Consider the following 54581-nt stretch of genomic DNA (forward strand, 5'->3'; position numbering starts at 1 on the left):
TCTTGGGCGCTAAGGACGGTGAAAGGTGCCGCAACGTAAGGTGCTCGCACGCCAGTTTTGCACAAGTCCGTCATAGTTCCGTGACATGTGCGCAATGAGGGCTTAAGTAACCCCCGTAAGCCACAACGGATTCGGAGCCACCCCTTGGCCGACGCCCAGATGCCCCCCGCCCACCCTTTCGATGACGACAAACTCAAAGAAGAATGCGGCGTTTTCGGCGTTGTCGGAGTAACCGACGCCGCCAATTTCGTGGCGCTCGGCCTGCACGCGCTTCAGCATCGTGGCCAGGAAGCCGGGGGGATCGTCTCGTATCACCCCGATCACGGCTTCAACTCGGCCCGTCGCTTCGGCTATGTGCGCGACAACTTCACCAAGCAATCGCTGATGGAAACGCTGCCCGGCGATCTCGCCATCGGTCATGTGCGCTATTCCACCGCCGGATCGAAAGGCCAGACCGCGATCCGCGATGTGCAGCCGTTCTTTGGCGAGTTCTCGATGGGCGGCGCCGCGATCGCCCACAACGGCAATATCACCAATGCCGATGCGCTCCGGCGCGAGCTGATCGAGCGCGGCTCGATCTTTCAGTCTTCGTCGGACAGCGAATGCATCATCCATCTGATGGCCCGCTCGCTGCAACGCCGGGTGCCGGAACGGATGCAGGACGCGCTGCGCCGGGTCGAAGGCGCCTTTTCCGTCGTGGCAATGACCCGCACCAAGCTGATCGGCGTGCGTGATCCGCTGGGCGTGCGCCCGCTGGTGCTGGGCAAGATCGGCGACGAGGGCTATGCGCTCAGCTCCGAGACCTGCGCGCTCGACATCATCGGCGCCGAACTGGTGCGCGAGGTCGAACCCGGCGAAATGGTGGTGATCGAGGGTGGCAAGGTGCACTCGCACCGGCCTTTCGCCCCCGCCGGTTCGCGCTTCTGCATCTTCGAACATGTCTATTTCTCGCGTCCCGATTCCATCCTCGGCGGCCGCTCGGTCTATGAGACCCGTCGCCAGATCGGCGTCGAACTGGCCCGCGAAGCCCCGGTCGAGGCCGATCTCGTCTGCCCGGTGCCCGACAGCGGCACCCCGGCGGCGATCGGTTTCGCGCATGAGAGCGGCATTCCCTACGGCATGGGCATCATCCGCAACCAGTACATGGGCCGCACCTTCATCGAGCCGACCGAGCAGATCCGCAACATGGGCGTGCGGCTCAAGCTCAACGTCAACCGCGCGCTGATCGAAGGCAAGCGGGTGATCCTGGTCGACGACTCGGTCGTGCGCGGCACCACCAGCCGCAAGATCAAGGAAATGATCCTCGACGCCGGCGCCAAGGAGGTGCACTTCCGCATCGCCTCGCCGCCCACCGCCTGGCCCTGCTTCTACGGGGTCGACACACCGCAGCGCGAAAAGCTGCTGGCCGCGACCATGAGCGAAGACGAGATGCGCGATCACCTGGCGGTCGATTCGCTCAAGTTCATCTCGCTCGACGGCCTTTACCGCGCCGTGGGTGAGGCCGAGGGCCGCAACAAGGCCTGTCCGCAGTATTGCGACGCCTGTTTCTCGGGCGAATATCCGGTCACGCCGGCGGATATGATCGAAAAAGGCTTTGAAATGAAGGCGGCGGAATAACTTCGGGGCAATCCCGCCGGACGCGAAACGCGACCGAGTGCCGCAACAAGCCGTAATCTGCCGCCCCGGTCGCGCATCGGGGCGTCATTCTGCCGATGATCTTTCGGTCACTTTCCCTATCCCACCGAACTGCATAGATGCCTTTCGCAGCATCGCAGTGCGACCACCTGCTCGATAGGTTTGCGGTGCTTTTACGTATGGGGAAAGCCACATGGCACAGACTGTCAAAATCACACCAGAAACCCGGGCAGCGGCGACGCAGAAAGCCGAACTGCCGATGACCGAAACCGTTCTGCTCGGCACGCTGACATCGCAATCCGGCACCAAGGCCATCCTGCGCAACGGCTTTGGCGGCGTCTCCACGGTCAGCGTCGGAGAACATATCAATGGCGGCGAAGTCACCGCGATCCGCGATGGCGAGGTCTACATCTCGCAAGACGGGCGTGGCATCAAGCTGACCATTCCCGGCTCCTGACCGGCCGCGATCCGTCCGGGACATGGCGGCGCCCCGAGCGGGGCCGCCATTTTCCGGCGACGCCCGCTTGACCTTCGCGCCGAACCGCACCAAACCCGGGCGCATGACCGAGAAAACCGCCCTGATCACCGGCGCCTCCCGCGGGCTTGGCGCCGCGCTGGCCGAAGCGCTGGCGCCGACGCATCACATCATCGCCGTGGCCCGCACCACCGGCGCGCTCGAAGAGCTTGACGACCGGATCCAGGCCAGGGGCCATAGCGCCACCCTGGCGCCGATGGACATCACCACCGAGGCCGCCATGGCGCAGCTCTGTCGGGGCATCCATGACCGCTGGGGTAAACTCGACCTCTGGTGCCACACCGCGGTGCATGCCGCGCCGCTGACGCCGGCCGATCACCTCGACATGAAGGACTGGCAGAAAAGCATCGAGGTCAATGTCACCGCGCTGGGCCGGTTGATCCCCTTTATCGCGCCCCTGCTGGGCACCGAGGGGCAGGCCGTGTTCTTCGACGATCCGCGCGCCGGGCAGAAATTCTTTGCCTCCTACGGCGCCACCAAGGCGGCGCAGATCGCGCTGGCGCGCAGCTGGCAGTCAGAAACCGAGCTCATGGGCCCCAAGGTGCATGTGCTGGAGCCGGCGCAGATGCCAAGCGGCACCCGGGCACGGTTCTTTCCCGGTCAGGATGCCGGCGAACTGGCCCGCCCGCGGGACGAGGCGGCCCGGGTCCTGGCGGCGCTGGGGCTGGGCTGAGACCAGCCCCGCCAGCATGGTAAATCGGCACCGGTCCGGGGACGGATCGGCCCTGCCCCGGCTTGCCCCGGGGCCCCTGCTCCACTAAGCAGAAGCGAGTTGTTCCCTGGGGTATTCATGCGCATTCTCATCACCAATGACGACGGCATCAACGCATCGGGCCTAAAGGTTCTGCATCAGATCGCCACCGAGATCGCAGGCCCCGACGGCGAGGTCTGGACTGTGGCCCCGGCCTTCGAGCAATCGGGTGTGGCGCATTGCATCTCTTACACCCATCCCTTCATGGTCTCGGAAATGGGCAGGCGCCGCTATGCCGCCGAGGGCAGCCCGGCAGATTGCGTCATGGTCGGCCTGCACGACGTGATGAAGGACAACAGGCCCGACCTTGTGCTCTCGGGCGTGAACCGCGGCAACAATTCGGCCGAAAACGCGCTTTATTCCGGCACTCTGGGCGGCGCGCTTGAGGCCGCGCTTCAGGGGCTTCCGGCGATGGCGCTGTCGCAATACTATGGCCCCGAGAACCGAGACCTCGACGATCCTTTCGAAGCCGCGCGCCAGCATGGCGCCGATGTCGTCCGCCGGGTGCTCAAGGCGCGCCTGGCCAATCCCTCGGCCTATCAGCTGTTCTACAATATCAACTTTCCGCCGGTCTCGGCCAAGAGCGTCAAGGGCACCCGCGCCACGCCGCAGGGCCTGCGCGAGAACACCGCCTTTAGCGTCGAACCGCAGCTCTCGCCCTCGGGCCGGCGGTTCTTCTGGATCCGCGGCGGCGACCAGCGCGCCCCGGTGGCAGCCAACAGCGACGCCGGCGTCAATCTCGACGGCTATATCTCGGTCACCCCGATGCGCGCCGATCTGACCGCGCCGGATGCGCTCGAGGCGTTGCGGGGCGTACTGGAATGAGCCCCGAAGCCGAACGCAAGATGCAGTTCCTCTATGCCGTCCGCTCCAAGGGCGTGACCGACCGGCGGGTGCTGATGGCGATGGAAAAGATCGACCGCGCCGATTTCATCCAGGGCTTCTTTTCCGAACGCGCCTATGAGGACATGCCCCTGCCGATCGCCTGCGGCCAGACCATCAGCCAGCCCTCGGTGGTGGGGCTGATGACCCAGGCGCTCGACGTGCAGCCGCGCGACACCGTGCTCGAGGTCGGCACCGGCTCCGGCTATCAGGCGGCGATCCTGAGCCAGCTGGCGCGACGCATCTACACCGTCGACCGCCACAAGCGGCTGGTGCAGGGGGCGCGGGCGGTGTTCGACAAGCTCGACCTGGCCAATATCACCGCCTTCACCGCCGACGGCTCCTTTGGCCTGCCCGATCAGGCCCCGTTTGACCGCATCCTCGTCACCGCCGCCGCCGAAGACCCGCCCGGGCCGCTTCTGGCGCAGCTGCGGGTGGGTGGTGTCATGGTGCTGCCGGTGGGCCAATCGGACGCCGTACAGCGCCTGATCCGCGTAAAACGCGGGCCGGAGGGCTTTGAATACGACGAATTGCGCGCCGTGCGCTTTGTGCCGCTGGTCGAAGGGCTTGGGCGTGACACGTGAACGGTGTATAGAAATGTTAACGTCAAATCCGGGCCAACCGGACGAAGTTTGAGGGATATCGAGATGTGGAGTTTTCCGCCCCGCTTTCCGGTGATCATGGCTGGCTCGGCGCTGGCCGTTCTGGCGGGCTGTGAGAGCCTGCCCAACGATTTTGATCTGCGCGGCAAGATCGGCGACAGTCGGTATGACACGTCCGAAGCGGCGCGCAATGCCACAGCGAACAGGCCAAGTCCCGACGATCGCGGGATTATTTCCTATCCCAATTATCAGGTTGCGGTGGCCCGGCGCGGCGATACCCTGGGCGGACTGGCCGGACGCATCGGCATGAACGTGGCCGATCTGGCGCGGTTCAACGGCATGCGGCCCGACGACAGCCTGCGCGCCGGAGAGGTCATCGCCCTGCCCTACAAGGTCGATGAACCCGCCGCAGGCCCGATCCGCCCCGCCTCCGAGGCGCGCGACCTCACTGCGATTGCCGGTGCCGCCATCGACAATGCCGCCGCCACGCCGGTGCAGACAAGCGAACTTCCGCCGGTCCAGACCGGCACCGAGCCGGTGCGCCACCAGGTCGCGCGCGGCGAGACCGCCTTTACCATTTCGCGGCTCTACAATGTCTCGGTGCGCTCTCTGGCCGAGTGGAACGGTCTCGACCAGGAATTTACCGTGCGCGAGGGGCAATTCCTGCTGATCCCCACCGTGCGCGAAACGGCCGCCGTCGCCGAGCCCGAACCGCTGGAGACCTCCGAACCCGGCCAGGGCTCGCCCACGCCGACCCCGCCGAGCGCCGCCAAGCCGCTGCCCGCCGCGACGCCGGTCGCCGCCGCAACGCCGGTGCCGACGCCGCCTTCGCCCGATCTCGGCAAGGAGCAGACCAAGACCCCGGCCAAGGCGACACGGATGCGGATGCCGGTCAGCGGCTCGGTGATCCGCGAATACGCCAAGGGCCGCAACGACGGCATCGACATCGCCGCCAGCGCCGGAACCCCGGTCAAGGCCGCCGAAGCCGGCACCGTGGCCGCAATCACCGCCAGCGCCGACCAGGTGCCGATCGTGGTGGTGAAACATGCCGACAACGTGCTGACCGTCTATGCCAATGTCGATGGGATCACCGTCAAGAAGGGCGACAGCGTCAGCCGCGGCCAGACCCTGGGCAAGGTGGCGGCGGGCGATCCGGCCTATCTGCACTTCGAAGTGCGCGAAGGTTTCGAAAGCGTCGACCCCCTGCCCTACGTCCGCTGATCCGAGGTCCGCTTCTTGAGGCGGGAGGCCCCGGGTCAAGCCCGGGGCGGGCTGATTGTGGTCGGCTCGCGGCGGTGGGCCGCTATGGCCACAAGATCTGTAAAGCACTCGTCATGCGAGCACAGAGCGTGTCACGCACCGGCCGCTGTTGCTGCGTCGAGACCCGGCATCGGAGCCGGGCCAGCGGCGACCCGCGGGATGCCGCTGCGACGCTGGCAATGGCCACGCTTTATGGCAGCCCAGCCCGTAGAACACCTGATCAATGCACTTGGAGCGGCCAAAGCGGCAGCCCGATGGGGCGGGCCGCCGCTGACCCGGCGGGCTGCGCCCTTGTTCCGGGCCCGGCAGGATGCGAGCGTGTCGAATAGGACTTTGCCGCGCGGTGGTGCCGCCCAATCGGATCCGGCCCAGGCGAGCCGCCAGCCTCAGCTCAGCGCCACACCCCTGCGGCCTGCGAGGTCGGTAAAGAACTGCCAGGCCACCCGGCCGGACCGACCGCCGCGGGTCGCCTGCCATTCGACCGCCTCGGCGCGCAGCTCCGCGCTGTCCATCTCCAGACCATAGGCCGCGCAATAGCCGCCGATCATCGTCAGGTATTCGTCCTGGGTACAGGGATGGAACCCCAGCCAGAGACCAAAGCGGTCCGACAGCGAAACCTTTTCCTCGGTCGCCTCCGACGGGCTGATCGCCGACGACCGTTCGTTCTCGATCATGTCGCGCGGCATCAGGTGGCGGCGGTTCGAGGTGGCGTAGAACACCACATTGTCGGGCCGGCCCTCGATGCCGCCGTCCAGCACCGCCTTGAGCGACTTGTAGTGCTGGTCGTCATGGCTGAACGACAGGTCGTCGCAGAACAGCACAAAGCGCTCCTTGCGGCCGCGCAGGAGCCCCAGCAACCGCCCCACCGACGGCAGGTCCTCGCGTTGCAGCTCGACGATCTTGAGCCCCTCGCCCTGGCGCAGAACCTCGGCGTGCACCGCCTTGACCAGCGAGGATTTCCCCATGCCCCGCGCGCCCCAGAGCAGCGCATTGTTGGCCGGCAGGCCGCGCGCGAACTGCAAGGTATTAGCCAGCAGGGTGTCCCGCGCCCGGTCGACACCGATCAAAAGCGCGATGTCCACCCGGCTGACCTCTGGCACCGGTTGCAGCCGATCCGGCTCCACATGCCAGAGAAAGGCCTCGGCGGCGGTGAAATCAGGCGCGTCCAGAGGTGCGGGCGCCATCCGCTCCAGCGCGGCGGCGATACGTTTCAAAGCTTTACTCATTAACTCTTGTCCGGTTTCCCAAGATCATCTTCGTCCTCGTCGAATTCCGACATCAGCGGATCATCGGCAAGGTCTTCGTTCTCTTCTTCATCCTCGAACCACAGGCCCTGTGCGCGCAGATCGGCCTCGCGCTTGCGGTCGACCCGGCGCACCAGGAAGATCGACACTTCGTAGAGCCCGTACACCACCACGAAAAGGATCACCTGGGTGATCACATCGGGCGGTGTCACCAGCGCCGCCAGCACCAGGATGCCGACAACCGCATATTTACGCACCGCGCCCAGACCCTCGGCATTGACCAGCCCGGCCTTGCCCATCAGCGTCAGCAGGACCGGGAGTTGAAAGCAGAGGCCGAAAGCGACGATGAACTTGATCGTCAGGTTCAGGTACTCCTGCGCCGAGCCCTGGAAGACCACCGACAGCCCCTGCTCGATCTCTTCGCCGACCACCGCCTCGCCTTCGGCGCCGAACTGCTGAAAGCCGAGGAAGAAGTCATAGGCCAGCGGCGTCACCACGTAGAAGGCAAAGGCGGCGCCGAGGAAGAACATGAAGGGCGAGGCGATCAGGAACGGCAGGAAGGCGCCTTTTTCCGACTTGTAGAGCCCCGGCGCAACAAAGCGCCACAACTGGTTGGCAATAAAGGGAAACCCCAGGATGAAGCCCCCTAGGAACGAGACCTTGATCGCCACGAAGAAACCTTCCTGCGGCGAAATGAAGATCAGGTCGCAATCCTGCCCGCGCTCGGCCAGAACCTGGCAGAGCGGATCGGTCAGGAAGTTGAAGATCGGCGTGGCCACGGTGAAACAGATCACCATGCCGATCAGGAAATAGACCACGCAGCGGATCAGCCGCGTGCGCAGTTCCGCCAGATGCTCGATCAGCGGGGCCGAGCTGTCTTCGATCTCGTCGCTATGGCTCATCAAAGGTCTTTCGTGTCCTTGGCCGGCTGGTCGGCCGCCGCTTCCGCTGCCTCGGCGGCCTTGATTGCCTCATCCGCCTCGCGCCGCTTGCGTTCCGCCGCGGCCCGGGCGGTGGCGGCCTGGATCTTTCTGGCCTGTGCGTCGCGCTTGGCGCTTTCGGCGTCGTCGGGCTTGGGCGCGCTGGACGTATTGTCGCCCTTGGAGCCGCCGGTCTTCTTGCCGTTTTCCAGATCGCCCAGCGGATCGGCCACCTGCCGCGCCGCATCCTTGACCCCGTCCATCGCCGATTTCATCGGGTTGGTCGCGGTGTGGATGGTCTTCTTGATGTCGCTCACCCCGGCTTCGTCGGCGGCCTCGTTCATGGCGCGGCTGAATTCGCGCGCCATGCCGCGGGCGCGGCCCACGAACTCTCCCGCGCGGCGGAACAGCACGGGCAGGTCCTTAGGGCCGACGACGATCAGCGCCACCACCCCGATGACCAGAAGCTCGGTCCAGCCAAGGTCGAACATCTGCGGTTAAACCTTGTCTTTTTCGTCGTTCGGGGTGACGTCCTTGGCGCTGTCGCCGGTCTTGTCATCGAGTTCGTCACTCTCTTCGCTGCCGTCCTTCACGCCTTTCTTGAACGCGGTGATGCCTTTGCCCACCTCGCCCATCAGCGACGAAATCTTGCCGCGCCCGAAAAGCACCAGCACCACGACGGCAATCAGAAGAAGGCCGGGAAGGCCGATATTGTTCAGCATGGGTTCTGTCTCCACATCTCGCGCCCGCGCCAGCCGCGCGGCCTCTCGCTGCCTTGCATAAAGCCTTCGCCCCCGCCCTGAAAGTGGCAAAACACCCTATTCCGGGGCGCGGGGCGTGGCAATTTCGGGCGCATTTTGACATAGGATTGTCAAGTGACAGATTATTGTCAGTAATGGGCAAAAACTGGGGGCGAATCACGCGATGAAACGGGCCGACCGGCTGTACCGGCTGATGGAGCGTCTGAAGGATGGCTCGCTGCACCGCGCCGAGGATCTGGCGCGCGAACTCGGGGTCTCGGTGCGCACGATCTACCGCGACATGGACACGCTGATCGAAAGCGGCGTGCCGGTGATCGGCGAGCGGGGCCTGGGCTATTCGGCGCAGGCGGCGATCACCCTGCCTCCGATCAACCTCACCGATGCCGAGCTCGAGGCGCTTCATCTGGGGCTGGCGGTTGTCGCGCGCTCCGGCGGGGACGGGATGGAAGAGGCCGCCCGCGCGCTGATGGCCAAGATCGACGCGCTGCTGCCCGAGGATCACGCCGCACCGACGCAATTTGCCTTTGCCGCCTACCCCTTCGAGGCGGCGGCGCGCGGCTTTCGCCACATGCCGGCCTTTCGCGCGGCGATCCGCGCCCGGCAGAAGCTGCGGATCACGCTGAGCGACGGCACGCGGCACGACCTGCGGCCGCTGGAGCTGCGCTATTGGGGGAGGATCTGGGCCTGCGTCGGATGGAGCGAAAGCGCAGGTGATTTCACCAGTTTCCGCATTGACCAGATCGAGGCGCTGGCGCCCCTGCCCGGCCTCTTTGTCGAGGAGCCAGGCAAGAGGCTACAGGATTATCAAGCGCGTCCGGGCCGTTAGGGCTTGCGACGCGGCGGCTGGTTGCCGCCCTTGCGAGGGCCTGCGGATTTACCCGGCGGGGTGAAGCGCTTGGAGGTGTCCGAGGCATTGGCGCGCGGCTTGGCCGGCTTACCCGGCCCTTTGCCGCCGGGAACACGGCCCGCCAAGGCCTTGCCCGGCGCCGGTTTGCCGGCCGGTTTTCCGGCCGGTTTGCCGCCGGGTTTGCCACCCGGCTTGAACGGTTTTCCCGACTTGTCGCCACGGTGTTTCGGCGCCTTGTCGAAATCGCGCGGCTTGTCGTCACGGCGCGGCGCATCCGCCGATTTGCCGCGTTTCTTCGCCGGGGCATGGGTTTCGGGATCGGCGGGTTTGTAGGGTTTCGGCGCCGGGCGCGGCTTCGGTGCCTCGTCCCGCGTCGCGCGCGGCGCATCGAAGTCGCGCTTTGGGCGCGGCCCGTCGAAATCGCGTTTCGGGCGCGGTTTGCCCGGCCCGCGGTCATCGCGTGGCGGGCGCGGACCTTGCGGCGGCGCCTCGGCCGGACGCACGGTGATATTCTCGTCGAGCACGTTGCCCGCGCCGAGATTGGTCAGGAAGCCGGGTGCCACGGCTTCGGTCAGTTCGACGAAGGTCTCGTTCTGCTGCACCCGGATGGCGCCGATCGCGTCCTTGTCGAGCCCGCCGGCGCGGCAGAGCAGCGGCAGAATCCAGCGCGCCTCGGCCCGGTCATCGCGGCCCACCGAGAGCGCGACCCAGGTGCTGGGACCGAAGGGCTTGCGCTCCTTGCGCTCGGGGCGGGTGTTGGGATCGGAAAGGTCTTCGGGCGCGGAATAGCGCGACCGCGCCAGCCGCAGATAGGCGGCGGCGATCACCTCGGGACTGTGCAGTTCCAGCAGGCGGCCGGCGAAATCGGCCTCGTCGGGCTTGATCTCCTCGGCCCAGGTCGGATCGGCCAGAAGCCGCTCTTCGTCGCGGCGCAGGATCTCGTCGGCGCCAGGGGCCTCGGTCCATTCGGCGGTGACCTTGGCCATCTTGAGCAGACGCTCGGCCTTCTTCGTCACCTTCGGCGGCACGATCAGCGCCGAGACGCCCTTGCGCCCGGCGCGGCCGGTGCGGCCCGAGCGGTGCAGCAGGTTTTCGTAGTTCGACGGCAGCTCGGCATGCACCACCAGTTCGAGATTGGGCAGGTCGATGCCGCGCGCCGCCACGTCGGTGGCGACGCAGACCCGGGCCCGCCCGTCCCGCATCGCCTGGAGCGCATGGGTGCGCTCGCTCTGGCTCAGCTCGCCCGACAGGCAGACCACGGAAAAGCCGCGGTTGGCAAAGCGCGCGGTCAGCCGGTTCACCGTGGCGCGGGTATTGGCAAAGACGATGGCGTTCTGGGCGTCGTGATAGCGCAGCACGTTGATGATGGCGTTTTCCGCATCCTGCGGCGCCACCCGCAGCGCCTGATAGGCGATATCGGCGTGCTGGCCCTTTTCCGCCAGGGTGGTGACGCGCACGGCGTCGCGCTGGTAATTCTGCGCCAGCTTGACGATCATCGGCGGCACCGTGGCCGAGAACAGCAACGTGCGGCGCTCTTCCGGCGCCTCGCCCAGCATGAATTCGAGATCCTCGCGGAAGCCGAGGTCGAGCATCTCGTCGGCCTCGTCCAGAACCACCGCGCGCAGGTCGCCCATCTCGAGCGAGCCGCGCTGGATGTGGTCGCGCAGCCGGCCCGGGGTGCCGACGACGATATGCGCGCCGCGCTCCAGCGTGCGGCGTTCGTCGCGCATGTCCATGCCGCCGACACAGGTTGCCATCCGCACACCGGCCTTTTCATACAGCCAGGTCAGCTCGCGGCTGACCTGAAAGGCCAATTCGCGGGTCGGCGCGATGATCAGCGCCAACGGCGCCGCGGCGGGACCAAAGCGGCCCGTCTCGTCCAGCAGCGTCGGACCGATGGCGAGGCCGAAGCCCACCGTCTTGCCCGAGCCGGTCTGGGCCGAAACGAGAAGGTCGGAACTGGCCAGCTCCGGGTCGGTGACTGCCGTCTGCACCGGGGTCAACGTGTCATAGCCACGCTCGGCAAGCGCATCGGACAGGGTCTGGATCATGTGGAAAACCGTTCTGAGTGGCGGGCGGCATGGTGCCAGCCCATCTGCCCCGAAGGACAGGTTGCGAAGCCGCCCGCCTAGCGCAAAGCGCGGCGGATGTACATGGTCAATTGCCCCTGGCGCGATCTGTCGCAGCGGGGGTCAGCCGACGCGGGGAAAGACGAAACAGCGGTCGCGGCGGATCGTGAGCCAGAGCGGCGTGCCTTTCTTGGGCAGAAAGACATTGGGCACCGTGGCGCGCAGGCTGGTGTCGTCGTGGTCCATGCGGAACTCGACAAGGCTTTCCTTGCCCATGAAGCGGGCGCGTTCCACCACGCCGCGCGCCGCCACGCCCCGTTCGGCGGTGGGATGCGGGCCCTGGCCCGCGCGATCAAAGTCGATGCCGACGTGCTGCGGCCGAAAGACGATCTCGACCTGGGCGCCGTCCGGCAGGCCGGGCGCCAGGAAATCGCCGAACGGCGTATCCACCAAAGCTCCGTGAACTTCGCTCTCGATCACGTTGACATCGCTAAAGAAAGCCACCGCTGCCTTGTCCTTGGGCGCGCGGTAGATATTGTAGGGCGCGCCCTGCTGCACGATCCTGCCGTCGCGCATCAGCGCGATCTCGTCGGCCATGCGCATCGCCTCTTCCGGCTCATGGGTGACCAGCAGGACGGCAGTATCCTCTTCCTTGAGCACCGCCAGGGTTTCGTCGCGGATGCCGTCGCGCAACCGGTTGTCGAGGCCGGAAAACGGCTCGTCCATCAGCATGATCTTGGGCTGCGGGGCCAGCGCGCGGGCCAGCGCCACGCGCTGCTGTTCGCCGCCCGAAAGCTCATGCGGATAGCTGTCGATGAACCGCTCCAGACCGACCTTGGCCAGCATCTCTTCGGCCCGTGCGCGCGCCACCGCGCCGCGCTCGGTCAGGCCGAAAGACACGTTGCGCCCCACCGTCAGATGCGGAAACAGCGCGAAATCCTGAAACATCAGCCCGATCGAGCGGCGTTCGGGCGGCACCCGGAACAGGGTGTCGCAGATCAGCTCGCCGTCGACATAGATCTCGCCCGCGTCCTGCATGTCGACCCCGGCGATCATCCGCAGTGTCGTCGATTTTCCGCAGCCCGACGGCCCGAGCAGGCAGGTCACCTGCCCCGGCTGGATCGAGAGCGAAACATCGTCGACCACCCGGCGCCCCTCGAAATTGCGGACGAGGTTGCGGATTTCCAGGCGCGGCGGAGGGAGGGTCTGCTTGGTCTCGGGCGGCAAGGGGGCCTCTCGCGTTTCCCGATCAAAACAATCGGCTTCGGCGTGAGATAACAACCCCGGCCCCGCCCTGCAAGGTCAGTCCAGCAAGGTGAATTCGGCCTCGGCCACCAGACGGCCATTGACCTGAAGCCCGAGCCGCTGCCCCCCGGGAAAGAGCCGGAAGGTGGTGGCATCCCATTTCAGCCGGTGCCGCTTGCGCAGGGTCAGCGGCGCGCCGGCGGAAAGCGCGGCCTGTTTCAGCTTGAACACCTTGGGCGCGAGCCGGCCATCGGCCTTGCGAAACGAGATCACGTAATCGACCAGCACCGGCACGTCCTCGGGCGCGGTCAGCGAGACGTCGAACTCCAGCGGATCGCCCCGGGCAATCCGCTGGGCCGCCAGCGACAACTGCGCCGTGACCGGCGCATCGGCGCGGTAGCCCAGCAGCTCCAGCGCGCCGGGATGGCCCTGCTTGATCAGCGTGCGCAGGGCATGGCGGGTGATCCAGGTCAGCTCTTTCGGGGTTTGCCGGGCCTCGGCCCGCCAGGCGGCAAGCCGCGCGATCACCACCTCGGGCGCGAGTTTGGCGATGTCGTTCATGTGGTTGGCCACCGAGCGGGTGACATAGCGCGCGGGATCAGCGTGCAGCCTGTCCAGCAGCGGCAGCGGCGCCAGCGGATCGAGCGTGATCGCCCGCGCCCAGGGCAGCCGGGCGCGCGTGCCTTCGCTGACCAGGCGGCGCACATGATAATTGTCGTCCTCCGCCCAGAGCGCGAGCTGCGCCATGGTCTCTTCCGGCCAGCGGTTGAGAAAGGGGCGGATGTAGAACTCCATCGAGAACCGCTGCGTCGCCGCGTAAAGCAGATCAAGCGCGCGGTCGCGGTGATCCTCGAGCCCGTGGCGCACTGCCAGGATGCCGGGAACCGCGTGGATGAAGCGGCCGAAATCGTCATCGCGCAACGCCGGGTCGAGCGGTGGCGGCATGGCGGCGGTGAGCTGATCGGCCATGGTGGGAAAATCGCCGGCGAGCTGCGCCTCGATCCCGTCAGCCAAGGCCTCGAGCCGATGCAGCAGCCCCAGCTCGGGCAGTTGCGGCAGCACCGTCGCCAGAAACCGCTCCGCGTCAAAGCCCGGAACCCCGACGGCGAACTCCTCGGCCAATTGGCCGAGGGTCGCCGCGTTGAACAGATGATCGCGGAGCGAGAAGGCCTCGCTCATAGCGTGGCGTTGACCCCGCCACCGTCGAGCAGCAGGTTCTGGCCAACGATAAAGCCGGCATGGGTCGAGCAGAGGAAGGCGCAGGCGGCGCCGAATTCCTCGGCGGTGCCGTAGCGGCCTGCCGGAATGGTCTTGCAGCGCTGCGCCTTGGCCTCGTCGGTCGAGATGCCCTGTTGCTTGGAAACGCCCTCGTCCAGCGCCTTGGCGCGGTCGGTGGCGTGGATGCCCGGCAGCAGGTTGTTGATCGTCACGCCGCTGCCCGCCACCTGCCGCGAGGTGCCGGCGACAAAACCGGTCAGCCCGGCCCGGGCCGAATTCGACAGCCCCAGCACCGGGATCGGCGCCTTGACCGATTGCGAGGTGATGTTGACGACGCGGCCCCAGCCGCGATCCATCATGCCCGGCACCAGCGCCTGGATCATCGCGATCGGCGCCAGCATGTTGCCGTCGAGCGCCTTGATGAAATCCTCGCGGTCCCAGTCCTGCCACATGCCCGGCGGCGGGCCGCCGGCATTGTTGACCAGGATGTCGGTGTCGCCCGCCGCGTCGAGCACCTTGGCCCGGCCCTCTTCGGTGGTGATGTCGGCGGCCACCGCGGTGACATCGACGCCATGCGCCGCGCGGATCGCCTCGGCGGTGTCCTCCAGCGCCTCCGCGCCCCGTGCGTTGATCACCAGATGCGCGCCCGCCTCGGCCAGCGCCATGGCGCAACCGCGCCCAAGGCCCTTTGAGGCGGCGCAAACCACTGCACGTTTGCCGGCAATGCCCAGATCCATGATATATCTCCTTGTTCTGCTTCGCTTCTGTCCCGGGTTGCCCTAGTATCCTCGATCAGGGGCCCGTGCCGGGAAATCGCCCGCCACTTTTCCCAGTGGTGCCACAATCGGCGGCCAGAGTAAGCCCCAGAACTGGATTTTTCCGCCCGAAACGGGCAATCGGAGAGTGGCATGGCACGCGGCACGACCCAGACGCTATCGGTGTATCAGGCCGGCGACCTGACGGTCGTCGACGGCGCCAATCTGGGCGACGATCTGGGATGTGCCGAGGATCTTCAGCATGACGATGTCTATCACCTGCGCGAAGGGGCCCTGCGATCCGATCTGCGGCTTCGCCAGAGCGGGCCCCGCAGCCTGCAACTGGCCGAAGGCAGCCGACTGGGCCGGGCCGGGTGCAATGTCTTTGTCGATTGCTGCATCACCTTCATGTGCAACGATGGCGACACGCTCGATCTGATCGTGCTGGTCGAGGTGGATGCCGAGGGGCTGGTTGCCGCGACCTATGGCTTGCCGCTGGGCCAGCTCCGCGCCAAGACCGATTACCGCATCATCGGCCTCGATTTCACCACGCCCGAGCGGCGCTTTGCCGAAGTCGCCTGCGTGTCCTTCACCCATGGCACGATGATCACCATGGCCAGCGGCGCCCAGAAGCCGGTCGAGGAGCTGGCCGAGGGCGACATGGTTCTGACCCGCGATGACGGCGCGCAGCCGCTGCGCTGGGTCGGCCAGTCCACCACGCGCGCCACCGGCGAAGGGGCCCCGATCCTGATCCGGGCGGGCACGCTCAACAATGCCGGCGATCTGCTGGTCAGCCCCGATCACCGGCTGTTTGTCTACCAGCGCCACGATCACATGGGCGCCGGCCGCTCCGAGGTTCTGGTCAAGGCGCGCCATCTGATCAATGGCGACAGCGTGCGCCGGATCGAAGGCGGATTTGTCGAGTATTTCCAGCTTTTGTTCGACGATCACCAGATCATCTATGCCGAGGGCATCGCCGCCGAGACGCTGCTGGTCGACACCCGCACCCGCGCCGCGCTGCCGCAGGCACTGGACGACAAGCTGCGCTCTGCTCTGCCCGCCCACGACAGCCGGCTGCGCAGCGAGTTCGAGCTGAGCGAAAACCTGGCCTGCCGGCCCGACGCCGCCGAACTTCTGCGCCGCGCCTCGACGCGATAGCCGCAGAAACCATCGCGGCCCGGACTTGATCCGGGGCGCACGCCGCTCACTTGCGCAGCGCTTCGATCAGTTCATCCTTGGTCATGTCGCTGCGGCCGTCGATCTCGAGCTCCTGCGCGCGGTCATAGAGCTCTGCCTTTGTCCAGTCCTCGTAGGGCGGCTGCTGGCCGCCTTTCTTCGAGGGGTCCTGCTTGTCGTTGGCCTGGGCATTGGCGATCCGCGCTGCCTTTTCCTTGGAATGGCCGTCGTCGCGCAGACTTTGATAGGTCTCTTCATCCTTGATGCTCGGGTTGGGCATGATCACGCTCCTTTCACTGGTACAAGTTGCCGCGAGGCCAGGGACCGGGCCGGTTGCGCCATATTGCGCCGGGACCGGCCAGGCTCTATACGCGCGCCATGCTTGACGTGACGCCAAACCGCCCTGACCTGCCCCGGGAAATAGCCCGGCGGCGCACCTTTGCCATCATTTCGCACCCCGACGCCGGCAAGACCACGCTGACGGAAAAATTCCTGCTTTACGGAGGTGCGATCCAGATGGCCGGACAGGTGCGCGCCAAAGGCGAGGCGCGGCGCACGCGCTCGGACTTCATGCAGATGGAAAAGGACCGGGGCATCTCCGTCTCGGCCTCGGCAATGTCGTTCGATTACAAGGACTTCCGCTTCAATCTCGTCGACACCCCCGGGCACTCGGATTTCTCCGAGGACACCTATCGCACGCTCACGGCGGTGGATGCGGCGGTGATGGTGATCGATGGCGCCAAAGGGGTCGAGAGCCAGACCCAGAAGCTATTCGAGGTCTGCCGGCTGCGCGACCTGCCGATCCTGACCTTCTGCAACAAGATGGACCGCGAGAGCCGCGAGACCTTCGAGATCATCGACGAGATCCAGGAAAACCTGGCGATCGACGTGACACCGGCCTCCTGGCCGATCGGCGTTGGCCGCGATTTCATCGGCTGCTACGACCTGATCAACGACCGGCTGGAACTGATGGACCGCGCCGACCGCAACAAGGTGGCGGAATCGATCGAGATCAAGGGCCTGGACGATCCGCTGCTGGCCAAACACGTGCCGGCGGAGCTGCTCGAGCCGTTTCTCGAAGAGGTCGAGATGGCGCGCGAACTGCTGCCCAAACTCGACCCGCAGGCGGTGCTCGAAGGCCATATGACACCGATCTGGTTCGGCTCTGCCATCAACTCCTTTGGCGTCAAGGAGCTGATGGAAGGCATTGGCCACTACGGGCCGGAACCGCAGCCGCAACGCGCCCAGCCGAGAGAAATTTCGCCCGAGGAAACAAAGGTTTCCGGCTTCGTCTTCAAGGTTCAGGCGAACATGGACCCCAAGCACCGCGACCGGGTGGCCTTTCTGCGCATGGCCAGCGGCCATTTCAAGCGCGGCATGAAGCTGACCCATGTGCGCACCAAGAAACCGATGGCGGTGTCGAACCCGGTGCTGTTTCTCGCCTCGGACCGCGAACTGGCCGAAGAGGCCTGGGCCGGCGACATCATCGGCATCCCCAACCACGGCCAGCTGCGCATCGGCGACACGCTGACCGAGGGCGAGGCCTTGCGCGTCTCGGGCATTCCCTCCTTCGCGCCGGAACTGTTGCAGACCTGCCGCGCCGGCGATCCGATGAAGGCCAAACACCTGGAAAAGGCGCTGATGCAGTTTGCCGAGGAAGGCGCGGCCAAGGTGTTCAAACCCTCCTTCGGCTCAGGCTTCATCGTCGGCGTCGTGGGCGCGCTGCAATTCGAGGTTCTGGCCAGCCGGATCGAGCTGGAATACGGGTTGCCGGTGCGTTTCGAGCCTTCGCAATTCACCTCGGCCCGCTGGGTCCAGGGCGACAAGGTGGCGGTGGACAAGTTCATCAATGCCAACAAGCAGCACATCGCCCATGACAACGACGGCGACATTGTCTATCTGACCCGGCTGCAATGGGATATCGACCGGATCGAGCGCGACTATCCCGACGTCAAGCTCACGTCGACCAAGGAAATGATGGTCTGAGCCCGGGCCCGGGTGTCGGCCAGGAGGCCCCGGGTCGCGCCCGGGGCGCGGATCACTTCGGGGCGCAGTCCGGGCGTCGCTTCAAGGGCGCCCGCGCGCGCAGCCGGCAATTGCATTGCCGGCGGGAACGCGGCAAAGTCGCGGCATGACCGATACGCCCAGCCGCCCCGACCGCACATCCACCTATGACAATGGAATCACGGGCGTTCTGTCCCAGATGGAGGCGCGGCGCGAGCCCTTGAGCTTTGCCGCCAACGAAGCGCTGCCGCCGCCGGATGTGGATTTCGGCCCGCTCAAGGCGCATATCGTGCCGCCGCAGGACGACGATCCCCTGCGCCATGCTCCGGTGCGCTCGTCCAATCGCCGCAAGCTGCTGGAAATTCGCGAGGAAATGGCCGGCCGGAGCGAGTTCTGCGCCTTGCACGGGCTGCTTATCGCGCATCTGCGCAAATCTGCGCAGCCAGCCCATACCGCCGCGCTGTTTCATCGGATGTGGGCCGAGGAAAGCGTCCACCTGCTGGCGCAGCTCGATCCGCGCTGGCTGGTATCGGCGCTCACGACCTTCGGCGATCACGGCCAGACCGAGGTGCAGCGCCGGGTCGGTCAGGCGATGACGGTGCTGTTCGGCACGATGAAACTCTACGAGAGCGAACGGCGCCATTCCGGTTTCCCGGCCGACCGGCCGTTTGCCCTGAAAGGCAAGGATCGCGGGCCGCTGCCGCTGGAAATGGATGCCTTTCACCTGCCCGCCGGCGGGCTCGACGTTAATATGCTCGGCCGGCTCTGGGTCGATGCCGAAGAGGACGTGGTGCTGCGCCCCCTGGCGCATCACCTGCTCGACCTGCTGATCCACGATCCGCGCACCGTCTTTCGCCGGCTTCGCATCATGCGCCAGCGCAAGGCCCGCCGCGACGCGGCACAGGCGGCCGAAACCGACACCCCTGAGGAGCCGAAGGTCACCGCCCCCGTCCGCCACGTGCCGCCCCGGCGCGGGCCGCTGCCAAGGTGGGGCGTGGTCTGCACCACCCATGCGCCGCTGGCCGACATCCAGCGCTTTGCCGCGCATTACCTGACCCTCGGCGCCAGCCGCATCACACTCTACCTCGACAATCCCGCGCCCGAGGTCAGCGCCTTTTTCGCCGGGCATGCCGCAGTCGAGGTCATCGCCTGCGACGCGGCCTACTGGCAGGACGCCGGCAAGCCGCGCCCCGCCGCGCATCAATTGCGCCAGGCGCATAATGCGACCCGCGCCTACCGCGCCAGCGATCTCGATTTCCTCGGACATTTTGACACCGACGAATTCCTTCTGCCACAGGTCGAGGTGGCGCGTGGCCTGCGCTTTGTCTCGGAGGACTGCGCCCAGGCGCGCGTGCGCCCGGTCGAGCTTCTGGCGCCGCAGGACGGTCTGCCCCGCCATTTCAAGCGCACCCACCGCCAGGTCGGCGCGAAACGCGGCGTGCTCTCCGAGATCTACCCGCATTACGGCAGCTATCTCACCGGCGGCTTCATCAGCCACACCAGCGGCAAGGTCTTTGCCCGCACCCGGCTCTCGGATGTGCGTTTCGGCATTCACGGGCTGCGGCTGGTTGGCAAGGCGGTGGGCAACGAGGGCGCGCTGCCGCGCATGATGTTGGCGCATTGCCACGCCGCCAGTTTCGAACATTTCCGCGACCGGGTGACATTTCGCCTGACCCGCGGCTCTTATCGCAAGCCCGAGGATGACGATGCCATGCGCCTGGGCGATGTGCTGGATTTCGTGCTGGACACCGAGGGCGAGGCCGGTCTGCGGCATTTCTTCGACGAGGTCTGCACCGACAGCGCCCCGCTGCGCGACAGGCTGGCGCGCCACGACATGCTGGTGACGCAAGAGCTCGATCTCGATGCCCAGGTCCGGACCGTCTTTGGCCCGCGCGCGGCGGATGCGGGCGCCGCATGACCCGCTGGGGCATCGTCTCGACTGTCAAGGCAGACGCGCGCGACATCCTGAACTTTGCCGCCTATCACCTCGAGCGCGGCGCGCATCGGCTTTATCTCTATCTCGACGCGCCCGACCCCGCGGTGTTCGACCGGCTTGCGGCGCATCCCAAGATCAAGGTGGTGGCCTGCGACGACAACTGGTGGGCCAAACGCCGGGGCCGACCCGAGAAACACCAGTCGCGACAGTTCCTCAACGCCCGCCACGCCTATAACCGCAGGGTCGAGGTCGACTGGCTGGCGCATATCGACGTCGACGAATTCCTCTGGCCCGCCCGCCCCCTGGCCGCGCAGCTGGCCGACCTGCCCCAGGACTGCCTCTGCGCTCGCGCCCGCCCGATCGAGGCACTGGCCCCCGCCCCGGGCAGCAGCGGCCCCGAAACCACCTTCAAGGCCTTTCACCTGGCCCCGGCAGAGCGCCAGCGCGCCGCCGAGCGGGTGTTTCCCACCTATGGCCGGCATCTCAGCGGCGGCTTTCTCAGCCATGTGGCGGGCAAGCTTGTCTACCGCACTGGCATCGACGGGCTGCGGGCAAAAATCCACAATATCGAGGTCGACGGCCGCCAGAACCCCGGCGAACAGCCCCTGCCCGAGACCGAGCTTTGCCACATGCATGCGCAAAGCTGGGAAGACTGGCAAAGCAGCTATCGCTATCGCATGGCCAGAGGCTCCTACCGCCCGGACCTCAAGCCGCAGGTCAACCGGCACTCCGGCGGGCTGAGCCTGCATGAGCTGTTTTCGCGACTCGAATCCGAGGCGGGCGTCGCCGGCCTGCGCCGGTTTTACGACGAGATCTGCCTCGCCACCCCGGCGCTTTGCGACCGTCTCGCCGCCGAGGGCCTGCTGCGCCGGCACGACCTGAACCTCGACGCAGCCCGCGTCAGGCAGTTTCCCGGCACTTGAAACGCCGGAAATGCTTCCCATTTGTCACAATACAGCGACAAACGGTCAGATTCAGGCCGTTTGTTTACGCTGCAATGCAGCATGATTGACCGCGCGCGCTTGGCAGGTTAGAAGCCCGCGCGGGGATCATGCTGCGAAAACGCAGGGCCATACGGGCCTCCCCCAAAATACGTACGGGCCAGAGGTGTCCGTAAACATCGGACACACATGACGAAATTTTCTGATCTCGACCTGAACCCCAAAGTCCTGAAAGCCGTCGAAGAAGCCGGTTACGAGACGCCGACGCCGATTCAGGCCGGCGCCATTCCGGCCGCGCTTCAGGGCCGCGATGTGTTGGGCATTGCCCAGACCGGCACCGGCAAGACCGCCAGCTTCACCCTGCCGATGATCCACATGCTGGCGCGCGGCCGCGCCCGCGCCCGGATGCCGCGCAGCCTGGTGCTCTGCCCGACCCGCGAACTGGCCGCGCAGGTGGCCGAGAACTTCGACACCTATGCCAAGCACGTCAAGCTGACCAAGGCGCTGCTGATCGGCGGCGTCTCGTTCAAGGAGCAGGACCTCCTGATCGACAAGGGCGTCGACGTGCTGATCGCCACCCCCGGCCGGCTGCTCGACCATTTCGAGCGCGGCAAGCTGCTGCTGACCGGCGTGCAGGTCATGGTGGTGGACGAGGCCGACCGGATGCTCGACATGGGGTTCATTCCCGACATCGAGCGCATCTTCTCGCTCACCCCCTTCACCCGCCAGACGCTGTTCTTCTCGGCCACCATGGCGCCCGAGATCGAGCGGATCACCAACACCTTCCTGTCGGCGCCCGAGCGCATCGAAGTGGCCCGCCAGGCCACCGCCTCGGAAACCATCGAACAGGGTGTGGTGATGTTCAAGGCCTCGCGCCGCGATCGCGAAGGCAGCGAGAAACGCAAGGTGCTGCGCGCGCTGATCGAGGGTGAGGGCGAGAAATGCACCAACGCCATCGTCTTCTGCAACCGCAAGACCGATGTGGACATCACCGCGAAATCGCTGAAGAAATACGGCATGGACGCGGCGCCGATCCACGGTGACCTCGACCAGTCGCAGCGCACCCGCACGCTCGAGGCCTTCCGCAATGGCGAGCTCAAGGTGTTGGTGGCCTCCGATGTCGCCGCCCGCGGCCTCGATGTGCCCTCGGTGAGCCATGTGTTCAACTTCGACGTACCCAGCCATGCCGAGGATTACGTCCACCGCATCGGCCGCACCGGCCGCGCCGGGCGCGATGGCAAGGCGCTGATGATCTGCGTGCCGAAGGACGAAAAGAACTTCGACGCCATCGAAAAGCTGATCCAGAAAGAGATCCCCCGCGTCGAAAACCCGGTCAAGACCGAGGACAAGCCGCGCCGCGGCAAATCCGAAAAAGCCGAAGAGACCCCCGAGGCCGAAACCGCCGCCAAGCCCGACCGCCGCAGCCGGGGCGAACGCCCCGAGCGCAAGGAGGCCGCACCCGAGCGCCAGGAGCGCAACGACCGCACCGACACCAAGCCGCAGGACAAGCCGTCCCGCGGCCGGGGCGGTCGCCGCACCGGCGGGGGCGACAACAAGGTGGTCGGCATGGGCGATCACATGCCCCAGTTCATCGCGCTGAGCTTCGACGAACGCCGCGCCGGCTGACAAAAAGGCGGGGCCGCAACCGACCCCGCCGCATCTGTTCGCCCTGATGTGCCGCCTCAGGCCAGCTTGGCGTCCAGGGTGATCTCGGCATTCAGAAGCTTCGAGATCGGGCAGCCTTCCTTGGCGGCATTGGCGGCCTTCATGAAATCCTCTTCGCTTGCGCCCGGCACCTTGGCCTCGAGCACCAGATGCGATTTGGTCACCGCGAAGCCGCCGTCCTTCTGCTCCAGCGAGACCGTGGCCGAGGTGGCGATGTCATCGGCGGTCAACCCGGCCTCGCCGAGAATCATCGACAGCGCCATCGAAAAACAGCTCGCATGCGCCGCGGCGATCAGCTCTTCCGGGTTGCTGCCCGCCTCGCCTTCGAACCGCTTGTTGAAACCGTAGTTGACCTTGTCCAGCACGCCCGACTCGGTCGAAACCGTGCCGCTGCCGTCCTTCAGGCCACCCTTCCAATTGGCGGAACCGGATTTCTTGATCATGGGTACACTCCGTTGTCTGATTGCACGGCCCTGCGGCCGCTCCCTCCAGACAATAGGGCGTTGCGCCGCGCTTGCACCCTGGAACCGCGATTAATTTCCCTCCGGCGCAAGTCCTGCACCGCTCCGCCGCTTCTTCTGGCCGGAAATATCCCGGGGGTCCGGGGGCAGAGCCCCCGGCGCTCTCGGCACGCGCAGGCGTGGCGACCTCAGCTCAGCCGGCTGACAATCACCGTGACTTCCGGTTTCTTGCCAATCTCGTTCATCGTCGAATTGCGCGCGATCCGCCGCATGTCCTCGTCAAGCTTGTCGTCGTCGGTCAAGGTCCGGTCGCCGGCGCGTCCGAGGTATTGCGCCAGGTCCTCTTCCAGCACATCGACCAGCGGCGCCTGGCTGCGGCCGATCTCCGGCAGCCCCATGACCTCGCACCAGGGGTTGCCCAGCGGCTCGTCGTCCTCGTCGAGGATCACCGTCACGATCACATGGCCGTTCAGCGCCATGCGAATCCGGTCGCGGATGATGCCGTCCAGCGCGCCGATCTGGATCGCGCCGTCCAGATAGACCCGGCCGGTCTCGACATAGCCCACCACCTCGGGGCGGTCGCCCGTGAGGTCAAGCATGGTGCCGTTGATTGCCAGCGCCGCCGCCCGGCCCTTGCGCTGGGTCAGCTTCACATGCTCACGCAGGTGCCGATGCTCGCCATGCATCGGGATCACCATCTGCGGCTGCACGATGTCCTGCATCCGCTCCAGATCGGGCCGGTTGGCATGTCCCGACACGTGGTAGAGCCCGGAGGAATCGTCCACCACATCCACCCCCTTTTCCGAGAGCTGGTTCATGATGCGGATCACGCCCTTCTCGTTGCCCGGAATGGTCTTGGAGGAAAACAGGAAGAGATCGCCCTCCTTCAGCTCCAGCCCGTTGTACTTGCCCCGCGCCAGCTGCGCCGAGGCCGCGCGGCGTTCGCCCTGCGAGCCGGTCACCAGCAGCATCAGGTTCTCGCGCGGAATGCTGCCCGCATCCTCGGGCGAGACCACCTTGGGGAAATCCGTGAGCACCCCGGTCTCGATCGCCGCCTCGATCATCCGCCGCATCGCCCGGCCCAGCAGCACGATCGACCGCCCGGCCCGCTGCCCGGCCTCCGCCAGGGTCTTCACCCGCGCCACGTTCGAGGCGAAGGTCGTGGCACAGACCAGCCCGGAGGCGCCGGCCACCAGGGTTTCGATCTCCGGGCCCACGGTCACCTCGGACCGGCCCGCATGCTGCGAAAAGACATTGGTCGAATCGCAGACCAGCGCCTTGATGCCCGGGGTCGCCACCTCGGCCCAGAGCGCCGGATCGAAGGCCTCGCCCACCACCGGCGTCTCGTCGAGCTTGAAGTCGCCGGTGTGCATCAGCCGGCCCGCCGGCGTGTCGATCACCAGCGCCGAACTTTCCGGGATCGAATGCGAGATCGGCAGGAACCCCACGGAAAAGGGCCCCGCCTCGACCGTCTCGGGCCAGGCCGAGACGGTCTTGACCACGGTCTCCGGCAGGCCCTTCTCGTCCATCTTGCGCCGCGCGATATTGGCGGTGAAGGCGCGGGCATAAACCGGCGCGCCGAGCCGCTCCCAGAACTGGTGCACCGCGCCCACATGGTCTTCATGCGCATGGGTGATGAAGATCGCCTCGAGCCGGTCGCGCCGCTCGATCAGCCAGGTCATGTCGGGAAAGATCAGGTCGACCCCCGGTGTGCCGTCCATGTCAGGGAAGGTCACCCCCAGATCGACCAGGATCAGGCGTTCGTTGTCCTCCGGCCCGTAACCGTAGACATAGGCATTCATGCCGATTTCGCCTGCCCCGCCAAGCGGCAGGTAGATGATGCGTTCACTGCTCATGGGCAATCCCGTTTTCCTTGTTGTAGGCATGGATCACCGTCAGCCCATGCATCGTCAGATCGTCTTCGATGGTGTCAAATAACATGTCACCCTGTGCGAACAAGGGCGCAAGCCCGCCTGTGCCGATGATCCGCATCGGACGGGCATATTCCTTGCGGATCCGCTCGGTAATGCCGGTGACAAGGCCGACATATCCCCAGAACACGCCGGACTGGATACATTGCACCGTATTGGTGCCGATCACCTTGTCCGGGCGCGAGATGTCCACATGCGGCAGCGCGGCGGCGCCCATGTGCAGCGCTTCGAGGCTGAGGTTGACGCCGGGGGCGATCACCCCGCCGACATAGGCCCCGTCTTCGGCCACCACGTCAAAGGTGGTGGCGGTGCCGAAATCCACCACGATCAGATCGCCGCCATGGCGCTCGAAGGCGCCGGCGGAATTGACCAGCCGGTCCGGCCCCACCGCGGTGCCGGCATCGACCCGCGCCTGGATCGGCAACAGGCACTCGGGCCGCCCCACCACCATCGGTCGGCACCCGAAGAACCGGTCGGAAAAGACCCGCAGGTTGAACACCACCCGCGGCACGGTCGACGAGATGATCACATCGGTGATGTCGGTGTCGATGCCGTAATGTTTGATCAGCGTCGAATACCAGGTGAAATAGGCATCCGCCGTGCGCGCGTGATGGGTCGAGGTGCGCAGGGTGCAGAGGAATTCGCGGCCATCCCAGATCGAAAACACGGTATTGGTATTGCCGCAGTCAATGCAGAGCAGCATTGCGCGCCTCCCTTTCAGAAAAACACATCCGCCGCCGGAATGGCGACGCGGGATTTCGCGGTCTGCAACACCAGGTTGCCGGTCGCATCCACATCCACGAAGGTGCCGGTGGTCTCGGTCTTGCCTGTGCGCGCGGTGATCACCTCGCCCAGCCGCGCCGCCCGCGCCAGCCAGGCCTCGCGGACCGGGGCAAAGCCGTAGGTGGCGAAACCGGCCTCGTGGCGGGCAAAGGCCGCGGCCAGCGGCGTCAGGAATTCCTCCGCCGTCACCGCCACCCCGGTTTCCGACAGCAGCGACACCGGCCTTAGCGCCCGCGCCTCCACCGCCGCCACCGGCGGCGCCTGGGTCAGGTTGACGCCGATGCCGATGGCCAGCAGCCCGGGCCGCGGGCTCTCCAGCAGGATGCCGGCCACCTTGCCGCCGTTCAGCAGCACGTCATTGGGCCATTTCAGCGCAAAGCTCCCGGCCCGCCCGGTGACCGCGACAAAGGCATCGTAAAGCGCCAGAGAGGCCACGAAAGAGCGCAGCGCCGCCGTCTGCGGCGCGCCCTGCGGCCGCATCACCAGGGTGGCCGAGAAATTGCCGTCGGGATCGGCCCAGGGCCTACCGCGCCGGCCACGCCCGGCGGTCTGTCGCAGGCCGAGGATCCACTCCGGGCCGCTCAGCGCCTCGGCGACCCGCGCGGCTTCGGCATTGGTGCTGTCGACCTCGGGCAGAACCCGGCGCCCATACCCCTCAGGCCAGTGCATCACGTGGTCCTTCTTCTCTTGTCAAATACGCCCGTGCCGGAACGGCACCGGGCCGCGCGGGGCTCGATGCCCTGCGCGGCCCGGCCGGTCCGGTCAGTTGACAAGCGTTGCCGCCGCAGCCTCTGCCACGGTCTCGATGCCGAAGAAATTGACCACGCCGATCAGCATCACCGCCGCCGAGGCCATCAGGAACCCGTAGAGGATCGGTGATCCGCCCCTGTCGAGCGCCTCGTCGGTCTCCTGGCCGAAATACATGTAGAAAACGATCCGCAGGTAATAGAATGCGCCGATCACCGAGGCGATGACACCGGCCACCGCCAGCCAGACCAGATCGCCCTCGACCGCCGCGCGCAGCACATAGAGCTTGCCGAAGAACCCCAGGAACGGCGGCACACCGGCCAACGAGAACAGCAGGAAGAGCATCGCCAGCGCCTTGCCCGGTTCGCGGCGGGAATAGAGATGCAGGCTGTCGATCGACACCACCGGCGCGCCGTCCTTCGACATCGACATGATAAAGGCGAAGGTGCCGACGTTCATCGTCACGTAGATCGCCATATAGAGCAGCATCGCCTGCACGCCGAACACCGTGCCCGAGGCCAGCCCCATCAGCGCATACCCCATATGGGCAATCGAGGAATAGGCCATCAGGCGCTTGATGTTGGTCTGGCCGATCGCCGCAACCGCGCCGAGAAACATCGACAGCACCGACAGGAGCGCGATGATCTGTTGCCAGTCGCCGGTGACCCCGCCGAAGGCATCGTGCAGCACCCGGGCAAAGAGCGCCATGGCCGCCACCTTGGGCGCGGTGGCAAAGAAGGCGGTGACCGGCGTCGGCGAGCCCTCGTAGACATCCGGCGTCCACATGTGGAACGGCACCGCCGAGACCTTGAACGCCAGCCCCGAGATCAGGAAGACAAGACCGAAGAGCAGGCCGAGCGAGGTCTCGCCCGAGGCCGCCAGGATCACGCCGGCGAACTGCGTGGTGCCGGCAAAGCCGTAAACCAGCGAGGCGCCATAGAGCAGCAGGCCCGAGGAGAGCGCGCCGAGAACGAAGTACTTGAGGCCCGCCTCGGTGGATTTCACGCTGTCGCGGCGCAGGGCCGCCACCACGTAAAGCGCCAGCGATTGCAGCTCGAGCCCCATGTAAAGCGCCATCAGGTCGCCGGCCGAGACCATCATCATCATGCCGACGGTGGCCAGGGCGATCAGCAGCGGATATTCGAATTTCAGAAGGCCCCGCGCCGCGAGATAGCCCTGGCTCATCGCCAGTACCGCCGCCGCCGAAAGCAGGATCATCACCTTGGCAAACCGGGCAAAGCCGTCGTCGATGAACATGCCGCCAAAGGCCGTCACCGTGGTGCCGCCGCTGGTGGCGATATAGAAGGCCAGCGCCGCGAACACCCCGGCGGTGATCCATGTCAGCAGCCCGGCCAGCTCGTCCTTGGCGGTATAGACGGCCGCCAGAAGCGCCAGCATGGCATAGACCGACAGCACGATCTCGGGAAGGATGACGTTCAGATCAGCCTGAATCATGTTCCGGCTCCTTAATGCCCGGCAACCTGGACCGCATCACCCGATGCGGCCAGCGCCGTCTGATAGTTGGATACAAGCGCCTCGACCGAGGGCCCGATGATATCGGTGACCAGCGCCGGATAGACGCCCAGCAGGATCGTCATCACGACAAGCGGCGCAAAGATCGCGCGTTCGCGGCGGGTCATGTCGGTGATCGTGCGCAGGCTCTCCTTGATCAGATCGCCGAACACCACCCGGCGATACAGCCAGAGCGCATAGCCCGCCGAGAGGATCACCCCCGAGGTGGCCACCGCCGCGACCCAGGTGTTGGCCTGGAAAATGCCCACCAGCGTCAGGAATTCACCGACAAACCCGCTGGTGCCCGGCAGGCCGACATTGGCCATGGTGAAGAGCATGAAGATCAGCGCATAGGCCGGCATCCGGTTCACCAGCCCGCCGTAGGCGTCGATCTCGCGGGTGTGCATCCGGTCATAGATCACCCCCACGCAAAGGAAGAGCGCGCCGGAGATGAAGCCGTGCGAGATCATCTGGAAGATCGCGCCGTCGATGCCCTGCTGGTTGGCGGCAAAGATACCCGCCGTGACATAGCCCATGTGCGCCACCGAGGAATAGGCGATGAGCTTCTTCATGTCCTCCTGCACCAGCGCCACCAGCGAGGTGTAGACAATGGCGATGGCCGAGAGCCAGAGCACCAGCGGCGCCATCACCTCCGAGCCGACCGGGAACATCGGCAGCGAGAAGCGCAGGAAGCCGTAACCCCCCATCTTCAGCAGGATCGCCGCCAGCACGACAGAGCCCGCGGTTGGCGCCTGCACGTGGGCGTCGGGCAGCCAGGTGTGCACCGGCCACATCGGCATCTTGACCGCGAAACTGGCGAAGAAGGCCAGGAACATCAGGGTCTGCGCCCCGCCGACGATCTGGATGCCCAGAAGCGAGAAGCTCTCGGAGCCGAATTCGTGGTTCATCAGCGTCGGAATATCGGTGGTGCCGGCCTGGGTGTACATCACCACCAGCGCCACCAGCATCAGCACCGAGCCGATAAAGGTGTAGAGGAAGAACTTGAAGCTGGCATAGATCCGGTTCTTGCCGCCCCAGATGCCGATGATCAGGAACATCGGGATCAGACCGGCCTCGAAGAACAGGTAGAACAGCACGATGTCGAGCGCCATGAAGACGCCGAGCATCAGCGTTTCGAGCACCAGGAAGGCGATCATGTATTCCTTGACCCGCACCTTGATGTCCCAGCTCGCGGCGATGCAGAGCGGCATGATGAAGGTGGTCAGCAGGACAAAGAGCACCGAGATGCCGTCGACGCCCATCTTGTACCTGAGCCCGAGCAGCCAGTCGGCCTCTTCGACAAACTGGAAGCCGGTGTCATTGGGATCGAACTGCGCCAGGATGAACAGCGAGATCAGAAAGGTCGCCCCGGTGGCGATCAGCGCCAGCCATTTGGCGTTGCGGTTCGCCGCCTCGTCCTCGCCGCGCAGGAAGACGCCGAGGATCAGCGCCCCGAGAGCGGGAATGAAGGTGACAATGGAAAGCAGGTTGTCCATCAGTGCGCTCCTCCGCCGATGGTCATCCAGGTGATCAGAAGCGCGAGGCCGATCACCATGGCAAAGGCATAGCTGAAGATGTAGCCGGACTGGAAGCGCCCGGCGAGACGGGTGAAGAACGGGATCACGCCCATCGAGACGCCGTTGATCGTGCCGTCGATCGTGCCTTCGTCGCCGCGCTTCCACAGGAAGCGGCCGATTGCCTTGGCCGGTTGCACGAAGAGGAAGTCATAGGCCTCGTCAAAGTACCACTTGTTGAGCAGGAAGAGGTAGAGCGGGCGCTGCTGTTCGGCCAGCCGCTTCGGCAGGCCCGGGTTGACGATGTAGAACCAGAAGGCGGTGCCGAAACCGATCAGCATGGCAATGAACGGCGACAGCTTGACCCAGGTCGGCACATAATGCGCCTCGTGCAGCACGGTGTTCTCGGGCGCCATGTAGATCGCCGCCGCGCCCGGCGCGCTTTCCATCACGTAGTGCAGTTCCGATGCCTTGGGGCTGCGCTCCTTGACCGCTTCGACCAGCTCGGCAGAGGGTTCGCCATAGGTGCCGCCAAAGTATTTCACCACCTCGTTGGGCTTGCCGAAGAACGAGCTGTACCAGATCATCCCGGCAAATACCGAGCCGACCGCCAGAACGCCCAGCGGCACCAGCATGGTCATCGGGCTTTCATGCGCGTGCTCATGCGTGTGCTTGTCGCCGCGCTGCTTGCCGTAGAAGGTCATGAACATCAGCCGCCAGGAATAGAAGCTGGTGAACAGCGCCGCCACCACCAGCGCCCAGAAGGCAAAGCCGCCGGCGGTCCCGACATAGGCGCTTTCGATGACCGCATCCTTCGACGCGAAACCGGCAAAGCCGATCCAGCCGGTCAGCGGGATGCCGACGCCGGTGATTGCCAGCGTACCGATCATCATCGCCCAGAAGGTATAGGGGATCTTCTTGCGCAAGTTGCCGTAGTTCCGCATGTCCTGCTCGTGGTGCATCGCATGGATCACCGAGCCGGCGCCGAGGAAGAGCATCGCCTTGAAGAAGGCATGGGTCAGCAGGTGGAACATCGCCACCGAGTAGACGCCGACGCCCGCCGCCACGAACATGTAGCCCAGCTGCGACATGGTCGAATAGGCGATCACCCGTTTGATGTCGTTCTGCACCAGGCCGATGGTCGCCGCGACAAAGGCGGTGGCCGCGCCGAGGAAGGTGATGAAGGCGGTGGCTTCGGGCGCAAATTCCATCAGCGGCGACATGCGGCTGACAAGGAAGACACCCGCCGTCACCATCGTCGCGGCGTGGATCAGCGCCGAGACCGGCGTCGGGCCTTCCATCGCATCTGGCAGCCAAGTGTGCAGGAAAAGCTGGGCCGATTTGCCCATCGCGCCGATGAACAGCAGGATGGCGATCAGGTTGGCGGCATTCCACTCTGTCCAGAGGAAGGTGAGCTGCGTCGTCGCCAGCTCGGGCGCGGCCGCAAAGATATCGTCGAAGCGGATCGAGTCGGTCAGGAAGAACAGACCGAAGATGCCGAGCGCAAAGCCGAAGTCGCCGACCCGGTTGACCACGAAGGCCTTGATCGCGGCGGCATTGGCCGAGGGCTTGCGATAGTAGAAGCCGATCAGCAGGTAAGAGGCGACGCCGACGCCTTCCCAGCCAAAGAACATCTGCACCAGGTTGTCGGCGGTCACCAGCATCAGCATCGCAAAGGTGAAGAACGACAGATAGGCAAAAAAGCGCGGCTTGTAGGTCTCGCCCTTTTTCCACTGCGGGTCGTGGGCCATGTAGCCGAAGCTGTAGAGATGCACGAGCGCCGAGACCGTCGTCACCACGACCAGCATGACCGAAGTCAGCCGGTCGAGCCGGATCGACCAGTCGGTCGAGAGCGAGCCGCTCTCGATCCAGCGCATGATCTGGATGTGCTGGGTTTCCGGCCCGTGGGTCAGGAAAACGATCCAGGAAAAGGCGCAGGCGACAAACAGCAGCCCGGTGGTGATCCACATGGCGCCGCGTTCGCCGATCAGCTTCCAGCCGAAACCACCGATGATCGCGCCGACGAGCGGGGCAAAGAGGATGATGCTTTCCATGGGCCTACCCCTTCATCACGTTGATGTCTTCCACGGCGATGGTGCCGCGGTTGCGGAAGAAGCAGACGAGGATGGCAAGCCCGATGGCCGCCTCCGCCGCCGCCACGGTCAGGACAAAGAGGGTGAAGACCTGCCCCACCAGATCGCCGAGATGGGCGGAAAAGGCGACGAGGTTGATATTGACCGCGAGAAGCATCAGCTCGATCGACATCAGCAGGATGATCACGTTCTTGCGGTTCAGGAAAAGGCCGAAGATGCCGATGACAAACAGCACCGCGGCCACCGTCAGATAATGTTCAAGTCCGATCATGTCGTCCCTCTGGGCCTCTGGCCCGTTTCGTCTTGTCCGTCCCGGGGCGCGCCCGGGTTTGTCTTGTCGCGTCCCGGGCTGTCGCCGGTCCCCGTCCCGGACCTGCTCCGGGACCTCATCGTCTGCCCTGGCCCGGAGGCCCCGGATCGCGTCCGGGGCCGGGTCAGGGTCTCACAGCCCCTGCCCCGGCTTCACGTCTTTCAGTTCCATCGCCTTGGCCGGATCGCGGTACATCTGCGCCAGCACGTTCTGACGCTTGACGTCCTGGCGATGCCGCAGGGTCAGAACGATGGCGCCGATCATCGCTACCAGCAGGATCAGGCCGGCCAGCTGGAACAGCAGGAAGTAATCGTCATAGAGGATCACCCCCAGCGCATGGGTATTGTGCACATCGACCGGCGTGACCTGGGCGCGCAGCCCCTCGGCCACCTCTGCGGTCTGCCAGGCGCCGACCGCCATGCCGAACTGCATCACCAGGATCACCCCGATCAAGAGCGCCAGCGGCATGTATTGCGCCATCTCGGCCTTGAGCTCGGCGAAATCCACGTCGAGCATCATCACCACGAAGAGGAACAGCACCGCCACCGCGCCGACGTAGACGATGATCAGCAGCATTGCCACGAACTCCGCCCCCAGGAGCACAAACAGCCCGGCGGAGGACAGGAAGGCGAGGATCAGCCAGAGCACCGAATGCACCGGGTTGCGGGCGATCACGGTGAACAGCCCCCCGGCCAGGGTGCTGAGGGCAAAGAGGTAAAAGGCGAAGACGGTCATTGTTCGTCATCCTCTTGGTCGTCCATGACGTCGCGGGCCAGCTCCATGGCCCGGTTCATCGCGGGAAGGCCGGCGAACATCGACATCTGGGCGATGGTCTCGGCGATTTCATCCTTGGTGGCGCCGGCCTCCATGGCATGGCGCACGGTCATGCGAAACGGCGTTTCCGCCTGCGCGCCCTGCATGGTCAGCCCGGCAATGGTCAGCAGCAGCCGCGTCTTGGCGTCCAGCCCCTCTTTCGAGATGCCGCGGCCGAAGGCCATCTCCATCATCTCCTTGGGCATGGTCGGCCAGAGCGCCTCGTACCCCTTGGGCGAGAACGTCTCGAGCGCCGGGTTGAAGGCCTTGGCCATCTCCTGCGCCTGCTCCATCATCAGCTCGAACGGGGTTTTTCCAGCACTCATCTGTAGGGCGCGTCCACGGCGAGATTGGCGGCGATCTCGGCTTCCCAGCGGTCGCCGTTTTCCAGCAGCTTGGCCTTGTCGTAGAACAGCTCTTCGCGGGTTTCGGTGGCAAACTCGAAGTTCGGTCCCTCGACGATGGCATCGACCGGGCAGGCCTCCTGGCAGAAGCCGCAATAGATGCATTTGGTCATGTCAATGTCATAGCGCGTGGTGCGGCGGCTGCCGTCCTCGCGCGGCTCGGCGTCGATGGTGATCGCCTGCGCCGGGCAGATCGCCTCGCAAAGCTTGCAGGCGATGCAACGTTCCTCACCATTGGGATAGCGCCGCAACACGTGCTCGCCGCGAAAGCGCGGCGACAGCGGGCCCTTCTCGTGCGGATAGTTCAGCGTCGCCTTGGGGGCAAAGAAGTACTTCAGCCCGAGCTTGAAACCCTGGATGAAATCGGTGAGCAGGAAGTACTTGGCCGCCCGGCCATAGTCGATATCAGCCATCAGTCGTCCCCTTCGCCGGCATCTTTTTCCGGCAGTTTGCCGATGTTGGGCCAGTTGCGCCTGGTGTCGCCCGCCGGCGCCTCGGAGGCGGCCTCGGCTGCCGACCCCTGCTTGGCCGCCCAGCGAAAGATCGCGGCGGCGATCTCGTTCTGCTGCGGCAGCGGGTTGCCGTCGTCGTCGTAGTCGGGCAGCCCGCAGTCCTGCACCACGAAATCCGCCAGCGACACCATGTCGATGTATTTCGCGTCGAGAATTGCGTTTTTCAGATCGGTCATCTCAGCCTCCCACGGCCCAGCGGGCATAAGCGCCCCAGAACCAGTCGAATTTGGCGGCAAAGGCCACGAAGACCACCCAGACCAGGCTGAACGGAAGGAAGACCTTCCAGCCCAGCCGCATCAGCTGGTCGTAGCGATACCGCGGGGTGATCGCCTTCACCATCGCGAAGATGAAGAAGAAGAACGCCATCTTCAGCACCATCCAGATCACCCCGTCAGGCAGGCCCGGGATCGGCGACAGCCAGCCGCCGAAGAACAGCAGCGCGGTCAGCGCGCACATCAGGAAGATGGCGATATATTCGCCGGCCATGAACAGCAGGAAGGGCGTCGCGGAATATTCCACCTGGTAGCCCGCCACCAGTTCCGATTCCGCTTCCGGCAGGTCGAAGGGCGGGCGGTTGGTCTCGGCCAGACAGGAGATGAAGAACAGGAACACCATCGGGAAATGCGGCAGCCAGTACCACGAGAAGAACCCGAAGCGGCCGTCCTGCGATTGCACGATGTCGCCAAAGTTCATCGAGCCGGTCGAGATGATCACGCCGATGATGATCAGGCCGATCGAAACCTCGTAGGAGATCATCTGCGCCGCCGAACGCAGCGAGCCGAGGAACGGGTATTTCGAGTTCGACGCCCAGCCGCCCATGATGACGCCGTACACCTCGAGCGAGGACATGGCGAAGACATAGAGAATGGCCACGTTGATGTCTGACAGGACCCAGCCATCGGCAAAGGGGATCACCGCCCAGGCGATCACCGCCAGCACGAAACTGAGCATCGGCGCCAGGAAGAACACCGGCTTGTCGGCGCCGGCCGGCACCACCACTTCCTTGACCACGTATTTCAGCGCGTCGGCCACCGATTGCAGCAGGCCGAAGGCCCCCACCACGTTGGGGCCGCGGCGCATCTGGACGGCGGCCCAGATCTTGCGGTCGCCATAGACGAGGAACAGCAGCGAGACCATCACGAAGCCCAGCACCGCCAGGCATTGCGCAAGGATCGTGATGCCGATCCCGAGCGGGGTAGTAAAGAATTCAGCCATGGTCCCTCACACAGTCGGAATGCGTCTTTCGCGGCAGTTGGCCACCGCCACTTCGGCATCTATCGTCTTCAATCCGTCGGGCAGCGCTGGCGAGATGGTGTAAACCGCATCCCCCCGCCAAAGGCCAGCCTCAACTTCGCTTGTCGTCCGCACGTGGCGGGCAAATCCGTAGCCCCGGATCAGCGCATATTGCGCCGCGGCGCATTCGGCGTAATCGGCCAGGTCCTGCACATCACGCGCACCGGTCATCTTCACGTGAAAATTGACCAGATCGCCCTCGAGCAGGCGGGTCTCGATGCCCCGGTATTCGGGCTCGAACGGGATATCCTGCGCGGTCTCAGACACCTCGCACCCCGCAAGCGCCATCGCGGGCAGCAACGCCGCCCGGAGCCATATCGAGATATGCCGGATCATTCAGCCGCAATTCGCTTCTCCGTCCGGGCCTTCTGGGCGGCGCTGAGCTCGGCCATCAGGGCGCTGGCGCGGGCAATCGGGTTGGTCAGGTAGAAATCCGACACCGCGTTGCGGAAATCCGCCTTGCCCAGCTTGCCGGCCGCAAGCGGCTGCCAGTCGTTCTCGACCACGGTGTCGATCTTGGCCAGATGCGGCACCGCCTTGACCAGCGCCTGCCGCAGTTGCGCCAGGCTATCATAGGGCAGCTTGGCCTCCAACTCACCCGAGAGCGCCCGCAGGATCGCCCAGTTTTCCTTGGCCTCGCCCGGCGCAAAGCCGGCGCGCAGGGCCAGCTGCGGGCGGCCTTCGGTGTTGACGAAAAGCCCGTTTTCTTCCGTGTAGGCCGCGCCCGGCAGGATCACGTCGGCGCGATGCGCGCCCCGGTCGCCATGGCTGCCCTGATAGATCACGAAAGCGCCGTCGCCGATCTCGATCTCGTCGGCGCCAAGGTTGTAGACCACATCGGCCCCTTCCATCGCCGCCGCCAGGCCGCCTTCGGTCACCGCGCCCACGTCCATCGCGCCAACCCGGGAGGCGGCCGAATGCAGCACGAGGAACTTGCTCTCGGTATGGTCCGCGAATGCCATAGCCTTGGCCAGCACCGCCGCGCCATCGGCCTCGCGGATCGCCCCCTGGCCGAGGATCACCAGCGTCTCGCGGCTCAGCGCGTCGGAATTGTCGCCTGCGACCAGCTTGTCGAGCGCGGCCCGGTCGCTGCCGAGGTGGAAATACTCGTAGGTCAGATCGACCGCCTCGCCGACAACGCCGACCTTGGCGCCGCGGCTCCAGGCACCGCGAATACGGGCGTTGAGCACCGGGGCCTCGAGCGCCGGGTTGCAGCCGATCAGCATGATCGCACCGGCGCTGTCGATATCGGCGATGCTCGCGGTGCCGACATAGCCGGACCGGTTGCCCGCCGGCAGATGCGCGCCGTCGGTGCGGCATTCGACGCTGCCGCCCTGCCCTTCGATCAGCTCTTTGAGCGCAAAGGCCGCCTCGACCGGGGCCAGATCCCCGACCAGGCCGACCGGTTTCTCGGCGCCCTTGATCGCCTCTGCGGCCTTGCCCAGGGCTTCCGGCCAGCTCGCCGGGCGCAGCTTGCCATTTTCGCGCACGTATGGCCGGTCCAGCCGCTGACGGCGCAGCCCGTCCCAGACAAACCGGGTCTTGTCGGAAATCCATTCCTCGTTCACGCCGTCATTGTTGCGCGGCAGGATGCGCATCACTTCACGGCCCTTGGTATCGACCCGGATGTTCGACCCCAGCGCATCCATCACGTCGATGGTCTCGGTCTTGGTCAGCTCCCAGGGACGGGCGGTAAAGGCGTAGGGCTTCGACACCAGCGCGCCCACCGGGCAAAGATCGATGATATTGCCCTGAAGGTTCGAATCCAGCGTCTCGCCAAGATAAGCGGTGATCTCGGCATCCTCGCCACGGCCGGTCTGCCCCATCTGGGTGATGCCCGCCACTTCGGTGGTGAAACGCACGCAGCGGGTGCAGGAGATGCAGCGGGTCATGTGGGTCTCGACCAGCGGCCCGAGGTCGAGATCGTCCACCGCGCGTTTGGGTTCGCGGAAGCGCGAGAAATCGACGCCATAGGCCATCGCCTGGTCTTGCAGATCGCATTCGCCACCCTGATCGCAGATCGGGCAGTCCAGCGGGTGGTTGATGAGCAGGAACTCCATCACCCCCTCGCGCGCCTTCTTGACCATCGGAGAGTTGGTCTTGACCACCGGCGGCTGGCCTTCGGGGCCGGGGCGCAGATCGCGCACCTGCATGGCGCAGGAAGCGGCGGGTTTCGGCGGGCCGCCCACCACCTCGACAAGGCACATGCGGCAGTTGCCGGCAATCGACAGGCGTTCGTGATAGCAGAAGCGCGGCACCTCGATGCCAGCGATCTCGCAGGCCTGGATCAGGGTCATCGCCCCGTCCACTTCCACTTCCTTGCCGTCGATGATGATCTTTTTCAGGTCGCTCATGGCTCTCACTTCACTCTCAGAAAGGCACCGATCTGGCTGCCCTTCTCAATCTCTTCGCGCCCCAGCGCGCAATAGGTCTCGGGCTGGCCGCCCACCACGCCGCCCGCCTTCATATAGGCCGCCGCCTCGCCCTCGAGGCGCTTGCGCTGGGCCGAGCTTTCGACAAATTCCTCGATCTGCCCGGCACTGTAGCCCATGTCGCGCGCCTGCGCCTCGAGCGAGCGGATAAAGGACCAGCCGGCAATCATCCGCGCCGCGATACTGGGGCAGGCAATGCGGATCTGATCGGCGATCATCACCGCGCGCAGCCCGTCATTGATCGGCTTGACGGTGGCCAGCGGCGGCAGCGCCAGCGCCGGAGTGGCCAGGGCCAGGGCGATCAGAAATCCAAGACGTTTCATTCCAGACACCGTCCTTTCAGCACGATCCTGTCATTCTCCATCGGCAGCTCTTCTGCCTCGGGCGAGATCTCCCATGCGATGTCCGAGACGCCGAAGTTCAGGATGCAATAGCGCGTCCCCTGATACTGCACCGCCTCGCGCGCGCCGACCATGCTGCGCGACGCCGGGCCGACGGTGGCGACAAAATCGCGCCTGTCCGCCTTGTTCGCCGCAGCGGCCTTGCCCCGGAACGACACGCCGTCGAAGGTCACGCTCTTGCTGGTGAAGGTTTCGACCACATTGCCGCAGGCGGCAAGGCCGAGGCCGGCAACAAGGGGGAGGATCAGGCGCTTCATTCCGTTCACTCCGCCGCCATCGCGCCCATGCGACCGGTTTTCTGGGCCTTGATCCGGTCTTCGATCTCTTCACGGAAGTTGCGGATCAGGCCCTGGATCGGCCAGGCCGCCGCATCGCCAAGCGCACAGATGGTATGGCCCTCGACCTGCTTGGTCACGTCGAAGAGCATGTCGATCTCCTCGACCTCGGCCTCGCCCTTCACCAGACGGTCCATCACCCGCATCATCCAGCCGGTGCCTTCGCGGCAGGGCGTGCACTGGCCGCAGCTTTCGTGCTTGTAGAACTTCGACAGCCGCCAGATCGCCTTGATGATGTCGGTCTGCTTGTCCATCACGATCACCGCCGCCGTACCCAGACCCGAGCCCAGCTCATTGCGCAGATAGTCGAAATCCATCACCGCATCGCGCATCTTCTCGCCACGCACGCAGGGCACCGAAGAGCCACCGGGAATCACCGCCAGAAGATTGTCCCAGCCGCCCCGGATGCCGCCGCAGTGCTTGTCGATCAGCTCTTCGAAAGAGATCGACATCGCTTCTTCGACGACGCAGGGGTTTTCCACGTGGCCGGAGACGGCAAAGAGCTTGGTGCCGGCATTGTTGGCGCGGCCGAAGCCGGCAAACCAGTCCGGCCCGCGGCGCAGGATGGTCGGCACCACGGCGATCGACTCGACGTTGTTCACGGTGGTCGGGCAGCCGTAAAGCCCGGCGCCGGCCGGGAACGGCGGCTTCATCCGGGGCATGCCCTTCTTGCCTTCGAGGCTCTCGATCAGGGCGGTTTCCTCGCCGCAGATATAGGCGCCCGCGCCATGGGTCAGGTAGATGTCGAAATCCCAGCCCGAGCCGGCGGCATTGCGCCCCACCAGGCCCGCGTCATAGGCCTCGTCGATGGCGATTTGCAGCGCCTCGCGTTCGCGGATGTATTCGCCGCGAATGTAGATGTAGCAGGCATGCGCCTGCATCGCGAAACTGGCGATCAGGCAACCTTCGATCAGCGTATGCGGATCATGGCGCATGATCTCGCGGTCCTTGCAGGTGCCGGGCTCGGATTCATCGGCGTTGACCACGAGATACGCCGGCCGCCCGTCGCTTTCCTTGGGCATGAAGGACCATTTCAACCCGGTGGGAAAGCCCGCGCCGCCACGGCCGCGCAGCCCGCTGGCCTTCATCTGGTCGATGATCCAGTCGCGGCCCTTCGCGAGGATGCCGGCGGTGCCGTCCCAATGGCCGCGCTTCTTGGCGCCGTCCAGCGTCCGGTCCTGCATCCCGTAGATGTTGGTAAAGATCCGGTCCTGATCCTTGAGCATGTGCGATGCCACCTTTTAATTGCCCTGACGCTTGCGCCAGATCTGATAGATATTGACGAACGCCCAGATGAACGCCGCCAGAGCCAGAAGATCAATCAGCAGCGCATAGCGCCCCGCCAGACCGATCCTCGGCCCGATAAACTGGGCCGCGAGCCAGATCAGCATGGTGCCGGCAATCACCAGCGCCGTCACGCGCCCCTGCCGTGCAATCTGCTCTTCGCTCTCGCGTGCCATGGCCTCGTCCCTGTCCTTATTTCCCGCCGGGCTCATAGCGCCAGCTGCCCTTGCGTGCGCTCAGCTCGGCCTCGCCGGCCAGAACGGCCGACGGTTTGACCAAGGGCCGGGTCGCGACTTTGGGCGCCTCAGCCTCGGGCGTGGGAGCTGTCGCTTCCGCCGCGGCGTCTGGCTCGGTCTCGGGCTCCGGCTCGGGCCGCGGCGCCGGCTGCGGTGTCGGTGCGACGGCCGCAGCGGCCGGCGAGGCGGCCGTGCTGGTGCTGGCCGAAGCGGCGCTCTGGCTGACCGAGGCGCTTTCTGCGGTGTCGCCGCAGACCATCCTCGACAGCGTCAACCCAAGCCCGCCGTAGAACACCAAGCCGATCAGCAAGGCCGAGAAAAAGCCGAAACCCGCGGTGAGAAACAAGATCACGAACAACAGCGCGCCCGCCGCGGCGGCGCCCTTCCAGCAGGTGCTCCTGCATTTTCCGGTGTTGGTCTCTGTCATGGTCTTGTCTCCCGTTTCTACTGTGTCGATGTCCTAAAACACCTCACTCTTTATCACGGGAGGAGAATTCCGTCTCTCCACCTTCGGCCAGGACTTTGGCTTGAGACATCCAGTCGTCGCGCGTCACCCGGCCCTTGAAGCCTTCGAGGTTCTGGTCGACCCAGGCGACCTCGTCTTCGGTCCAGGCGGCGATCTGGTCGAAATGGTAGAAGCCGAGGCTGTGGCACAGCTCTTCCAGCTTGGGGCCAATGCCCTTGATCTTCTTGAGATCGTCAGCCTTGCCGCCGCGCGGCGCGTCAAGCGCCTGGGGGCGCTGGCCCACGTCGGCGGTTTCCGCCTTGGCGGTCTCGGTCTTGGCCATTTTCTTGGTGGATTTGGCCTTGGGCTTCTTGGCCGTCTTGCCTTTCGACGCGGTGACGGCGTCCTTGTCGCCATCGGCGGTCAAGTTCTTGGCGTCTTCGGTGGGATGGCCAGCCGCCTCGGCATCGGTCTCGGGCGAGCTCGACGAAATCGGATGGCCCTTGGTGGTGGCATGGGCCTCGCGGGTGTCGATGCCGGTTTCATCCGCCGGATCCCCCTTGGAAGGCCGCGGCTGATGGGTCATGGGCGCGGTCACGCTGGCCGGCTTGTCGCCATGGTTGGCGCCTTTCTGCCAGGGCGCGCTCAGCGCAACCTCGCTGCCGTCGATCCGCTTGATCGTGTCGCCGAGGTCGGTCGCCAGCTGGGCCGAGGCGTTGTACTGGTGACGGTCATCGTTGCCTTCGGCGAGGCTGGTCAGACCGGCGGCCGGCTCGGACGTGTAGCGGCCGTTTTGCGGCCCCGGCACCGGCACCTGGCCTGCGGCCATCTCGTCGATGATCTCGGCCAGACGCGCGGCAGTCAGGTCTTCGTAGTAATCCTTGCCGATCTGCGCCATCGGCGCATTGGCACAGGCGCCCAGGCATTCCACCTCTTCCCAGGAAAACCGGCCATCCTCGGACAGCTGATGCGCCGCCGGGGCGATCTTGTCACGGCAGACGCCGATCAGGTCCTCGGCGCCGCAGATCATGCAGGAGGTGGTGCCGCACACCTGGATATGGGCAACGGAGCCAACCGGTTGCAGCTGGAACATGAAGTAGAACGAGGCCACTTCGAGCACCCGGATATAGGCCATGCCCAGCATGTCGGCGACATGTTCGATGGCCGGCCGGGTCAGCCAGCCCTCCTGCTCCTGCGCACGCCACAGCAGCGGGATCACCGCGCTGGCCTGACGGCCCTCGGGATATTTCGTGACCTGCGCTTCGGCCCAGGCCAGATTGGCCTCGGTGAAAGCAAAGCTTTCAGGTTGATCGGGATACAGACGTCGCAGCATCAGGCTTTTCCTTCCGCAACCAGGCGGCAACCGGTCAGGACCTGGTACTGACCACCCAGAAATTCGCTCAGCGCGGCAAAGACCGCTTGTGTGTCCTTGTTCTCGGGGCTCAGATCGCCCGGCGAGACATCCATCAGCCGCTTCGAGAGGCCGCGGATTTTCTGGGCCAGATAGGCCCGGTACTTGTCGAGACTTTCCAGAACGCCGGCCTTGGTCAGACCGGCATCCAGCGCATCGAGTTTCGGCACCACCTCGCGGTGGAACCGCGCCAGCCGCTCCGGTGTCGTCACCGCGATCTGCGGCGGCCAGACCTCCTGCGCCGCCATTTCCGGCACCGCGGCGCGCAGCTCGATGTCAAGCTGGGCGGCGGCGTCGAAATTCTCGAAGCAGATGTCGAGCTTGCGCTCGAGGAATCGGGTCTCGGAGGCCTCGACAAAGGACGTCCGGGCATACCACGCCTGCACGGCGACAAAAAGCGCTGCCACCAGCGTCGAGGCCGCCAGCACGATGGTCGAGGCATCGCGCGCAGGCCGGGAGGTGCCGGGCCCTCTCATGCGCCCTGCCCCGCAAGGCCATATGCGCCCCGCGTCAATCTCATGCCGCGCAGCTCCCCGAGGTCAGCCGAACGCCACCGTCTGCCAGCCGCACCGCCTCGTCACGGGCCAGCCGCTGTTCGGTGATCGCTATCGCCTGGGCGCGGGTCAGCCCGGCCTGAAATTCGACCACGCCGTAATCGGCCTCGCTGACCAACTGGCAGCCGAGCGTGCCCACCGCGGCGTCATAGGCCGCCAGGTCCTCGACGGTGGTCCCGTCTGGCGGCAGATCCATGCACCCGGAAAGGGCCGCAACCGGCGTGAGGAAAAGACCGTAACGCACTGGGGTCACCGGTCGATCTCCCCGAAGACCACGTCCATCGTGCCGATGATCGCCGCCACATCGGCCAGCTGGTGGCCACCCGCGACGTAATCCATCGCCTGCAAATGCAGGAACCCCGGCGCCCGCAGTTTGGCGCGATAGGGCTTGTTGGTGCCATCCGCCACGAGATAGACGCCAAATTCGCCCTTGGGCGCCTCGACCGCGGCATAGACTTCGCCGGCGGGCACGTGGAAGCCTTCGGTATAAAGCTTGAAGTGATGGATCAGCGCCTCCATCGAGGTCTTCATCTCGCGGCGCGATGGCGGCGTGATCTTGCCCCGGGCAAGGATTTCGCCCTGCCCCTCGGGCGCGCGCAATTTCTCGATCGCCTGATGGATGATCTTCAGCGACTGGCGCATTTCCTCCATGCGGACGAGATAGCGGTCATAGCAATCGCCGTTCTTGCCCACAGGGATCTGGAAGTCGAATTCGTTATAACATTCATAGGGTTGCGCCCGTCGCAAATCCCATGCTAGGCCCGAGCCGCGCACCATCACGCCGGAAAAGCCCCATTGCTGGATGTCCTCTTCGCTGACCACGCCGATATCGGCGTTGCGCTGCTTGAAGATGCGGTTTTCGGTCAGCAACCCGTCGATGTCGTCGATCACCTTGGGGAATTCATGCGCCCAGATCTCGATATCGTCGATCAGGTCGGGCGGCAGATCCTGGTGCACGCCGCCGGGCCGGAAATAGGCCGCGTGCAGCCGCGCGCCACAGGCCCGCTCGTAGAACACCATCAGCTTTTCGCGTTCCTCGAAGCCCCAGAGCGGCGGGGTCAGCGCGCCCACGTCCATCGCTTGGGTGGTGACGTTCAGCAGGTGGTTCAGGATACGGCCGATCTCGGAATAGAGCACCCGGATCAGCGAGGCGCGGCGCGGCACCTGCACGCCGGTCAGCTTTTCGATGGCCAGACACCAGGCATGTTCCTGGTTCATCGGCGCGACGTAATCGAGCCGGTCGAAATACGGCAGGTTTTGCAGGTAGGTCCGGCTCTCCATCAGCTTTTCGGTGCCTCGGTGCAGCAGGCCGATATGCGGGTCGCAGCGCTCGACGATCTCGCCGTCAAGCTCGAGCACCAGCCGGAGAACCCCGTGCGCCGCAGGGTGTTGCGGGCCGAAGTTGATGTTGAAGTTGCGAATTTTCTGCTCGCCCGACAGCGCGTCGGTGCTGCCGTCGTCGAACTTGGAGCCGTCCATCATCAGCGTTTCTCCAATTCCTGTAGCTTGGTGGCCATCAGCCACAGCAGGATCAAGGTTCCCAGCGGAATCACACAGGCCAGCGCCCAGAGCTTGTCATACCCGAAATGCGGCAACAGCTTCATCATCGGAATGATGGTGAGCACCGACATGATGATCCAGATCAGCGTGCCCATCACTTGGCCTCCGCGTCGGGTTTCTCATCGCCGGGCAGGATGTATTCCGCGCCCTCCCAGGGCGACATGAAATCGAACTGCCGATATTCCTGCACCAGGTTCACCGGCTCATAAACCACCCGTTTCTGCGCCTCGTCGTAACGCACCTCGGTATAGCCGGTGGTCGGGAAATCCTTGCGCAGCGGATAGCCGCGAAAGCCGTAATCGGTCAGGATACGGCGCAGATCGGGATGCCCCGAGAACAGGATGCCGAACATGTCGAAGACTTCGCGCTCGAACCAGTTGGCCGAAGGGTGGATCGCGGTGATCGAGGGCACCATCGCCTCTTCGCGGATCGACACCCGCAGGCGGATGCGGTGGTTCTGGTACATCGACAGGAAGTGATAGACCACGTCAAAGCGTTTCTGACGCTCGGGGTAATCCACCGCCGTGATGTCGACCAGCGACGAGAACTGGCAATTCGGGTCGCTGCGCAGGAATTCCACCAGCCCGGTGAGGTTCGTCGGCGCCACATTGACGTTGAGCTCGCCGTGATCGACCGAATAGCTCAACACGCAATCCGGCCGTTTCAGCTCGATATGCGCGCCAAGCTCGTTGAGTGCTGCGGTCATCGCCTGCCCCCTTACCTTGTGATCGTGCCGGTGCGGCGGATCTTGCGTTGCAGCTGCATCAGACCGTAGAGCAGCGCCTCGGCGGTCGGCGGGCAGCCCGGCACATAAATGTCGACCGGCACGATCCGGTCACAGCCGCGCACCACGGAATAGCTGTAGTGGTAATAGCCGCCGCCATTGGCGCAGGAGCCCATCGAGATCACGTAGCGCGGCTCCGGCATCTGGTCATAGACCTTGCGCAGCGCCGGGGCCATCTTGTTGGTCAGCGTGCCGGCGACGATCATCACGTCGGACTGGCGCGGAGAAGCGCGCGGCGCGATGCCGAACCGCTCGGCGTCATAACGCGGCATCGAGGTGTGCATCATCTCGACCGCGCAGCAGGCCAGGCCAAAGGTCATCCAGTGCAGCGAGCCGGTGCGCGCCCAGTTGATGATGTCCTCGGTCGAGGTCAGCAGGAAGCCTTTGTCCTGCAATTCGGCATTCAGCGCCTCCGCGCCGGCCGGCAGCCCCGCCGTTTCGATCGGTGCCTGGGCGGAGGCGCCGGATTTCACCCGCTCATGCTGCGGGCCCATGCCCTGCACTTCGGTGACATCGGGTTCGGGCGTTTGGTTCACTGCCATTCCAGGGCCCCCTTCTTCCATTCATAGGCAAAGCCGATGGTGAGCACGGCCAGGAAGACCATCATCGACCAGAAACCGACCATCGAGATATCCCGGAAGCCGACGGCCCAAGGAAACAGGAAGGCGATCTCGAGATCGAAGATGATGAAGAGGATCGAAACGAGGTAGAACCGCACGTCGAACTTCATCCGCGCGTCGTCGAAGGCGTTGAACCCGCATTCATAGGCCGAGACCTTCTCGGGGTCCGGATTGCGGACGGCGAGGATCACGGCGGCCAGGATGAGGACAATGCCAAGTCCGACGGCGACGGCGAGAAAGACGAGAATGGGAAGATATTCCCTGAGCATCTCTTCCACGGGGCAGGCTCCTTTCAGCACGCGCATCGCACGTGCGCTCAATTGGCTCGCTGGGCTTGTCCCGGGTTTATCGCTGCCGCCCAAGGGGGTCAATCCACCCATCACATATTCGCGAGAATTGATGACCTCGGTAATCGCCCGGAAATTAGGGACTTCCGGGCGAAATTTCCGGCCCGTCGCGCCCGGGTGCGTCGCACTCTGTTGTGCGCTAACAGCGCCGGCCCCAAGCGGCCCCCGCCCCGGGCCCGATCCGGGGCCCCACGGCCTGCCCGGCGCGACCGCGCCAGGCCGCCGGTGTCACGCCCAGCCGGGCTTGCGCTTGTCGAAGAAGGCGGCGATGCCCTCCTGTGCCTCGGCGCTTTCCCAGCGTTCGGCCAGCGCCCCGGCGGCAAAATCCATCTCGTCCTGGCTGACGCCGCCGCCCAGCGCGCGGATCAGCGCCTTGGCCTCGGCCACCGCGCCCGGCGCGCAGGCCAGATAGGGCGCCACTTCCGCCGCGACCGCCGCATCCAGATCGGCCGCCGGCACCGCCCGCGCCACCAACCCAAGCGCCATCGCCTCGGCGGCATCGAAAATCCGCGCCGACATGAAGACCCGCCGTGCCATCGCCGGCCCCATGCGTTTCAGCGCGAACGGCCCGATATTGGCCGGGATCAGCCCCAGCCGGGTCTCGGTAAAGCCGAATTTCGCCCCCTCCTCGGCAATCACCACGTCACAGACTGACATCAGCCCCATACCGCCGCCAAAGGCATTGCCCTGCACCCGCCCGATCAACGGTTTCGCCAGGGTATCAAGCGCCTGCAACATGGTCGAGAGCTTGGCACTCTCGCGCTTGCGCGTCGCCGCGTCCATCTCGAACTGCGCCCGCATCCAGGCCAGATCGCCACCGGCGCAAAAGCTCTTGCCCTCGGCCGCCAGCACCACCACCCGCACGCGGTCATCCGCGTCCAGCGCCTTGGCCGCCGCCACCAGATCGGCCAGCATCTGCGCCGACATGGCATTGTGTTTCTCGCTCCGCGCCAGCCAGAGCGTCGCCACGCCGCGGGCGTCGGTCTCTGTTCTTACAGTCTCATACATCATCCGTCTCCCGCGGCACGCGCATCGCGCGCGCCATCTCTGCCGCCGTGGCGATCACCCCCCGGTCGAGGCCGGTCTCATAACCCAGCGCTTCCAGCCGTGCGGCCACCGCCTCGGTCGCCACATTGCCCGCCGCGCCCGGCGCGTAGGGACAGCCCCCTAGACCGCCCACTGCCGCGTCGAAGACCCGCAGGCCCTGCTCCAGCGACACCTCGATATTGTCCAGCGCCCGCCCGCCGGTGTCATGGTAATGCCCCGCCAGCCGCGCCGCCGGCACCTGCGCGGTCACCGCCTCCAGCATCGCCGCGATGCCCTCTGGCCTAGCCTGCCCGATGGTGTCGCCCAGCGAGACCTCATAGCAGCCCATGTCCAGCAGGGCCCGCGCCACCCGCGCCACCGCATCCGGCGCCACCGGCCCGTCGTAGGGGCATTCCACCACGCAGGAGACATAGCCCCTGACCGGCAGCCCCGCCGCCCGGGCCGCCTCGGCCACCGGGCGGAAGCGTGCCAGGCTCTCGGCGATGCTGGCGTTGATATTTGCACTGGAAAACCCTTCGGAGGCCGAGCCGAAGATCGCCACCTCGTCGGCGCGCGCCGCAAGCGCCCCCTCCAGCCCGCGCAGGTTCGGGGTCAGCGCGGCATAAGACACCCCCTCGGCCCGGTCGATCCCGGCCAGCACCGCCCCGGAATCCGCCATCTGCGGCACCCATTTCGGCGAAACGAAACTGGCGCATTCGATGCGGCGAAACCCGGCGCCGCTCAGGCAGTCGACCAGCGCGATCTTTTCCGCCGTCGGGATTTGGCGCTTTTCATTCTGCAAGCCGTCGCGCGGGCCGACCTCGAAAATCTCGACCTTCGCGCTCATGTCCCGACCTCCTCCAGCGGATAGAAGTCGCGATCATAGAGATCCTGCTCGCCGTCGCGCGCCTTGGCCCGCTGATAGCCGGGGCGCGCCTTCAGCCGATCCCAATAGGCCGTGAGCCGGGGAAATTCGTCGAACCGCACGTAATAACGCGCCAGTTCGAACCCGTAGGAAAACATGATATCGGCCGCCGAAAACCCCGAGGCCAGGCAATGGTCGTGCTGCCACCGGGCCTCCATCGCGCCCAGCGCCGCCCGCAGCCGTGCGGTCAGCAGCTTGATCACCACCGGCGAGGCATCCGCCGGATCCCGGAGGAACACCCGGTTGAGATTGAGGTTCTCCACCAGACAACCGATGGTCTCGGAATAGGCGATGAACTCGAGATAGCGCGCCCGCTCGGCCGTGCCCGGCGCCGGCTGAAGCCCGGGCTCGGGATGCTGTTCGCAGAGCCATTGCAGGATCGCCCCGCTCTCGAACAGCACCTCGTCGCCATATTCCAGCGCCGGCACCCGGCCGGCCGGCGACAACGCCTTGAACTCCGGCCGCCGCAGGGAACCGTCGCGGATCGAATAGGGCACCACCTCGAAATCGAGCCCCAGCTCCTCCATCAGCCAGAGCACCCGGAACGAGCGCGCCAGCGGCACATGGTGCAGACGGATCATGCCGCCGCCTCCCCGTCCTCGGCCAGCCGGATCAGCGCCGCCCCGGCCTCGACCTGGGCCCCGGCCGGCACCAGCACCTCGGCCACCACGCCATCGCGCGGCGCGGTCAGGGCATGTTCCATCTTCATCGCCTCGAGCACCGCCAGCCGGTCGCCGGCCTGCACCTCCTGCCCGGCCTGCACGTCGATCTTCTGCACCAGCCCCGGCATCGGCGCCTCGATCACCGAGGCATCGCTGGCCGCCCCCGCCGCCCGGTCGAGCGCCCGGATCACCCGGTAGGCCCTTCCGTAATCGGCAAAGACGGTCACCACGTCGCCGGCCACCGCAAAGGGCCAGGCCGCGCGGCCATCCAACGTCCAGCCGCCCGGGCCACGCCGCGCCGCGATCACTCGATCGCCGATCTCGACGTCGCAGGCGCCCGGCCCGCGCACCCGCAGCCGCAGCTCGTGCCGGCTCTCGCCCTCGTCCAGTACCAGGGTCCGCGCCAGCGGCTGCCAGAGGGTGAAACCTGTCGCCCAACCGTCGCCCTGCCAGAGCCCGGCCTCGACCAGCGCCGCCTGCGCCAGCGCCGCGGCATTCTCTTCCGCCACGGCGGTCAGCGCTGCGATCTCGCGGCCGATCAGCCCGGTGTCCACCTCGCCACGGCCAAAGCCCTCATGCGCCGCCAGCGCCCCGAGAAAGGCCAGGTTGGTCACCGATCCCGCCACCTCGGTGCGTCCCAGCGCCTGGCGCAGCCGTTTCAGGGCGATCTCCCGGGTCGGCCCATGGGTGATCAGCTTGGCGATCATCGGGTCGTACCACGGGCTGATCTCATCGCCGCCGCGCACCCCGGTATCGGCGCGCGCGCCCTCGGGGAACGACAGATGCGTCAGCGTCCCGGTGGCCGGCAGGAACCCCGCCGGCACATCCTCGGCATAAAGCCGCGCCTCGAAGGCATGGCCGGTGATCGTCAGCGCCTCCTGCCGCGCCGGCAGGCTTTCGCCGGCCGCCACCCGGAGCTGCCATTCCACCAGGTCGACGCCAGTGATCATCTCGGTGACCGGATGTTCGACCTGCAAACGGGTGTTCATCTCCATGAACCAGAACCCGTCCGGCCGCAGCCCCTGCGAGCCATCGACGATGAACTCCACCGTCCCCGCGCCCTTGTAGCCGATCGCCTCGGCCGCGCGCACCGCCGCCTGCCCCATGGCCGCGCGCATCTCCTCGGTCATGCCGGGCGCCGGTGCCTCCTCGATCACCTTCTGATGGCGCCGTTGCAGCGAGCAATCGCGCTCGAAGAGATGCACCGCCCGGTCGCCATCGCCAAAGACCTGAACCTCGATATGGCGCGGCTGGGTGACGAATTTCTCGATCAGCACCGCGTCATTGCCAAAGGCGGTGCGCGCCTCGGCCCGCGCGCTCTCCAGAGCCCGCTCGAACTCGGCCGGCCGTTCCACCAGCCGCATGCCCTTGCCGCCGCCTCCGGCGACCGCCTTGATCAGCACCGGATAGCCGATTTCCTCGGCGCGCGCCGCCAGCCCCTCCTGCGAGGCGCCGTGATAGCCCGGCACCACCGGCACCCCGGCCTCCTGCATCAGCGCCTTGGCGGCATCCTTCAGGCCCATCGCTCGGATCGCCTTGGCCGAAGGTCCGATGAAGGTCAGCCCGGCCGCCTCCACCGCCTCGACGAACTCGGGGTTCTCGCTGAGAAAGCCATAGCCCGGGTGGATCGCCTGCGCGCCCTCGGCCAGCGCCACCTCGATGATCCGGTCACCCTTGAGATAGCTCTCGGCCACCGCCGCCGGCCCGATGCAGCGCGCCACATCGGCCATTGCCACATGCGCCGCCCCGGCATCGGCCTCGGAATAGACCGCCACGCAGCGCACGCCCAGGCTCTGCGCCGTCTTCATCACCCGACAGGCGATCTCGCCCCGGTTGGCAATCAGGATCGTGTCAAACATCGGGCTTCCCTTCGCTGGTCCGCATCTTCTTCTCTTTGCAAATACGCCTCATGCCGCCTGCCCCGATCACATCCGGAAGACGCCGAAGCGCGTGTCCTCGATCGGCGCATTGAGCGCCGCCGACAGCGACAGGGCCAGCACCTCGCGCGACTTGCGCGGATCGATGATGCCGTCGTCCCAGAGCCGGGCGCTGGCATAAAGCGGGTGGCTCTGCTCCTCGAACATCTCGATCGTCGGCCGCTTGAATTCGGTCTCCTCCGCTTCGCTCCAGTTGCCGCCGCCGCGTTCGATGGCATCGCGTTTCACCGTCGCCAGCACGCCGGCCGCCTGCGCCCCGCCCATCACCGAGATGCGGCTGTTGGGCCAGGTCCAGAGAAAGCGTGGCTGATAGGCGCGGCCCGACATGCCGTAGTTACCGGCCCCGAAGGAGCCACCGACCAGCATGGTGATCTTCGGCACCGAGGTGGTGGCCACCGCAGTCACCATCTTGGCGCCATGGCGGGCAATGCCCTCGTTCTCGTACTTCCGCCCGACCATAAAGCCGGTGATGTTTTGCAGGAAGACCAGCGGCGTCTTGCGCTGCGAGCACAATTCCACGAAATGCGCGCCTTTCTGTGCCGCTTCGGAAAACAGCACGCCATTGTTGGCCACGATCCCCACCGGGCAGCCGTTCACCTCGGCAAAGCCGGTCACCAGCGTCTCGCCGAAGCGCGGCTTGAACTCGTCGAAATACGAGCCGTCCACCAGCCGCGCGATCACCTCGCGAATGTCATATGGTGTGCGCAGATCGCCCGGCACCACGTCGAAGAGCTCGTCAGGGTCATAGGCCGGCGCCGACCCCGTAGGGTGGGTTTGCAACCCACCGCCGCTGTGTCCGCCAAGCGACCCGACAGCCCGCCGCGCCAGCGCCAGCGCGTGGCTGTCGTCTTCGGCCAGGTAATCCGCCACGCCCGAAAGCCGCGTATGCACATCGCCACCGCCAAGATCCTCGGCGCTCACCACCTCGCCGGTCGCCGCCTTCACCAGCGGCGGCCCGGCGAGAAAGATCGTACCCTGTTCCTTGACGATAATGGTCACGTCCGACATCGCCGGCACATAGGCGCCGCCCGCCGTGCAGGAGCCCATCACCACGGCGATCTGCGCGATCCCCTTGGCCGACATCCGCGCCTGATTGTAGAAGATTCGGCCGAAATGGTCGCGGTCCGGAAAGACCTCGTCCTGGTTCGGCAGGTTCGCCCCACCTGAATCCACCAGGTAGATACAGGGCAGATGATTTTCCTCGGCGATCTCCTGGGCGCGTAGGTGCTTCTTGACGGTCATCGGGTAATAGGTGCCGCCTTTCACCGTGGCGTCGTTGCAGACCACCATGACCTCGCGGCCCATCACCCGGCCGATGCCGGCGATGGCGCCGGCGGCAGGGGCCGCGCCGTCGTACATGCCATGCGCCGCGGTGGCGCCGATCTCGAGGAAGGGCGAACCGGGATCGAGCAGGTTGGCCACCCGCTCGCGCGGCAGCATCTTGCCACGCGCCACATGGCGCTCGCGAGATTTCGCCCCGCCACCGGCGGCCGCGGCTTCGGCCGCCTCCTGCACCACGCGCAGCGCCTCTTCATGGGCGGCGCGATTGGCTTTTGCCGCGTCCGATCCGGTCACCAGCTTCGATGTCAGCTTCATGTTCCGCGCCTCCTGCGCAATCCCGGCCCTCCGGCGAGGGCCCTTCGTCCTGTCATTCGTCTCGGTCTGTTCGCTCCGGGCCGGGCCTTCCTCATCGCCCGGGTCGCGCCTTGGGCCGGGGCGGCGGTGGCGGATCGGCCCAGCCGGTTGTCACCGCTGGCGCCGCCAGCCCTAGGTATCGCCCCACCTGCCAGGCCAGCACGGCGCTTTTCAGCCGCAGATTGGCCTCGCGCGCGGTGCACCAGGTGGCCATGACCTCGCCCGCCCCGGCGCAATCCGGCCCCGCCGAAATGTCACGCGCAAGGTGCCAGGCCGTATGATAAAGCCGCGTCGGCAGCCCCTCGCTTGGCGGCGGCGGGTCCGGCAGTGCCGCCATGATATGGCCGTGCAGCACATGCTGGTCGCCGGCCAGCGCCTTCTGGCAGGCCAGCGGCGCCGCCGAGCGGTCGCAGCGGGTGACGCCGATATTGCCGCAGTATTCCACCCCGCGCACATCCCAGAGATCGAAATCCGCCGCATCGAGCGCCCGGTCGCGATGGACCCGAAGCCGCCATTCGTAGCGCGCGACCTCGGCATCGATGCAGGCCGAGAACTCCGGCAGCGTCTCCTCCGACCGGGCCGCCCCGGCCAGGCCCACCAGGGCCACGACGGCCCCGCCGATGATCTGCGCCCCGCAGCCCATCTCAGGCGCGATAGTCCGGGTTTTCGTAGTCGAAACGACAGCCCGCCTCGAACGCCTTGCGGTCGTTGCCCTCGTTCGGATAGCCGCCGGCGTCGCGCAGCATCCGGGCGGCATGCATCAGGTTCCAGGTCATGATCGTGGTGTTGCGGCGGGTAAAATCATTGTCGAAGCCGACCGGCGTGTCCCCCTCCTGCGGATCGCCATAAGACGGCCCCGGCCCGGCCTCGCCGATCCAGCCGCAATCGGCCTGCGGCGGGATGGTATAGCCCAGGTGGCTCAGCGCGAACCCGAGGGTCATCGCCACATGTTTGACGCCATCCTCGTTGCCGGTGATGACGCTGCCGCCGACCTTGCCGTAATAGATCGACTGGCCCTTGTCGTTGAGTTCGCCCGACATGCCGTACAGCCGCTCGATCAGCACCCGGCAGACCGAGCTTTCCTCGCCCAGCCAGATCGGCGTGCCGACAACCAGAATATCGGCCGCCTTGACCTTGTCCCAGAGCTTGGGCCAGTCGTCGCTGTCCCAGCCATGTTCGGTCATGTCGGGAAAGATGCCGGGCGGCACCTGGTAATCGAGCAGATGCAGATGTTCGACGTCGACGCCGTTTTTTTCCATGATGTCGGCCGAGGCCCCCATCAACAGCCTTGTGTGGCTCTTGCTGCCGTCTTTCTTCAGCGAGGTGTTGATAAAGAGCGCCTTGAGTCCTGCGAATGTCTGTTTGCCATCGGTCATTGTCATCCTCCATGGGTGGGGTCAGCCTAGCACGCGTGCCATGCCCGGCCTATTCACCTAGGTCCTTCTTCAATTGCTCCAACTCGCGATCGAGAAAGAACGACGTGATCGACCGGATCACCACCAGCAGGCCGAGGAACATCAGATCCGAGAATGCCAGGCTCAGCGCGGTGTGGATGATGTCCGACACGATGAAGAGTTCGAGCGAGGCCAGGATATAACGGCCCAGCTCGATGCGTTCGCGGTTGGTCCGGTTGACGCGCTCGGAGCCGCGCCCGAAGATCTCGGCCCCGCTCACCCCGATGATGAAGCGCACCGCCCCCAGCAAAATCAGCACCACGGCGGCGATATCGACAATGGCGGCGGCCCATTCCAGCAGTTCGACCAGCCAGGAAAACTGGCCATGCAGAATGCCGCCCTCAAGTTCCAGATCGACAAGACTTCCCAAGATCACACACCTCCGTTCCGGGTTCCGGATCGTACGCCCAATCCGGCCGCCGAAGTCGCGGTTCCGTTCAGCCCATCTTCGCCATCATCTCGCGGCCGATCAGCATGCGACGGATTTCCGACGTGCCGGCGCCGATCTCCATCAGCTTGGCATCGCGGAAGATGCGGGCCACCGGGGTTTCGTTCATGAAGCCCGCGCCCCCCATCGCCTGCACCGCCTGATGCGCCACCACCATGGCCTCTTCGCTGGCATAGAGGCAGCAGGCCGCGGCGTCCTGACGGGTGACCTCACCGCGATCGCAGGCCTTGGCCACCTCGTAGACATAGGCGCGGGCGGAGTTCATCTTGGTGTAGATGTCGGCCAGCTTGCCCTGCATCAGCTGGAAGTTTCCGATCGGCTGTCCGAACTGCTTGCGCTCGGCCATGTAGGGCATGATCTCGTCGAGACAGGCGGCCATGATGCCGGTGCCGATGCCGGCCAACACGACGCGTTCATAGTCCAGCCCCGACATCAGAACGCGCACGCCCTTGCCCTCTTCGCCGAGGATGTTGTCGAACGGCACTTCGACGTCCTCGAACACCAGCTCGGCGGTGTTCGAGCCGCGCATCCCCAGCTTGTCGAAATGCTTCGAGGTGGAAAAGCCCTTCATTTCCTTCTCGATCAGAAAGGCGGTGATGCCTTTCGACCCGGCGTCCGGATCGGTCTTGGCATAGACCACCAGCGTATCGGCATCGGGGCCATTGGTGATCCAGAACTTGTTGCCGTTGAGCCGGTAGTGATCGTTGCGCTTTTCCGCGCGCAGCTTCATCGACACCACGTCCGAGCCGGCACCGGCCTCGGACATCGCCAGCGCACCGACATGTTCACCCGAGACGAGGCGCGGCAGGTATTTCTGCTTTTGCTCCTCGGAGCCGTTCAGCTTGATCTGGTTGACGCAGAGGTTGGAATGCGCGCCGTAAGACAGCGACACCGAGGCCGAGGCCCGCGCGATTTCCTCGACCGCGATGACATGGGCGAGATAACCCATGCCCGCGCCGCCGTATTCCTCGGGCACGGTCACGCCCAGCAGGCCCAGCTCGCCCATCTCCTGCCAGAGCTCGTTGGGGAACGCGTTCGTGGCGTCGATCTCCGCCGCCATCGGCCGGACCCGGTCCTGCGCCCAGCGGTGCACCATCTCGCGCAGCGCGTTTACATCTTCGCCCAGATCAAACGCCATCACCGCGTTGAACATGACCTTGCCTCCCAATTAATGAACAAGTGTTCAATAAATCCATACCAGCAGGTTTCGAGTCGGTCAATGGCCAGTTGCCCCACCCGCCCCGGCCCCCGCGCCGGGGCCTCTCG

Annotated in this window: 58 protein-coding genes; 12 read left to right on the forward strand and 46 right to left on the reverse strand. The window is 65.7% G+C overall.

Annotation, left to right across the window (positions count from 1 at the left end):
- Positions 1-159: 159 nt before the first annotated feature.
- The 6 genes from purF (at position 160) to PVW49_RS10600 (ending at position 5626) form a co-directional block, all read left to right on the forward strand.
- Positions 160-1617: an amidophosphoribosyltransferase gene (purF, locus tag PVW49_RS10575; RefSeq protein WP_048533861.1), complete on the forward strand. Its 1458-nt coding sequence runs from the start codon at positions 160-162 to the stop codon at positions 1615-1617.
- Positions 1618-1828: 211 nt separating this feature from the next.
- Positions 1829-2092 (forward strand): hypothetical protein, encoded by a 264-nt coding sequence (locus PVW49_RS10580; protein WP_048532265.1) that lies wholly within the window; start codon positions 1829-1831, stop codon positions 2090-2092.
- 103 nt (positions 2093-2195) lie between these two features.
- Positions 2196-2843 carry an SDR family NAD(P)-dependent oxidoreductase gene (locus PVW49_RS10585; RefSeq protein WP_274590514.1) on the forward strand — a complete coding sequence of 216 codons (648 nt, stop codon included), beginning with the start codon at positions 2196-2198 and terminating at the stop codon, positions 2841-2843.
- A gap of 117 nt (positions 2844-2960) precedes the next feature.
- Positions 2961-3746, forward strand: a complete 786-nt coding sequence (gene surE, locus PVW49_RS10590) for a 5'/3'-nucleotidase SurE (protein ID WP_074837238.1) — start codon at positions 2961-2963, stop codon at positions 3744-3746.
- Complete coding sequence (locus PVW49_RS10595; protein ID WP_048532267.1) at positions 3743-4387, forward strand: protein-L-isoaspartate(D-aspartate) O-methyltransferase; 645 nt, start codon at positions 3743-3745, stop codon at positions 4385-4387. Before surE ends, PVW49_RS10595 begins: the two co-directional genes overlap by 4 nt.
- A 63-nt stretch (positions 4388-4450) precedes the next feature.
- Positions 4451-5626 carry a peptidoglycan DD-metalloendopeptidase family protein gene (locus PVW49_RS10600; protein ID WP_274590515.1) on the forward strand — a complete coding sequence of 392 codons (1176 nt, stop codon included), beginning with the start codon at positions 4451-4453 and terminating at the stop codon, positions 5624-5626.
- Between the two features lie 425 nt (positions 5627-6051).
- Here PVW49_RS10600 and PVW49_RS10605 read toward each other — a convergent pair whose 3' ends face one another.
- The 4 genes from PVW49_RS10605 to PVW49_RS10620 are packed head-to-tail and all read right to left on the reverse strand — an operon-like array spanning position 6052 to position 8551.
- Positions 6052-6891, reverse strand: a complete 840-nt coding sequence (locus PVW49_RS10605) for an ATP-binding protein (RefSeq protein WP_074837237.1) — start codon at positions 6889-6891, stop codon at positions 6052-6054.
- Complete coding sequence (gene tatC, locus PVW49_RS10610) at positions 6891-7811, reverse strand: twin-arginine translocase subunit TatC (RefSeq protein ID WP_274590516.1); 921 nt, start codon at positions 7809-7811, stop codon at positions 6891-6893. Before tatC ends, PVW49_RS10605 begins: the two co-directional genes overlap by 1 nt.
- Positions 7811-8320, reverse strand: coding sequence for a Sec-independent protein translocase protein TatB (tatB, locus tag PVW49_RS10615; RefSeq protein WP_048532271.1), 510 nt, complete (start codon positions 8318-8320; stop codon positions 7811-7813). Before tatB ends, tatC begins: the two co-directional genes overlap by 1 nt.
- A gap of 6 nt (positions 8321-8326) precedes the next feature.
- Positions 8327-8551: a twin-arginine translocase TatA/TatE family subunit gene (locus PVW49_RS10620; protein WP_048532272.1), complete on the reverse strand. Its 225-nt coding sequence runs from the start codon at positions 8549-8551 to the stop codon at positions 8327-8329.
- 202 nt (positions 8552-8753) lie between these two features.
- Here PVW49_RS10620 and PVW49_RS10625 point away from each other — a divergent pair, with 202 nt between their 5' ends.
- On the forward strand, positions 8754-9416 hold the full coding sequence (locus PVW49_RS10625) for a helix-turn-helix transcriptional regulator (RefSeq protein ID WP_274590517.1): 663 nt from the start codon (positions 8754-8756) through the stop codon (positions 9414-9416).
- Here PVW49_RS10625 and PVW49_RS10630 read toward each other — a convergent pair.
- The 4 genes from PVW49_RS10630 to PVW49_RS10645 all read right to left on the reverse strand — a co-directional run bounded on the left by PVW49_RS10630 (position 9413) and on the right by PVW49_RS10645 (position 14706).
- Positions 9413-11488 (reverse strand): DEAD/DEAH box helicase, encoded by a 2076-nt coding sequence (locus PVW49_RS10630; protein ID WP_274590518.1) that lies wholly within the window; start codon positions 11486-11488, stop codon positions 9413-9415. The genes PVW49_RS10625 and PVW49_RS10630 overlap by 4 nt on opposite strands.
- A 141-nt stretch (positions 11489-11629) precedes the next feature.
- Entirely contained in the window at positions 11630-12733 is a 1104-nt protein-coding gene (locus tag PVW49_RS10635) for an ABC transporter ATP-binding protein (protein WP_048532275.1), read from the reverse strand.
- Positions 12734-12808: 75 nt separating this feature from the next.
- A complete protein-coding gene (locus PVW49_RS10640) occupies positions 12809-13930 on the reverse strand; it encodes a hypothetical protein (protein WP_074837235.1) in 1122 nt (373 codons plus the stop codon).
- Positions 13927-14706, reverse strand: a complete 780-nt coding sequence (locus tag PVW49_RS10645; RefSeq protein ID WP_074837234.1) for an SDR family oxidoreductase — start codon at positions 14704-14706, stop codon at positions 13927-13929. Before PVW49_RS10645 ends, PVW49_RS10640 begins: the two co-directional genes overlap by 4 nt.
- A gap of 171 nt (positions 14707-14877) precedes the next feature.
- Between PVW49_RS10645 and PVW49_RS10650 the strand changes: the two genes are divergently transcribed.
- Positions 14878-15882 carry a Hint domain-containing protein gene (locus tag PVW49_RS10650; RefSeq protein ID WP_048532278.1) on the forward strand — a complete coding sequence of 335 codons (1005 nt, stop codon included), beginning with the start codon at positions 14878-14880 and terminating at the stop codon, positions 15880-15882.
- A gap of 46 nt (positions 15883-15928) precedes the next feature.
- Here the strand turns inward: PVW49_RS10650 and PVW49_RS10655 are convergent, their stop codons facing one another.
- Positions 15929-16180 carry a Rho termination factor N-terminal domain-containing protein gene (locus tag PVW49_RS10655; RefSeq protein WP_074837233.1) on the reverse strand — a complete coding sequence of 84 codons (252 nt, stop codon included), beginning with the start codon at positions 16178-16180 and terminating at the stop codon, positions 15929-15931.
- A gap of 98 nt (positions 16181-16278) precedes the next feature.
- Here PVW49_RS10655 and PVW49_RS10660 point away from each other — a divergent pair, with 98 nt between their 5' ends.
- The 4 genes from PVW49_RS10660 to PVW49_RS10675 all read left to right on the forward strand — a co-directional run bounded on the left by PVW49_RS10660 (position 16279) and on the right by PVW49_RS10675 (position 22407).
- Entirely contained in the window at positions 16279-17886 is a 1608-nt protein-coding gene (locus PVW49_RS10660; protein WP_274590543.1) for a peptide chain release factor 3, read from the forward strand.
- Positions 17887-18031: 145 nt separating this feature from the next.
- Complete coding sequence (locus PVW49_RS10665) at positions 18032-19822, forward strand: glycosyltransferase family 2 protein (protein ID WP_274590519.1); 1791 nt, start codon at positions 18032-18034, stop codon at positions 19820-19822.
- Positions 19819-20763 (forward strand): glycosyltransferase family 2 protein, encoded by a 945-nt coding sequence (locus PVW49_RS10670; RefSeq protein ID WP_274590520.1) that lies wholly within the window; start codon positions 19819-19821, stop codon positions 20761-20763. The genes PVW49_RS10665 and PVW49_RS10670 overlap by 4 nt, the downstream gene beginning before the upstream one ends.
- 207 nt (positions 20764-20970) lie before the next feature.
- Positions 20971-22407 (forward strand): DEAD/DEAH box helicase, encoded by a 1437-nt coding sequence (locus PVW49_RS10675; protein ID WP_074837230.1) that lies wholly within the window; start codon positions 20971-20973, stop codon positions 22405-22407.
- 56 nt (positions 22408-22463) lie between these two features.
- Here the strand turns inward: PVW49_RS10675 and PVW49_RS10680 are convergent, their stop codons facing one another.
- The 37 genes from PVW49_RS10680 to PVW49_RS10860 all read right to left on the reverse strand — a co-directional run bounded on the left by PVW49_RS10680 (position 22464) and on the right by PVW49_RS10860 (position 54468).
- Complete coding sequence (locus PVW49_RS10680; protein ID WP_048532283.1) at positions 22464-22889, reverse strand: OsmC family protein; 426 nt, start codon at positions 22887-22889, stop codon at positions 22464-22466.
- 206 nt (positions 22890-23095) lie between these two features.
- On the reverse strand, positions 23096-24763 hold the full coding sequence (locus PVW49_RS10685; RefSeq protein ID WP_274590521.1) for a ribonuclease J: 1668 nt from the start codon (positions 24761-24763) through the stop codon (positions 23096-23098).
- Positions 24753-25541, reverse strand: a complete 789-nt coding sequence (locus tag PVW49_RS10690; RefSeq protein WP_274590522.1) for a type III pantothenate kinase — start codon at positions 25539-25541, stop codon at positions 24753-24755. Before PVW49_RS10690 ends, PVW49_RS10685 begins: the two co-directional genes overlap by 11 nt.
- 14 nt (positions 25542-25555) lie before the next feature.
- Positions 25556-26290, reverse strand: a complete 735-nt coding sequence (locus tag PVW49_RS10695; protein ID WP_274590523.1) for a biotin--[acetyl-CoA-carboxylase] ligase — start codon at positions 26288-26290, stop codon at positions 25556-25558.
- 93 nt (positions 26291-26383) lie between these two features.
- The gene (gene nuoN / locus PVW49_RS10700) at positions 26384-27823 is read right to left on the reverse strand and encodes an NADH-quinone oxidoreductase subunit NuoN (RefSeq protein ID WP_074837228.1); all 1440 of its coding nucleotides are present in this window, start codon (positions 27821-27823) and stop codon (positions 26384-26386) included.
- Between the two features lie 11 nt (positions 27824-27834).
- Positions 27835-29376 carry an NADH-quinone oxidoreductase subunit M gene (locus tag PVW49_RS10705; protein WP_274590524.1) on the reverse strand — a complete coding sequence of 514 codons (1542 nt, stop codon included), beginning with the start codon at positions 29374-29376 and terminating at the stop codon, positions 27835-27837.
- Positions 29376-31448: an NADH-quinone oxidoreductase subunit L gene (gene nuoL, locus PVW49_RS10710; RefSeq protein ID WP_274590525.1), complete on the reverse strand. Its 2073-nt coding sequence runs from the start codon at positions 31446-31448 to the stop codon at positions 29376-29378. The genes PVW49_RS10705 and nuoL overlap by 1 nt, the downstream gene beginning before the upstream one ends.
- Before the next feature lie 4 nt (positions 31449-31452).
- Entirely contained in the window at positions 31453-31758 is a 306-nt protein-coding gene (gene nuoK, locus PVW49_RS10715) for an NADH-quinone oxidoreductase subunit NuoK (RefSeq protein ID WP_048532290.1), read from the reverse strand.
- A gap of 171 nt (positions 31759-31929) precedes the next feature.
- A complete protein-coding gene (locus PVW49_RS10720; RefSeq protein ID WP_048532291.1) occupies positions 31930-32532 on the reverse strand; it encodes an NADH-quinone oxidoreductase subunit J in 603 nt (200 codons plus the stop codon).
- Positions 32529-32936, reverse strand: coding sequence for a carboxymuconolactone decarboxylase family protein (locus PVW49_RS10725; protein ID WP_048532292.1), 408 nt, complete (start codon positions 32934-32936; stop codon positions 32529-32531). Before PVW49_RS10725 ends, PVW49_RS10720 begins: the two co-directional genes overlap by 4 nt.
- On the reverse strand, positions 32933-33427 hold the full coding sequence (gene nuoI / locus PVW49_RS10730) for an NADH-quinone oxidoreductase subunit NuoI (RefSeq protein ID WP_048532293.1): 495 nt from the start codon (positions 33425-33427) through the stop codon (positions 32933-32935). The genes PVW49_RS10725 and nuoI overlap by 4 nt, the downstream gene beginning before the upstream one ends.
- Positions 33427-33702: a hypothetical protein gene (locus PVW49_RS10735; RefSeq protein ID WP_074837225.1), complete on the reverse strand. Its 276-nt coding sequence runs from the start codon at positions 33700-33702 to the stop codon at positions 33427-33429. Before PVW49_RS10735 ends, nuoI begins: the two co-directional genes overlap by 1 nt.
- A gap of 1 nt (position 33703) precedes the next feature.
- Positions 33704-34741, reverse strand: a complete 1038-nt coding sequence (gene nuoH / locus PVW49_RS10740; RefSeq protein WP_048532295.1) for an NADH-quinone oxidoreductase subunit NuoH — start codon at positions 34739-34741, stop codon at positions 33704-33706.
- A gap of 6 nt (positions 34742-34747) precedes the next feature.
- Entirely contained in the window at positions 34748-35155 is a 408-nt protein-coding gene (locus PVW49_RS10745) for a hypothetical protein (RefSeq protein WP_048532296.1), read from the reverse strand.
- Positions 35152-37173 (reverse strand): NADH-quinone oxidoreductase subunit NuoG, encoded by a 2022-nt coding sequence (gene nuoG / locus PVW49_RS10750; protein ID WP_274590526.1) that lies wholly within the window; start codon positions 37171-37173, stop codon positions 35152-35154. Before nuoG ends, PVW49_RS10745 begins: the two co-directional genes overlap by 4 nt.
- Before the next feature lie 5 nt (positions 37174-37178).
- Positions 37179-37574, reverse strand: coding sequence for a DUF5333 domain-containing protein (locus tag PVW49_RS10755; RefSeq protein ID WP_048532298.1), 396 nt, complete (start codon positions 37572-37574; stop codon positions 37179-37181).
- Positions 37571-37909 carry a hypothetical protein gene (locus PVW49_RS10760; RefSeq protein ID WP_048532299.1) on the reverse strand — a complete coding sequence of 113 codons (339 nt, stop codon included), beginning with the start codon at positions 37907-37909 and terminating at the stop codon, positions 37571-37573. Before PVW49_RS10760 ends, PVW49_RS10755 begins: the two co-directional genes overlap by 4 nt.
- 5 nt (positions 37910-37914) lie before the next feature.
- Positions 37915-39213 (reverse strand): NADH-quinone oxidoreductase subunit NuoF, encoded by a 1299-nt coding sequence (gene nuoF / locus PVW49_RS10765; protein ID WP_274590527.1) that lies wholly within the window; start codon positions 39211-39213, stop codon positions 37915-37917.
- A gap of 15 nt (positions 39214-39228) precedes the next feature.
- Positions 39229-39447: a DUF5337 domain-containing protein gene (locus PVW49_RS10770; protein WP_048532301.1), complete on the reverse strand. Its 219-nt coding sequence runs from the start codon at positions 39445-39447 to the stop codon at positions 39229-39231.
- Between the two features lie 16 nt (positions 39448-39463).
- Positions 39464-39934, reverse strand: a complete 471-nt coding sequence (locus PVW49_RS10775; protein WP_074837222.1) for a hypothetical protein — start codon at positions 39932-39934, stop codon at positions 39464-39466.
- A gap of 43 nt (positions 39935-39977) precedes the next feature.
- Positions 39978-41285, reverse strand: coding sequence for an NADH-quinone oxidoreductase subunit E (locus PVW49_RS10780; protein WP_274562495.1), 1308 nt, complete (start codon positions 41283-41285; stop codon positions 39978-39980).
- Positions 41285-41839 carry a hypothetical protein gene (locus PVW49_RS10785; protein ID WP_048532304.1) on the reverse strand — a complete coding sequence of 185 codons (555 nt, stop codon included), beginning with the start codon at positions 41837-41839 and terminating at the stop codon, positions 41285-41287. The genes PVW49_RS10780 and PVW49_RS10785 overlap by 1 nt, the downstream gene beginning before the upstream one ends.
- Before the next feature lie 40 nt (positions 41840-41879).
- Positions 41880-42170 (reverse strand): hypothetical protein, encoded by a 291-nt coding sequence (locus tag PVW49_RS10790; RefSeq protein WP_244526522.1) that lies wholly within the window; start codon positions 42168-42170, stop codon positions 41880-41882.
- On the reverse strand, positions 42167-43396 hold the full coding sequence (locus PVW49_RS10795; protein ID WP_274590544.1) for an NADH-quinone oxidoreductase subunit D: 1230 nt from the start codon (positions 43394-43396) through the stop codon (positions 42167-42169). The genes PVW49_RS10790 and PVW49_RS10795 overlap by 4 nt, the downstream gene beginning before the upstream one ends.
- 2 nt (positions 43397-43398) lie before the next feature.
- Positions 43399-43572 (reverse strand): hypothetical protein, encoded by a 174-nt coding sequence (locus tag PVW49_RS10800; RefSeq protein WP_048532307.1) that lies wholly within the window; start codon positions 43570-43572, stop codon positions 43399-43401.
- The gene (locus PVW49_RS10805) at positions 43572-44183 is read right to left on the reverse strand and encodes an NADH-quinone oxidoreductase subunit C (protein ID WP_048532308.1); all 612 of its coding nucleotides are present in this window, start codon (positions 44181-44183) and stop codon (positions 43572-43574) included. The genes PVW49_RS10800 and PVW49_RS10805 overlap by 1 nt, the downstream gene beginning before the upstream one ends.
- An 11-nt stretch (positions 44184-44194) precedes the next feature.
- Positions 44195-44803, reverse strand: a complete 609-nt coding sequence (locus PVW49_RS10810) for a NuoB/complex I 20 kDa subunit family protein (RefSeq protein WP_244526521.1) — start codon at positions 44801-44803, stop codon at positions 44195-44197.
- Positions 44794-45159, reverse strand: coding sequence for an NADH-quinone oxidoreductase subunit A (locus PVW49_RS10815; RefSeq protein WP_048533867.1), 366 nt, complete (start codon positions 45157-45159; stop codon positions 44794-44796). The genes PVW49_RS10810 and PVW49_RS10815 overlap by 10 nt, the downstream gene beginning before the upstream one ends.
- A gap of 297 nt (positions 45160-45456) precedes the next feature.
- Positions 45457-46236: a crotonase/enoyl-CoA hydratase family protein gene (locus PVW49_RS10820; RefSeq protein ID WP_074837218.1), complete on the reverse strand. Its 780-nt coding sequence runs from the start codon at positions 46234-46236 to the stop codon at positions 45457-45459.
- Positions 46229-47101, reverse strand: a complete 873-nt coding sequence (locus PVW49_RS10825) for a hydroxymethylglutaryl-CoA lyase (protein WP_274590528.1) — start codon at positions 47099-47101, stop codon at positions 46229-46231. Before PVW49_RS10825 ends, PVW49_RS10820 begins: the two co-directional genes overlap by 8 nt.
- On the reverse strand, positions 47098-47760 hold the full coding sequence (locus tag PVW49_RS10830) for a glutathione S-transferase family protein (RefSeq protein WP_274590529.1): 663 nt from the start codon (positions 47758-47760) through the stop codon (positions 47098-47100). The genes PVW49_RS10825 and PVW49_RS10830 overlap by 4 nt, the downstream gene beginning before the upstream one ends.
- Positions 47757-49700 (reverse strand): acetyl/propionyl/methylcrotonyl-CoA carboxylase subunit alpha, encoded by a 1944-nt coding sequence (locus tag PVW49_RS10835; protein ID WP_274590530.1) that lies wholly within the window; start codon positions 49698-49700, stop codon positions 47757-47759. Before PVW49_RS10835 ends, PVW49_RS10830 begins: the two co-directional genes overlap by 4 nt.
- A gap of 66 nt (positions 49701-49766) precedes the next feature.
- Positions 49767-51374, reverse strand: coding sequence for a carboxyl transferase domain-containing protein (locus PVW49_RS10840; protein ID WP_274562514.1), 1608 nt, complete (start codon positions 51372-51374; stop codon positions 49767-49769).
- 91 nt (positions 51375-51465) lie between these two features.
- Complete coding sequence (locus PVW49_RS10845; RefSeq protein WP_274590531.1) at positions 51466-52020, reverse strand: hypothetical protein; 555 nt, start codon at positions 52018-52020, stop codon at positions 51466-51468.
- A 37-nt stretch (positions 52021-52057) separates the two neighbouring features.
- On the reverse strand, positions 52058-52789 hold the full coding sequence (locus PVW49_RS10850) for a flavodoxin family protein (RefSeq protein ID WP_048532315.1): 732 nt from the start codon (positions 52787-52789) through the stop codon (positions 52058-52060).
- 49 nt (positions 52790-52838) lie between these two features.
- Positions 52839-53243 (reverse strand): DUF1622 domain-containing protein, encoded by a 405-nt coding sequence (locus tag PVW49_RS10855; RefSeq protein ID WP_244526520.1) that lies wholly within the window; start codon positions 53241-53243, stop codon positions 52839-52841.
- Between the two features lie 61 nt (positions 53244-53304).
- Entirely contained in the window at positions 53305-54468 is a 1164-nt protein-coding gene (locus PVW49_RS10860; protein WP_274590532.1) for an isovaleryl-CoA dehydrogenase, read from the reverse strand.
- Positions 54469-54581: the final 113 nt, after the last annotated feature.

The organism is Marinovum sp. PR37, from assembly GCF_028807375.1.
In the GTDB taxonomy this organism is placed as follows: Bacteria; Pseudomonadota; Alphaproteobacteria; order Rhodobacterales; family Rhodobacteraceae; genus Marinovum; species Marinovum algicola.

Excerpts from the sequence above, each read along its gene's own strand:
- PVW49_RS10665 (WP_274590519.1), top strand. The coding sequence starts at position 18,032 with ATGACCGATACGCCCAGCCGCCCCGACCGCACATCCACCTATGACAAT.
- PVW49_RS10580 (WP_048532265.1), top strand. The coding sequence starts at position 1,829 with ATGGCACAGACTGTCAAAATCACACCAGAAACCCGGGCAGCGGCGACG.
- PVW49_RS10695 (WP_274590523.1), bottom strand. The coding sequence starts at position 26,290 with ATGCACTGGCCTGAGGGGTATGGGCGCCGGGTTCTGCCCGAGGTCGAC.
- PVW49_RS10830 (WP_274590529.1), bottom strand. The coding sequence starts at position 47,760 with ATGATCCGTCTGCACCATGTGCCGCTGGCGCGCTCGTTCCGGGTGCTC.
- PVW49_RS10785 (WP_048532304.1), bottom strand. The coding sequence starts at position 41,839 with ATGAGAGGGCCCGGCACCTCCCGGCCTGCGCGCGATGCCTCGACCATC.
- PVW49_RS10770 (WP_048532301.1), bottom strand. The coding sequence starts at position 39,447 with ATGGCACGCGAGAGCGAAGAGCAGATTGCACGGCAGGGGCGCGTGACG.
- PVW49_RS10655 (WP_074837233.1), bottom strand. The coding sequence starts at position 16,180 with ATGCCCAACCCGAGCATCAAGGATGAAGAGACCTATCAAAGTCTGCGC.
- nuoH (WP_048532295.1), bottom strand. The coding sequence starts at position 34,741 with ATGGCTGAATTCTTTACTACCCCGCTCGGGATCGGCATCACGATCCTT.
- PVW49_RS10725 (WP_048532292.1), bottom strand. The coding sequence starts at position 32,936 with ATGAGTGCTGGAAAAACCCCGTTCGAGCTGATGATGGAGCAGGCGCAG.
- PVW49_RS10620 (WP_048532272.1), bottom strand. The coding sequence starts at position 8,551 with ATGCTGAACAATATCGGCCTTCCCGGCCTTCTTCTGATTGCCGTCGTG.
- PVW49_RS10685 (WP_274590521.1), bottom strand. The coding sequence starts at position 24,763 with ATGAGCAGTGAACGCATCATCTACCTGCCGCTTGGCGGGGCAGGCGAA.
- PVW49_RS10585 (WP_274590514.1), top strand. The coding sequence starts at position 2,196 with ATGACCGAGAAAACCGCCCTGATCACCGGCGCCTCCCGCGGGCTTGGC.
- PVW49_RS10605 (WP_074837237.1), bottom strand. The coding sequence starts at position 6,891 with ATGAGTAAAGCTTTGAAACGTATCGCCGCCGCGCTGGAGCGGATGGCG.
- PVW49_RS10600 (WP_274590515.1), top strand. The coding sequence starts at position 4,451 with ATGTGGAGTTTTCCGCCCCGCTTTCCGGTGATCATGGCTGGCTCGGCG.
- PVW49_RS10825 (WP_274590528.1), bottom strand. The coding sequence starts at position 47,101 with ATGAGCGCGAAGGTCGAGATTTTCGAGGTCGGCCCGCGCGACGGCTTG.
- PVW49_RS10705 (WP_274590524.1), bottom strand. The coding sequence starts at position 29,376 with ATGGACAACCTGCTTTCCATTGTCACCTTCATTCCCGCTCTCGGGGCG.
- PVW49_RS10760 (WP_048532299.1), bottom strand. The coding sequence starts at position 37,909 with ATGAAGCGCCTGATCCTCCCCCTTGTTGCCGGCCTCGGCCTTGCCGCC.
- nuoK (WP_048532290.1), bottom strand. The coding sequence starts at position 31,758 with ATGATCGGACTTGAACATTATCTGACGGTGGCCGCGGTGCTGTTTGTC.
- PVW49_RS10630 (WP_274590518.1), bottom strand. The coding sequence starts at position 11,488 with ATGATCCAGACCCTGTCCGATGCGCTTGCCGAGCGTGGCTATGACACG.
- nuoL (WP_274590525.1), bottom strand. The coding sequence starts at position 31,448 with ATGGAAAGCATCATCCTCTTTGCCCCGCTCGTCGGCGCGATCATCGGT.
- PVW49_RS10660 (WP_274590543.1), top strand. The coding sequence starts at position 16,279 with ATGCTTGACGTGACGCCAAACCGCCCTGACCTGCCCCGGGAAATAGCC.
- purF (WP_048533861.1), top strand. The coding sequence starts at position 160 with ATGCCCCCCGCCCACCCTTTCGATGACGACAAACTCAAAGAAGAATGC.
- PVW49_RS10800 (WP_048532307.1), bottom strand. The coding sequence starts at position 43,572 with ATGGGCACGCTGATCTGGATCATCATGTCGGTGCTCACCATCATTCCG.
- PVW49_RS10720 (WP_048532291.1), bottom strand. The coding sequence starts at position 32,532 with ATGACCGTCTTCGCCTTTTACCTCTTTGCCCTCAGCACCCTGGCCGGG.
- nuoG (WP_274590526.1), bottom strand. The coding sequence starts at position 37,173 with ATGAGCGACCTGAAAAAGATCATCATCGACGGCAAGGAAGTGGAAGTG.
- PVW49_RS10640 (WP_074837235.1), bottom strand. The coding sequence starts at position 13,930 with ATGAGCGAGGCCTTCTCGCTCCGCGATCATCTGTTCAACGCGGCGACC.
- PVW49_RS10835 (WP_274590530.1), bottom strand. The coding sequence starts at position 49,700 with ATGTTTGACACGATCCTGATTGCCAACCGGGGCGAGATCGCCTGTCGG.
- PVW49_RS10670 (WP_274590520.1), top strand. The coding sequence starts at position 19,819 with ATGACCCGCTGGGGCATCGTCTCGACTGTCAAGGCAGACGCGCGCGAC.
- PVW49_RS10780 (WP_274562495.1), bottom strand. The coding sequence starts at position 41,285 with ATGCTGCGACGTCTGTATCCCGATCAACCTGAAAGCTTTGCTTTCACC.
- PVW49_RS10775 (WP_074837222.1), bottom strand. The coding sequence starts at position 39,934 with ATGACAGAGACCAACACCGGAAAATGCAGGAGCACCTGCTGGAAGGGC.
- PVW49_RS10595 (WP_048532267.1), top strand. The coding sequence starts at position 3,743 with ATGAGCCCCGAAGCCGAACGCAAGATGCAGTTCCTCTATGCCGTCCGC.
- PVW49_RS10755 (WP_048532298.1), bottom strand. The coding sequence starts at position 37,574 with ATGAAACGTCTTGGATTTCTGATCGCCCTGGCCCTGGCCACTCCGGCG.
- PVW49_RS10625 (WP_274590517.1), top strand. The coding sequence starts at position 8,754 with ATGAAACGGGCCGACCGGCTGTACCGGCTGATGGAGCGTCTGAAGGAT.
- nuoN (WP_074837228.1), bottom strand. The coding sequence starts at position 27,823 with ATGATTCAGGCTGATCTGAACGTCATCCTTCCCGAGATCGTGCTGTCG.
- PVW49_RS10645 (WP_074837234.1), bottom strand. The coding sequence starts at position 14,706 with ATGGATCTGGGCATTGCCGGCAAACGTGCAGTGGTTTGCGCCGCCTCA.
- surE (WP_074837238.1), top strand. The coding sequence starts at position 2,961 with ATGCGCATTCTCATCACCAATGACGACGGCATCAACGCATCGGGCCTA.
- PVW49_RS10860 (WP_274590532.1), bottom strand. The coding sequence starts at position 54,468 with ATGTTCAACGCGGTGATGGCGTTTGATCTGGGCGAAGATGTAAACGCG.
- PVW49_RS10810 (WP_244526521.1), bottom strand. The coding sequence starts at position 44,803 with ATGGCAGTGAACCAAACGCCCGAACCCGATGTCACCGAAGTGCAGGGC.
- PVW49_RS10820 (WP_074837218.1), bottom strand. The coding sequence starts at position 46,236 with ATGTATGAGACTGTAAGAACAGAGACCGACGCCCGCGGCGTGGCGACG.
- PVW49_RS10735 (WP_074837225.1), bottom strand. The coding sequence starts at position 33,702 with ATGACCGATCTGAAAAACGCAATTCTCGACGCGAAATACATCGACATG.
- PVW49_RS10745 (WP_048532296.1), bottom strand. The coding sequence starts at position 35,155 with ATGATCCGGCATATCTCGATATGGCTCCGGGCGGCGTTGCTGCCCGCG.
- PVW49_RS10690 (WP_274590522.1), bottom strand. The coding sequence starts at position 25,541 with ATGCTGCTCTGCATTGACTGCGGCAATACCAATACCGTGTTTTCGATC.
- PVW49_RS10680 (WP_048532283.1), bottom strand. The coding sequence starts at position 22,889 with ATGATCAAGAAATCCGGTTCCGCCAATTGGAAGGGTGGCCTGAAGGAC.
- PVW49_RS10805 (WP_048532308.1), bottom strand. The coding sequence starts at position 44,183 with ATGACCGCAGCACTCAACGAGCTTGGCGCGCATATCGAGCTGAAACGG.
- tatB (WP_048532271.1), bottom strand. The coding sequence starts at position 8,320 with ATGTTCGACCTTGGCTGGACCGAGCTTCTGGTCATCGGGGTGGTGGCG.
- nuoI (WP_048532293.1), bottom strand. The coding sequence starts at position 33,427 with ATGGCTGATATCGACTATGGCCGGGCGGCCAAGTACTTCCTGCTCACC.
- PVW49_RS10850 (WP_048532315.1), bottom strand. The coding sequence starts at position 52,789 with ATGACCGATGGCAAACAGACATTCGCAGGACTCAAGGCGCTCTTTATC.
- tatC (WP_274590516.1), bottom strand. The coding sequence starts at position 7,811 with ATGAGCCATAGCGACGAGATCGAAGACAGCTCGGCCCCGCTGATCGAG.
- PVW49_RS10650 (WP_048532278.1), top strand. The coding sequence starts at position 14,878 with ATGGCACGCGGCACGACCCAGACGCTATCGGTGTATCAGGCCGGCGAC.
- PVW49_RS10675 (WP_074837230.1), top strand. The coding sequence starts at position 20,971 with ATGACGAAATTTTCTGATCTCGACCTGAACCCCAAAGTCCTGAAAGCC.
- PVW49_RS10840 (WP_274562514.1), bottom strand. The coding sequence starts at position 51,374 with ATGAAGCTGACATCGAAGCTGGTGACCGGATCGGACGCGGCAAAAGCC.
- nuoF (WP_274590527.1), bottom strand. The coding sequence starts at position 39,213 with ATGCTCAAGGATCAGGACCGGATCTTTACCAACATCTACGGGATGCAG.
- PVW49_RS10795 (WP_274590544.1), bottom strand. The coding sequence starts at position 43,396 with ATGGACGGCTCCAAGTTCGACGACGGCAGCACCGACGCGCTGTCGGGC.